54 protein-coding genes and 1 pseudogene (1 of these 55 only partly in view) are annotated in these 57,237 nt (G+C 72.4%); 25 read left to right on the top strand and 30 right to left on the bottom strand.

What is annotated here, in order from left to right:
- From BMW78_RS15410 to BMW78_RS15385, 6 genes are all read left to right on the top strand, one after another.
- On the top strand, positions 1-470 hold the 3' portion of the coding sequence (locus BMW78_RS15410) for a response regulator transcription factor (protein WP_281247092.1). It extends 235 nt beyond the left edge of the window; 470 of the gene's 705 nt are visible here — the last part of the coding sequence; its start codon lies beyond the left edge, outside the window; the stop codon is at positions 468-470.
- Positions 471-618: 148 nt separating this feature from the next.
- The gene (locus BMW78_RS15405) at positions 619-2,061 is read left to right on the top strand and encodes a sensor histidine kinase (protein ID WP_245735896.1); all 1,443 of its coding nucleotides are present in this window, start codon (positions 619-621) and stop codon (positions 2,059-2,061) included.
- Between the two features lie 46 nt (positions 2,062-2,107).
- Complete coding sequence (locus BMW78_RS15400) at positions 2,108-3,667, top strand: trypsin-like peptidase domain-containing protein (RefSeq protein WP_091761570.1); 1,560 nt, start codon at positions 2,108-2,110, stop codon at positions 3,665-3,667.
- A gap of 142 nt (positions 3,668-3,809) precedes the next feature.
- The gene (locus tag BMW78_RS15395; RefSeq protein WP_245735895.1) at positions 3,810-5,819 is read left to right on the top strand and encodes a HelD family protein; all 2,010 of its coding nucleotides are present in this window, start codon (positions 3,810-3,812) and stop codon (positions 5,817-5,819) included.
- Positions 5,820-5,946: 127 nt separating this feature from the next.
- Entirely contained in the window at positions 5,947-6,330 is a 384-nt protein-coding gene (locus tag BMW78_RS15390; protein WP_143056290.1) for a hypothetical protein, read from the top strand.
- Between the two features lie 57 nt (positions 6,331-6,387).
- Positions 6,388-7,041 (top strand): HD domain-containing protein, encoded by a 654-nt coding sequence (locus BMW78_RS15385; RefSeq protein ID WP_091761564.1) that lies wholly within the window; start codon positions 6,388-6,390, stop codon positions 7,039-7,041.
- A 27-nt stretch (positions 7,042-7,068) separates the two neighbouring features.
- Here BMW78_RS15385 and BMW78_RS20525 read toward each other — a convergent pair whose 3' ends face one another.
- Together BMW78_RS20525 and BMW78_RS20520 are read right to left on the bottom strand one after the other, a co-directional pair.
- Complete coding sequence (locus BMW78_RS20525; protein ID WP_177180427.1) at positions 7,069-7,611, bottom strand: NUDIX hydrolase; 543 nt, start codon at positions 7,609-7,611, stop codon at positions 7,069-7,071.
- On the bottom strand, positions 7,608-8,360 hold the full coding sequence (locus BMW78_RS20520) for a DUF4031 domain-containing protein (RefSeq protein WP_143056288.1): 753 nt from the start codon (positions 8,358-8,360) through the stop codon (positions 7,608-7,610). The genes BMW78_RS20525 and BMW78_RS20520 overlap by 4 nt, the downstream gene beginning before the upstream one ends.
- 127 nt (positions 8,361-8,487) lie before the next feature.
- On the opposite strand from BMW78_RS20520, the gene BMW78_RS15370 reads away from it, so the two are divergent.
- Positions 8,488-8,778: a WXG100 family type VII secretion target gene (locus BMW78_RS15370; protein ID WP_091761562.1), complete on the top strand. Its 291-nt coding sequence runs from the start codon at positions 8,488-8,490 to the stop codon at positions 8,776-8,778.
- Positions 8,779-8,910: 132 nt separating this feature from the next.
- Here the strand turns inward: BMW78_RS15370 and BMW78_RS15365 are convergent, their stop codons facing one another.
- The 11 genes from BMW78_RS15365 to BMW78_RS15315 all read right to left on the bottom strand — a co-directional run bounded on the left by BMW78_RS15365 (position 8,911) and on the right by BMW78_RS15315 (position 25,666).
- Positions 8,911-11,454: an ABC transporter permease gene (locus BMW78_RS15365; RefSeq protein WP_091761561.1), complete on the bottom strand. Its 2,544-nt coding sequence runs from the start codon at positions 11,452-11,454 to the stop codon at positions 8,911-8,913.
- A gap of 1 nt (position 11,455) precedes the next feature.
- Positions 11,456-12,286 carry an ABC transporter ATP-binding protein gene (locus tag BMW78_RS15360; protein WP_218144391.1) on the bottom strand — a complete coding sequence of 277 codons (831 nt, stop codon included), beginning with the start codon at positions 12,284-12,286 and terminating at the stop codon, positions 11,456-11,458.
- 281 nt (positions 12,287-12,567) lie between these two features.
- Entirely contained in the window at positions 12,568-14,250 is a 1,683-nt protein-coding gene (locus BMW78_RS15355; protein WP_091761558.1) for an alkaline phosphatase D family protein, read from the bottom strand.
- Between the two features lie 135 nt (positions 14,251-14,385).
- Complete coding sequence (gene groL / locus BMW78_RS15350; RefSeq protein ID WP_091761556.1) at positions 14,386-16,011, bottom strand: chaperonin GroEL; 1,626 nt, start codon at positions 16,009-16,011, stop codon at positions 14,386-14,388.
- A gap of 313 nt (positions 16,012-16,324) precedes the next feature.
- On the bottom strand, positions 16,325-19,336 hold the full coding sequence (locus tag BMW78_RS15345) for an alpha-mannosidase (protein WP_091761554.1): 3,012 nt from the start codon (positions 19,334-19,336) through the stop codon (positions 16,325-16,327).
- A gap of 86 nt (positions 19,337-19,422) precedes the next feature.
- Complete coding sequence (locus BMW78_RS15340) at positions 19,423-20,631, bottom strand: CehA/McbA family metallohydrolase (RefSeq protein ID WP_091761553.1); 1,209 nt, start codon at positions 20,629-20,631, stop codon at positions 19,423-19,425.
- A complete protein-coding gene (locus BMW78_RS15335; RefSeq protein ID WP_091761551.1) occupies positions 20,628-21,719 on the bottom strand; it encodes an ABC transporter ATP-binding protein in 1,092 nt (363 codons plus the stop codon). The genes BMW78_RS15340 and BMW78_RS15335 overlap by 4 nt, the downstream gene beginning before the upstream one ends.
- Positions 21,719-22,642: a carbohydrate ABC transporter permease gene (locus BMW78_RS15330; RefSeq protein WP_245735894.1), complete on the bottom strand. Its 924-nt coding sequence runs from the start codon at positions 22,640-22,642 to the stop codon at positions 21,719-21,721. Before BMW78_RS15330 ends, BMW78_RS15335 begins: the two co-directional genes overlap by 1 nt.
- Positions 22,639-23,622 (bottom strand): carbohydrate ABC transporter permease, encoded by a 984-nt coding sequence (locus tag BMW78_RS15325; RefSeq protein ID WP_143056287.1) that lies wholly within the window; start codon positions 23,620-23,622, stop codon positions 22,639-22,641. The genes BMW78_RS15330 and BMW78_RS15325 overlap by 4 nt, the downstream gene beginning before the upstream one ends.
- Positions 23,594-25,021, bottom strand: coding sequence for an extracellular solute-binding protein (locus tag BMW78_RS15320; RefSeq protein ID WP_091761550.1), 1,428 nt, complete (start codon positions 25,019-25,021; stop codon positions 23,594-23,596). Before BMW78_RS15320 ends, BMW78_RS15325 begins: the two co-directional genes overlap by 29 nt.
- Positions 25,022-25,213: 192 nt before the next feature.
- Complete coding sequence (locus tag BMW78_RS15315) at positions 25,214-25,666, bottom strand: hypothetical protein (protein WP_091761548.1); 453 nt, start codon at positions 25,664-25,666, stop codon at positions 25,214-25,216.
- Between the two features lie 213 nt (positions 25,667-25,879).
- Between BMW78_RS15315 and BMW78_RS15310 the strand changes: the two genes are divergently transcribed.
- Positions 25,880-26,971 carry an SDR family oxidoreductase gene (locus BMW78_RS15310; protein ID WP_218144376.1) on the top strand — a complete coding sequence of 364 codons (1,092 nt, stop codon included), beginning with the start codon at positions 25,880-25,882 and terminating at the stop codon, positions 26,969-26,971.
- Between the two features lie 18 nt (positions 26,972-26,989).
- Positions 26,990-29,188, top strand: a complete 2,199-nt coding sequence (locus tag BMW78_RS15305) for a dehydrogenase (protein ID WP_218144375.1) — start codon at positions 26,990-26,992, stop codon at positions 29,186-29,188.
- A 59-nt stretch (positions 29,189-29,247) separates the two neighbouring features.
- Here BMW78_RS15305 and BMW78_RS15300 read toward each other — a convergent pair whose 3' ends face one another.
- From BMW78_RS15300 to BMW78_RS15255, 10 genes are all read right to left on the bottom strand, one after another.
- The gene (locus BMW78_RS15300; RefSeq protein ID WP_177180422.1) at positions 29,248-30,300 is read right to left on the bottom strand and encodes a P1 family peptidase; all 1,053 of its coding nucleotides are present in this window, start codon (positions 30,298-30,300) and stop codon (positions 29,248-29,250) included.
- Position 30,301: 1 nt separating this feature from the next.
- Positions 30,302-30,769, bottom strand: a complete 468-nt coding sequence (locus BMW78_RS15295; RefSeq protein ID WP_245735893.1) for a VOC family protein — start codon at positions 30,767-30,769, stop codon at positions 30,302-30,304.
- A gap of 15 nt (positions 30,770-30,784) precedes the next feature.
- Positions 30,785-31,270, bottom strand: a complete 486-nt coding sequence (locus BMW78_RS15290) for a GNAT family N-acetyltransferase (RefSeq protein WP_177180426.1) — start codon at positions 31,268-31,270, stop codon at positions 30,785-30,787.
- A 105-nt stretch (positions 31,271-31,375) separates the two neighbouring features.
- Positions 31,376-31,666, bottom strand: coding sequence for a nucleoid-associated protein NapA (napA, locus tag BMW78_RS15285; protein ID WP_091761544.1), 291 nt, complete (start codon positions 31,664-31,666; stop codon positions 31,376-31,378).
- Positions 31,667-31,866: 200 nt separating this feature from the next.
- Positions 31,867-33,237, bottom strand: a complete 1,371-nt coding sequence (locus BMW78_RS15280; RefSeq protein ID WP_091761542.1) for a pyridoxal phosphate-dependent decarboxylase family protein — start codon at positions 33,235-33,237, stop codon at positions 31,867-31,869.
- Positions 33,238-33,327: 90 nt separating this feature from the next.
- Entirely contained in the window at positions 33,328-33,819 is a 492-nt protein-coding gene (locus BMW78_RS15275; RefSeq protein ID WP_143056285.1) for a DUF7144 family membrane protein, read from the bottom strand.
- 43 nt (positions 33,820-33,862) lie between these two features.
- Positions 33,863-34,207 carry an SHOCT domain-containing protein gene (locus BMW78_RS15270; protein WP_091761539.1) on the bottom strand — a complete coding sequence of 115 codons (345 nt, stop codon included), beginning with the start codon at positions 34,205-34,207 and terminating at the stop codon, positions 33,863-33,865.
- Positions 34,208-34,217: 10 nt separating this feature from the next.
- Positions 34,218-34,697: a DUF6325 family protein gene (locus BMW78_RS15265; RefSeq protein ID WP_091761537.1), complete on the bottom strand. Its 480-nt coding sequence runs from the start codon at positions 34,695-34,697 to the stop codon at positions 34,218-34,220.
- A gap of 56 nt (positions 34,698-34,753) precedes the next feature.
- A complete protein-coding gene (locus BMW78_RS15260) occupies positions 34,754-35,203 on the bottom strand; it encodes a DUF7144 family membrane protein (protein WP_091761535.1) in 450 nt (149 codons plus the stop codon).
- 148 nt (positions 35,204-35,351) lie between these two features.
- A complete protein-coding gene (locus tag BMW78_RS15255; RefSeq protein WP_091761533.1) occupies positions 35,352-36,752 on the bottom strand; it encodes a hypothetical protein in 1,401 nt (466 codons plus the stop codon).
- A 182-nt stretch (positions 36,753-36,934) separates the two neighbouring features.
- Between BMW78_RS15255 and BMW78_RS15250 the strand changes: the two genes are divergently transcribed.
- The 6 genes and pseudogenes from BMW78_RS15250 to BMW78_RS21330 form a co-directional block, all read left to right on the top strand.
- Entirely contained in the window at positions 36,935-37,345 is a 411-nt protein-coding gene (locus BMW78_RS15250) for a hypothetical protein (protein ID WP_143056284.1), read from the top strand.
- 177 nt (positions 37,346-37,522) lie between these two features.
- A complete protein-coding gene (locus tag BMW78_RS15245; protein ID WP_091761529.1) occupies positions 37,523-37,900 on the top strand; it encodes an SHOCT domain-containing protein in 378 nt (125 codons plus the stop codon).
- A 413-nt stretch (positions 37,901-38,313) separates the two neighbouring features.
- The gene (locus tag BMW78_RS15240; protein ID WP_091761527.1) at positions 38,314-40,992 is read left to right on the top strand and encodes a winged helix-turn-helix domain-containing protein; all 2,679 of its coding nucleotides are present in this window, start codon (positions 38,314-38,316) and stop codon (positions 40,990-40,992) included.
- A gap of 106 nt (positions 40,993-41,098) precedes the next feature.
- Positions 41,099-41,437, top strand: a complete 339-nt coding sequence (locus BMW78_RS20875; protein ID WP_177180425.1) for a hypothetical protein — start codon at positions 41,099-41,101, stop codon at positions 41,435-41,437.
- Complete coding sequence (locus BMW78_RS15230) at positions 41,434-41,739, top strand: hypothetical protein (RefSeq protein WP_091761524.1); 306 nt, start codon at positions 41,434-41,436, stop codon at positions 41,737-41,739. Before BMW78_RS20875 ends, BMW78_RS15230 begins: the two co-directional genes overlap by 4 nt.
- Positions 41,648-42,547 (top strand): annotated as a pseudogene (locus tag BMW78_RS21330) (YhjD/YihY/BrkB family envelope integrity protein); the annotation flags it as partial. The gene BMW78_RS15230 and the pseudogene BMW78_RS21330, both read left to right, overlap by 92 nt.
- A 201-nt stretch (positions 42,548-42,748) precedes the next feature.
- Here the strand turns inward: BMW78_RS21330 and BMW78_RS15220 are convergent.
- Both BMW78_RS15220 and BMW78_RS15215 read right to left on the bottom strand, forming a co-directional pair.
- A complete protein-coding gene (locus BMW78_RS15220; RefSeq protein WP_245735892.1) occupies positions 42,749-44,461 on the bottom strand; it encodes an MFS transporter in 1,713 nt (570 codons plus the stop codon).
- Positions 44,462-44,525: 64 nt separating this feature from the next.
- A complete protein-coding gene (locus BMW78_RS15215) occupies positions 44,526-45,194 on the bottom strand; it encodes an HAD-IA family hydrolase (RefSeq protein WP_245735891.1) in 669 nt (222 codons plus the stop codon).
- Positions 45,195-45,250: 56 nt separating this feature from the next.
- Between BMW78_RS15215 and BMW78_RS15210 the strand changes: the two genes are divergently transcribed.
- The 9 genes from BMW78_RS15210 to BMW78_RS15170 all read left to right on the top strand — a co-directional run bounded on the left by BMW78_RS15210 (position 45,251) and on the right by BMW78_RS15170 (position 52,383).
- On the top strand, positions 45,251-45,586 hold the full coding sequence (locus BMW78_RS15210; protein WP_091761518.1) for an ArsR/SmtB family transcription factor: 336 nt from the start codon (positions 45,251-45,253) through the stop codon (positions 45,584-45,586).
- A 121-nt stretch (positions 45,587-45,707) separates the two neighbouring features.
- A complete protein-coding gene (locus tag BMW78_RS15205; RefSeq protein ID WP_091761516.1) occupies positions 45,708-46,385 on the top strand; it encodes a uracil-DNA glycosylase in 678 nt (225 codons plus the stop codon).
- Between the two features lie 5 nt (positions 46,386-46,390).
- Positions 46,391-47,227, top strand: a complete 837-nt coding sequence (locus BMW78_RS15200; RefSeq protein WP_281247096.1) for an SGNH/GDSL hydrolase family protein — start codon at positions 46,391-46,393, stop codon at positions 47,225-47,227.
- Positions 47,228-47,257: 30 nt separating this feature from the next.
- Positions 47,258-47,653: a TOBE domain-containing protein gene (locus BMW78_RS15195; RefSeq protein ID WP_091761515.1), complete on the top strand. Its 396-nt coding sequence runs from the start codon at positions 47,258-47,260 to the stop codon at positions 47,651-47,653.
- Between the two features lie 19 nt (positions 47,654-47,672).
- Entirely contained in the window at positions 47,673-48,470 is a 798-nt protein-coding gene (gene modA, locus BMW78_RS15190) for a molybdate ABC transporter substrate-binding protein (RefSeq protein WP_091761513.1), read from the top strand.
- Positions 48,467-49,300 (top strand): ABC transporter permease, encoded by an 834-nt coding sequence (locus tag BMW78_RS15185; RefSeq protein WP_091761511.1) that lies wholly within the window; start codon positions 48,467-48,469, stop codon positions 49,298-49,300. Before modA ends, BMW78_RS15185 begins: the two co-directional genes overlap by 4 nt.
- Positions 49,297-50,346, top strand: coding sequence for an ABC transporter ATP-binding protein (locus BMW78_RS15180; protein WP_091761927.1), 1,050 nt, complete (start codon positions 49,297-49,299; stop codon positions 50,344-50,346). Before BMW78_RS15185 ends, BMW78_RS15180 begins: the two co-directional genes overlap by 4 nt.
- Before the next feature lie 96 nt (positions 50,347-50,442).
- Positions 50,443-51,612 (top strand): acyl-CoA dehydrogenase family protein, encoded by a 1,170-nt coding sequence (locus BMW78_RS15175; RefSeq protein ID WP_091761509.1) that lies wholly within the window; start codon positions 50,443-50,445, stop codon positions 51,610-51,612.
- 6 nt (positions 51,613-51,618) lie between these two features.
- A complete protein-coding gene (locus BMW78_RS15170) occupies positions 51,619-52,383 on the top strand; it encodes a 3-hydroxyacyl-CoA dehydrogenase (protein ID WP_091761507.1) in 765 nt (254 codons plus the stop codon).
- An 82-nt stretch (positions 52,384-52,465) separates the two neighbouring features.
- Here BMW78_RS15170 and BMW78_RS15165 read toward each other — a convergent pair whose 3' ends face one another.
- Genes BMW78_RS15165 through gabT form a run of 3 tightly spaced genes read right to left on the bottom strand, consistent with a single transcriptional unit; the run spans position 52,466 to position 54,985 of the window.
- Positions 52,466-53,263, bottom strand: coding sequence for an SDR family NAD(P)-dependent oxidoreductase (locus tag BMW78_RS15165; RefSeq protein ID WP_091761505.1), 798 nt, complete (start codon positions 53,261-53,263; stop codon positions 52,466-52,468).
- A gap of 24 nt (positions 53,264-53,287) precedes the next feature.
- Positions 53,288-53,599, bottom strand: a complete 312-nt coding sequence (locus BMW78_RS15160) for a GNAT family N-acetyltransferase (RefSeq protein ID WP_245735890.1) — start codon at positions 53,597-53,599, stop codon at positions 53,288-53,290.
- A gap of 54 nt (positions 53,600-53,653) precedes the next feature.
- Complete coding sequence (gene gabT, locus BMW78_RS15155) at positions 53,654-54,985, bottom strand: 4-aminobutyrate--2-oxoglutarate transaminase (protein WP_091761503.1); 1,332 nt, start codon at positions 54,983-54,985, stop codon at positions 53,654-53,656.
- An 83-nt stretch (positions 54,986-55,068) separates the two neighbouring features.
- Between gabT and ligD the strand changes: the two genes are divergently transcribed.
- On the top strand, positions 55,069-56,055 hold the full coding sequence (gene ligD, locus BMW78_RS15150) for a non-homologous end-joining DNA ligase (protein WP_091761500.1): 987 nt from the start codon (positions 55,069-55,071) through the stop codon (positions 56,053-56,055).
- 12 nt (positions 56,056-56,067) lie between these two features.
- Here the strand turns inward: ligD and BMW78_RS15145 are convergent, their stop codons facing one another.
- Both BMW78_RS15145 and BMW78_RS20870 read right to left on the bottom strand, forming a co-directional pair.
- Complete coding sequence (locus tag BMW78_RS15145; RefSeq protein WP_177180424.1) at positions 56,068-56,550, bottom strand: NUDIX hydrolase; 483 nt, start codon at positions 56,548-56,550, stop codon at positions 56,068-56,070.
- 141 nt (positions 56,551-56,691) lie between these two features.
- Positions 56,692-57,237 (bottom strand): HNH endonuclease signature motif containing protein (locus tag BMW78_RS20870; protein WP_177180423.1); only part of this gene is annotated, 546 nt, incomplete at its 5' end.

The following is a 57,237-nucleotide window of genomic DNA, read 5'->3' as shown; positions in this document are numbered from 1 at the left end:
TGCCCATCGTCTTCGTCACCGCCCGCGACTCCCTCGACGACAAGGTCAAGGGCCTGACCGTCGGCGGCGACGACTACGTCACCAAGCCGTTCAGCCTCGAGGAGGTCGTCGCCCGCATCCGCGCCGTGCTGCGCCGCACGCGCGGGGAGCTCGACGAGAGCGCCGCCCTGCGGTTCGAGGACCTCGAGCTCGACGAGGACAGCCACGAGGTGCGCCGCGGGGACCGGGTCATCGACGTCTCCCCCACCGAGTTCAAGCTGCTGCGCTACCTCATGCTCAACCCCAACCGGGTGCTGTCGAAGGCGCAGATCCTCGACCACGTCTGGGACTACGACTTCCGCGGCGAGTCCGGCATCGTCGAGTCCTACATCTCCTACCTGCGCCGCAAGATCGACATCGACGGCCTGCCGCCGCTGATCCACACCAAGCGCGGCGTCGGCTACGTGCTCCGCCGCCTGCCGGAGTCCTGAGGTGTCCCGCGAGGCGCCCGCCCGGACCACGGGGGCGCCGGACGCGCCCGGTTCACCCGGCGGCGCCCCGGCCGGTCAGACCGGCCCGCCCCCTGGACCCACGGCTCCGGCCGCCTCGCCACGCCCGCGCCCGTCCCTGCCGGCGCGGGTGACCCGCCGCCTCGAGGCCCTGCCGCTGAGGGTCCGGCTGGTCGCCATCCTCATGGTGCTCCTCGTGCTGGCCCTGGTGCTGACCGCGTCGGCGACCGCGGTCCTGATGCGCCGCGACCTCATCGCGCGGGTCGACGAGGACCTGCAGCGCGCCAAGATCCCGGTCGCCCAGCAGGCCGTCGACCGGATCGCCCGCGAGAGCAACCAGGCCCTGCCCGGCACCTACGCCGTGTTCTTCCTGCCCACCGACGGCAGCCAGGCCATCGCCGTCTACCCCCCGAACGAGCCCCTGCACCCCGCCATTCCTCCGCTCCCGGTGAACGACGCCCGGGTGCGCACCGGCCACCCGTTCACCGTCGGCTCCACCAACGGCACGACCAGCTGGCGGGTGGTCGCCGGCCCGGTCCGCGGCGGCGCGTTCACCTACGCCGTGGCGGTGTCGCTCCGGTCGGTCGACCGCACCGTGCGCCGGCTCGTGCTCGTGGAGCTGCTCATCGGCCTGGCGGTCACCCTCGCCTGCGGCGTGCTGGGCTGGTATGCCGTGCGGCGGGCCTTCCGCCCGCTCTCCCAGATCGAGGACACGGCCGCCGCCATCGCCGCCGGAGACCTCGGCCGGCGCATCCCCACCCGGGCGGCGAAGGACGAGGTGACCTCGCTGTCGCGGTCGCTGAACTCGATGCTGTCGCAGATCGAGCAGTCCTTCGCCGTGCGCGAGGCCTCCGAGGAGCGGATGCGGCAGTTCGTCGCCGACGCCTCGCACGAGCTGCGCACCCCGCTGGCCACGGTGCGCGGCTACGCCGAGCTCTACCGACAGGGCGCCGTGAGCAAGCCGGAGGACGTCGCGAGCGCGATGGGACGCATCGAGAGCGAGGCCGGCCGGATGAGCGGTCTGGTGGAGGACCTGCTCCTGCTCGCCAGGCTCGACGACCACCGGCCGATGGAGATCACCGACGTCGACCTGACCGTGCTGGCGGCCGACGCCGTCTCGGACGCCGGGGCCCTCGACCCCACGCGACGGGTCTCGCTGCTGGGGCTGTCCGGGCAGCTCGAGCCCACCGTGGTGCCGGGCGACGACGGCAAGCTGCGGCAGGTGCTCACCAACCTCGTCGGCAACGCCCTCAACCACACCCCCGCCGGCACACCGGTCGAGGTCGTCGTCGGCGTGCGACCGGGCACCGACCGTGCTGTCCTTGAGGTGAGGGACCACGGCCCGGGCGTCGACCCGGCGTCGGCGCGCCGCGTCTTCGAGCGGTTCTACCGGGCCGACCCCTCGCGAACTCGGGCGACAGGGGGCGGCAATGGCCTGGGGCTGGCGATCGTGGCAGCGATCGTCGGCGCGCACCACGGGAAGGTCGGCGTCGCCCAGACCCGCGGTGGCGGAGCCACGTTCGTCGTGGAGCTGCCCACAGGAAACTCCCAGCAAGCGCCCAGAGGCCTCTGACCTTGTCCCGGTTCACTGGTAGCAGTCGATGAAGGAGCGCAGCCAGATGAGCCAGACCCACCACGACCAGCAGACCGGAACGGTGCCCTCCGGCACCACCCCGGGCGACGTCCAGGTCGACCGCACCGCCGAGATCCGCCGCGACGCGACCCAGCCCGTCTGGTACGGCACCTCTGCCCCCGGCGCCCCCACGGAGGGGCCCGACACCCGGCAGGGGCAGCCGCAGTACGTCTCGCCCTCCTCGGCCACCGAGCCCACCTTCCAGTCCCCCTACGGCTCCTCGCCCCAGGTGCCCGCCGGCAGCCCCACGGGCTACCCCGGGGGCTACCCCGGCAGCCATGGTGACCGGCAGGGTGGCCACTCCCCCTACGGCGACCCCACGGCATACCAGCCGTTCGGCGCCTCCCAGACCCCGGCTGGACCGCCCCCGCCCGCCTCACCGCGGGATGGGGCAGAGCCTGCCCAGCCGGCCAAGTCCCGTCGCTGGGCGGAGCTGACCGCGGTGGCGGCACTCGCCGCCGTGCTGGCCAGCGGCGGCACCTATGCCGCGACCCAGCTGGACGGGAACTCGCAGACGTCCTCCACTGCGGGCTCCTCGTCCAGCCTGGGTCGCGGCACCACCGACCAGGCGCCGGTGAAGCAGGCCGACCCCAACAACCCGAACTGGACGACCACCGCGTCGGCCGTCTCCCCGAGCGTCGTCGCGATCACCGTGCAGGCGCAGGGCGGCACCGGTCAGGGCTCCGGCGTCGTCATCGACGGCAAGGGCCACGTCCTCACCAACAACCACGTGGTGGCCAGCGGTGGCTCGGGTGCCCAGATCAGCGTCACGCTGAGCGACGGCCGCAGCTTCGACGCGACGGTGGCCGGCACCGACCCGAGCACGGACCTCGCGGTGCTGACCCTCAAGAACCCGCCGGACAACCTGAAGCCCATCGCGCTCGGCGACTCGAGCGCGCTCAAGGTGGGCGACCCGGTGATGGCGGTGGGCAACCCGCTCGGTCTGGCCGGCACGGTCACGACCGGCATCGTCAGCGCCCTCGACCGCCCGGTCACGACGAGCGGCGACGAGAGCTCCAGCCAGTCCGACCCGGTGGTGACCAACGCGATCCAGACGTCGGCGGCCATCAACCCCGGCAACAGTGGTGGCGCCCTGGTCAACGCCAGCGGCCAGCTGGTCGGCATCAACAGCTCGATCGCGACGCTCGGCGCCTCCCAGGGGTCGCAGAGCGGCAGCATCGGCATCGGCTTCGCCATCCCGGTCAACGAGGCCAAGTCGATCGCCAGCCAGCTGATCGCCAAGGGCTCGGCCCAGCACGCCCTGCTCGGCGTGACCTCCCGTGACGGCACCGCCTCCGACGGCAGCGCCCAGCGCGCAGGTGCCCAGATCGCCGAGGTGCAGCCCGGCACGCCGGCCGCGGAGGCCGGGCTCCGCAGCGGTGACGTGGTCATCGCGGTCGACGGCGCCCGGGTCGACTCCTCGCTCTCGCTGGTCGCGCAGATCCGCGAGCGCACCGTCGGCGACAAGGTCACCCTGACCGTGCTGCGCGGCGGCAAGGAGCTCAAGCTCAGCGCCACCCTGACGGCCAAGAGCAGCAGCCAGTAGCCCTCCCCCAGCGCGGTGCGGCCCCGCATCCCCCTCACCCCCGGGGCCGCACCGCGCCCCTGTGCCCGGAACCGGCACAGGGAGCGCCGTGCCACCAGAGCCGGTCGCGCTCGGGCCACCTCGCGTGGCAAGGTGGCTCCTTGTGTCTGTCGCGCCGGAGCTGAGGAAAGAGCAGGAGTACCTCGCAGCCGCCCGGGAGGCGCTGCGGCGGATGCGGGAGCAGACGCTCTCGCTCCAGGTGCAGGCCCACGACCCGATCTCGGCGGAGCACCTCGCCCGGACGCTGCACCTGCGGGCCGCCTCGCTGGCCGACGACCCGACCACCACCTTGTTCTTCGGCCGGGTCGACACCGACCAGGGTGAGCGCTGGTACATCGGGCGGCGCCACGTCGCCGACACCTCGGGCGACCCCCTGGTCATCGACTGGCGGGCGCAGATGTCCACCGCGTTCTACCGCGCCTCACGGTCCGAGCCGATGCACGTCACCCTGCGTCGCCGGTTCGGCCTCGACCGGGGCGCCATCACGGCCTACGAGGACGAGCACCTCCAGGACCGCGCCGAGCAGGAGGCTCGCAGCCGCATCCTGGCCGAGGAGATCGAGCGGCCCCGCGTCGGACCGATGCGCGACATCGTCGCCACCATCCAGCCGGAGCAGGACGAGATCGTGCGCGCCGGCGCGGAGCAGACGATCTGCGTGCAGGGGGCACCGGGCACCGGCAAGACCGCGGTGGGCCTGCACCGCGCCGCCTGGCTCCTCTACGCCTTCCGTGACCGGCTCGCGCGCTCCGGCGTGCTCGTCATCGGGCCCAACCGCGCCTTCCTCGAGCACATCGGGGCCGTGCTCCCCGCCCTCGGTGAGGTCGCCGTCGGCCACACCACCATCGAGGAGCTCGTCGCGAGCGTGCCGGTCCGCGGGGTCGACAGCACGGAAACCGCTGTGCTCAAAGGCGATGCGCGCTTGGCCGAGGTGCTCCGCCGAGCGGTGTGGTCGCGCGTCGGAAGGGCGTCGGAGGCGCTGGTGGTGCCGCGCGGATCACGCAAGTGGCGCGTGCCGGCATACGAGGTCAACGGGATCATCGACGAGCTCGCCTCCCGCGGAGTGCGCTACGACGCCGCCCGGCAGATGCTGCCGCAGCGGCTGGCCCACGCCGTGCTGCTGCAGATGGAGCGGGCCGGCGACAGCCCCGACGACCGGGTGCAGGACAGCGTCGCCCGGTCCAGCATCGTCAAGCGCTACGTCCAGTCGCTCTGGCCGGCGCTCGACCCGCGGGCGGTGCTCTTCGAGCTGCTCTCCGACCCTTCGGCCCTGGCCACCCACGCCGGGAACCTGCTCACCGAGGACGAGCAGCAGGTCCTCCTGTGGGACAAGGCTCCTCGCAGCAAGGGCGCGGCTCGGTGGTCGGTGGCCGACGCCGTGCTGCTCGACGAGCTGGCTGACCACCTCGAGCGCACGCCGAGCCTCGGGCACGTCGTGCTCGACGAGGCGCAGGACCTCTCCCCGATGCAGCTGCGTGCGGTCGGCCGTCGGTGCACCACCGGCGCCGCGACCGTGCTCGGGGACATCGCCCAGGGCACCACGCCCTGGGCGACCGACTCCTGGGAGGAGTCGCTGGAGCACCTCGGCAAGCCGGGCAGCCACGTCGAGGTCCTCGACCGCGGCTTCCGGGTGCCGGCCAGTGTGATCGAGTATGCCGCCCAGCTGCTGCCGCACATGGCCGCCGGTCTGGGGGCGCCGGTCTCGGTGCGCGAGAACCCCGGTCGGCTCACCATCTCGGGCACCGCACCGGGCGAGGCCCTGGCGCGGGTGGTCGACGTCGTGACCGCCGAGGTCGCCGAGCCCGGCTCCGTCGGGGTCATCGCACCTGACGCACAGGTCGAGGCGGTCTCGAAGGCCTTGAGCGACAAGGGAATCGAGCACGGGGTGCTCGGCCGCGACCACGGCGACGTGGAGCACCAGGTCGACGTCGTGCCGGCCAGCGTCGCCAAGGGCCTCGAGTTCGACCGGGTCGTGGTGCTCGAACCGGCGGCCATCGCGGCGGCCGAGCCCGACGAGCGCACCGGGCTACGGCGCCTCTACGTCGTGCTCACCCGCGCCGTCTCGGCTCTGACCGTCGTGCACAGCGAACCCCTGCCGGCAGCCCTCAGCGCCTGAGTCCTGCACGGGGGTGAGCTGGGCCTACTGCGTCCGGCCGATCCCGGTCGCGCCTTCCTGCGCCACCCTCGGTCGTTGCGGCCGAACGTGCCGCCAGGGGAACTCAGGAGGGAAGAACGACATGCGCATGTCACGACGACTGGCGCTCGGTGGCCTTGCCGCCGCAACGAGCATCGTGCTGACGGCTGGTGCCGGCCTGGCACACGAGTGCACCAACCTCGACAAGAAGGCCGGCGCGGGGGCCCAGCTCATCTTCGGCCCGGACGGCGGCATCGAGTACATCAGCAAGGGCCTGCAGACCCGCATCAACCAGGGCCTGGTCGACTTCGAGACCGGTGCGGGCTTCAGCGGCATCATCGCGTTCGACGACAACGGCGACGGCGTGGCCGACGGCTTCACCTGGATCGTCACGCCCGACGGCGAGATCCCGGAGCAGGCCCAGTGGCGGGGCTCGGTCTGCCACGGCGTCATCAACTTCGAGACCGCCGTCACGACCTGCGCCGCCGGCTGAGTCCAGCCCTCGACCGGCCTTCCACAGCGGGGCCGGCGCGTCTGCCAGACTGCGGACGTGCCGGCCCTCCTGACGTGGTGGAAGCTCGACATCGCCACCCTGGCCCCTGAGGCCCACTCCGACGCCGTCGAGGCCATCGGACGCGACCTGCTGCAGCGGCTCGAGGAGCCGCACCGCAGCTACCACAGCGCCCGCCACGTCGTGGAGATGTATGCCGCGGTCGAGGAGCTCGAGCGGGAAGGCGTCGTCACCGAGCGGGAGGCAGCACTGGCCGGCGTGGCCGCCTGCTTCCACGACGCGGTCTACGACCCGCAGGCCCCGCCCGGCGCGAACGAGGTCGACAGTGCCGCCCTCGCGGTGCGCTGCCTCATGGCCCTCGGCCTCGACGCCGGTGACGTCGAGCAGGTGCGTCGCCTGGTGCTGGCCACCGAGCGGCACGAGGCACCCCTCGACGACGGGCTCGACGCGGCGTTCCACGACGCCGACCTGTGGATCCTGGCCGCTCCCGAGGAGCGCTTCGACGAGTACTGCGCGCAGGTGCGACAGGAGTATGCCGCCGTGCCCGACGCTGCCTACGCCGCTGGACGGACGGCGCTGCTCGAGCCGTTCCTGCGACGGGACACCGTCTACGCGACGCGGCACGGCCGACGGGTGTGGGGCGAGCGGGCCCGGGTCAACGTGGCCCGCGAGCTGGCCCGGCTCAGCGGCTGACGCGTCACCCCTTCCGGAGGCGTCCGGTCAGCCGAACAGCGCGGCGGCCACCGGCCACCAGAACGCCGAGCCGCACAGCGCCTCGAGCTCCGGGAAGGTCACCCAGCGCCAGCGGGTGACGTCGTCGGCGCTGCCGCACAACGGAGGCGCGTCGGCGTCGATGCGGGTCTGGAAGACCTGCAGGCATCCCCCGGCCTGTGGCCAGCGACCGGGCGTCAGCGGCGTGAAGCGCTCGACGCCACAAGGCTGGAGGGCCTGCCCGTCGAGGACCAGCCCGGTCTCCTCGAGCACCTCGCGCACCACCGTCTGCCGCGGGGTCTCACCCTCCTCGCGGCCGCCTCCCGGTGAGGCCCACTCCTGTCGGCGGGGGCTGTAGACCACGGCGAACCGACCCGACCTGTCGCGCAGGAACACCAGCGCCGCGAAGACCTCCTGGTCGGGCGCCGCGACGTCGGAGAGCACGAGCTCGACCGCGGCACGGCTGCCGTCGGCGAACGCCACCTCGGGCAGGCTCGCCAGCGTCCGGCCGCTCCGGTCGCCCTGCTCGCCGTGGTGGCCCAGGTCGCTCACCCGTGCCGGCCCGGATGGCTGAAGAACTCCGGCAGCAGCGGCCACCAGTGCCGCTCCGACAGGTGGTCCGCCGCCTCGTCGAGGCCCAGCCAGTGGCCGCGGCCGAAGGGGACACCGGGGTCCACCACCTGGTGGAAGACGGCGAAGCACGCGCGGGGTGCGGGCCAGGGGTAGCCCGCAGGTGGCTCCGGCACGGTGTTGCGCACGTAGCCGACGAGCTCGGTCGGGGCGACCTCACCGACGGCTTCCACCTGGAGGTGCTGCACCGCGTCGGCGACACTCCGGCCCGAGACACGGTCGACGGTCACGCTGGGCAGGTCGAGCCCGCCGTCGGGGCGCTGCACCACGAGCACGGATCCGGCCGACTGGACGAGCACGCGCACCACCACCGTGTCGGCCGGGGGCTCCTGCTGCCTTGACGCGATGACGTCGGCCCGGCTGCCCGGCGGCAGCCAGGCCGGGGCGGGGTGGCTCACCAGCACGCGCTCGTGGCGGCGCTTGGGGATGCGCAGCCCGCTGGCCCGCAGGCGGCGCACCAGCTCGCGCCCCTCCACGGGGTGGGCGCCGGCGGCGACCAGCGCGGCATACCGCTCCTCCGGCACGTCGTAGTGGTCGCCCTCGAACCCGCGGCGCGGCAGCCCGGCCGCCTCGGCGAAACGGTGCAGCTCCTCGTAGGAGGTGTCGCTGACCAGGTGCGACCACAGCCGTCCGTGGGCGGGCCACGCCGGCGGGTCGATCCAGATGGTCACGGTGCGACCGTAGCCGCTCGCCCGTCGTGGAGCACCCCTGTGGACAACGCGGCGGCGGTCTCCCGGCCTGCGCCTACCGTCGACGCATCGGCCCGACCCTCGGGTCGCCACAGCAGGAGGGGCACCCATGGCAACGCAGTTCCAGGTCGACACCGACCGCATCCAGGCCGCCTCGGCCGACATCAGCCGCATCTCCGCGGAGATCGACGGCCAGGTCACCGCCATGATGGCGCGGCTGGTCGGCCTCCAGGACGCCTGGACCGGCACCGCCTCGGCGCGGTTCCAGGGCGTCGTGGCCGAGTGGCAGGGCACCCAGCGACAGGTGCGCGCCTCGCTCGACAGCATCGGGTCGGTGCTGGCGGCGGCCGGGGCGCAGTACGCCGAGACCGAGGCCAACGCGGTGCGTCTCTTCACCTGAGCCTGCCCCACCTGGGGCGGTTGGCGTGGGGCGGGGGCACAGCCGAGAACGCCGGTGCCCCGGCCACCGCGGGGAGCGGAGCCGGGGCACCGGATCAGGCTGGTCGTGCGGCCGTCCTGCCGTCCAGGCCGGCTACTCGGCCGTGATGGCCCGCAGCACGTCGAGGCGTGCGGCTCGACGCCCCGGCCAGAGGGCCGCGAGGACCCCGACCACGCCGGCGAGCACCACGAACACCGCCAGCTGGGTGCCGGGCACCGAGAGCACGTCGATGCCGTCGTCGGCGAGTGCCCGCTGGAGCGCCCACCCGGCCCCGACGCCGAGCACCACGCCCAGCACGGCTCCGAGGAGGGCGATGGCCACGGACTCCAGCCGCAGCATGGTGCGCAGCTGGCGACGGCTCAGGCCGACCGCGCGCAGCAGGCCGATCTCGCGGGTCCGCTCGATCACCGACAGGGCCAGGGTGTTGACGATGCCGAGCACCGCGATCACGACGGCCAGGCCGAGCAGGGCGTAGATCATGTAGAGCAGCTGGTCGACCGGCTTGCGCTGCTCGGCGGCGAACGCGTCCTGGTCCTTCAGCGTCACCGTCGGCAGGCCGGCGATGACCTTCTCGATACCGGCCTGCACCGCAGCGGCGTCGGCACCCGGCTCGCGGACCACGAAGGCCATCGAGTCCTGGGCCGGCACGCCGGCCGCCGTGGCCGCGTCCATGGAGACCAGCACCGGGAGCGAGAGGGCGTCCATCGACCGGTAGATGCCGGCGACCCGGTAGGTGCCCTCCTGCCCCGCGATCTTGACCTTCACCGACGAGCCCACGGACAGCTTCTGCGCCTTGGCCTTGTCGTCCTGGAGCAGGATCGTTCCCTTGTTCAGGTCCGACAAGGACCCCTTGACGAAGTCGAGCGGCACCGCCGTGCCGAAGGTCTGGGGGTCGATGGCCGCCGAGTAGCTCCCGCCGTCGCCGATGTCGATGCTGGCGAACCGCATCGGGCTGACCGTCTCGACCCCGGGGACGGCGGCCACCCCGCGGGTGACCGACGTCGAGAACGGCTGCGAGATGGCGTTGGAGACCACGTAGTCGGCGACGAAGTTCTGGTCGACCGCCTTGTCGATGCTCGCCTTCGCCGAGGCACCGAAGACCGACATCATCGACACCAGGGTCAGGCCGATCATGAGCGCGGAGGCGGTGGCGGCCGTCCGGCGCGGGTTGCGCACGGCGTTCTGCTCGGCCATGGCACCGACGGCGCCGAACGCCTTCCGGTAGACCAGACCGGTCGCGGAGACCACCGGCCGGCCGAGCACCGGGCTGGTGAGGGCGAACCCGATCACGAGGCCGAAGACACCTCCACCGACCCACACGGCCCGGTGGTCGACCCAGCCCACCGCCCCAGCGGTGCAGGCGACCAGGCCCGCGGCGACGAGCAGCCCACCGACGATGAGCCGCCAGTGCAGCGCGGCCTCCGGCATGGCGACGTCGTCACGCATGGCCGCCACCGGTGCCATCCGCCCGGCCCGGCGAGCGGGCAGGTAGGCGGCGACCATCGTCACGGCCAGCCCGACGGCATACGCCGCCACGGCGGTGGAGGACTTGAACACCAGCGGCGAGCCGCTCAGGTCGAGGCCGAACTGGGCGAACAGCGCCTTGATGCCGACCGCGAGCACGAAGCCGAGCACGAGGCCGGCTGTCGCACCGACCAGGCCGACGACGAAGGCCTCGAAGAGCACCGACCGGGTGACCTGGCGGCGCGTGGCACCGAGGGCGCGCAGCATGGCGAGCTCACGGCTGCGCTGGGCGACCAGGATCGAGAAGGTGTTGACGATGAGGAACGACCCCACGAACAGGGCGATCCCGGCGAAGACGAGCAGGAACGTGCTGATGAACGACAGCGCCTTGTTGATGCCGTCGGCGGCCTCCTTGGCCGCAGCCTTACCGGTGACCGCCTCGAAGCCGGCCGGCAGCTTCTTCTGCACGGCGGCCGCGAGGTCCTCCTGGCTGGTGCCGTCCTTGGCCGTCACCCACGCCTCGGTGTACGCGTCCTTGCCCCCGAGGTAGAGGTCCTGGGCGGTCTTGGTGTCGAAGAAGGACAGGCTGGCGCCGACGGTGCCGCCGGACTTGAACTCCGCGATGCCGACCAAGGTGGCCTTGACCATGGGGCGCTCCCCGCTGGTGACCAGCGTGACCTCGTCGCCCACGCGGTAGCCGGCCCGCTCCGCCGTGCTCTTGTCGAGCGTGACCTCCCCGGTGCGCAGCGGCCAGCGACCCGTCGTGATGGTGGCGGCCGGCTCGCCGGAGGCGGTCGGCGCGTCGTTGTGGTTCAGGCCGAGGCCGGGGGCTCCCTGGCCCCCGATGAGCTTGCCCTTCTTGGACACCACGAAGGTGGTCTGGTCGCCGATGTTGCCGTCGGCCCGGGCAGCGCCGGGCGTGGACGCGAGCTCGCGCACGACCGAGCCGGGCAGGGTCTTGGCGCTCCTCGTCTGGTCCATGTCACCGCTGGCGGACGCCGGGCGCACCACGACGTCGCCGACGGTGTCGACGATGCCGTCGAAGGCCTTGCCGAGGGTGTCGGTGAAGATGAGCGAACCAGACACGAACGAGACGCCGAGCACGATGGCGAAGGCGCTCATGAAGAGCCGCAGCTTGCGGCCCATGAGGGACTTCCAGCTGGCGCGCAGCACGTCAGGCCTCCGTCCCGTGGTGCCCGACCTCGGCGGCGCGGGCGGCGCGCGCCTCGGCGCTGCCGGGCACGTGGCCCTTCTCGAAGCCCTTCATGCGCTCGAGCACCTTCTCGGCGGTCGGGTCGCGCAGCTCGTCGACGACGCGGCCGTCGGCGAGGAAGACCACCCGGTCCGTGTGGCTGGCGGCACCGGGGTCGTGGGTGACCATGACGATGGTCTGGCCGAACTCGTCGACGCTGCGGCGCAGGAAGCCCAGCACCTCGGCGCCCGAGGCGGAGTCGAGGTTGCCGGTGGGCTCGTCGGCGAAGATGATCTCGGGCCGGCTCATCAGCGCCCGGGCGCAGGCCACCCGCTGCTGCTGGCCACCGGAGAGCTGGTTGGGGCGGTGCGAGAGGCGGTCACCGAGGCCGACGGTGTCGATGACGGTGGCGAACCACTGCGGGTCGGGCTTGCGGCCGGCGATGGCCAGCGGCAGCACGATGTTCTCCTCGGCCGTCAGGGTCGGTACGAGGTTGAACGACTGGAAGACGAAGCCGATGCGGTCGCGGCGAAGCGTCGTCAGGGCCTTGTCCTTCAGGGTGCCGAGTGAGACGTCGCCGATGAAGACTTCACCATCCGACGGCGCGTCGAGGCCGGCGGCGCAGTGCATCAGCGTCGACTTGCCCGAACCCGACGGGCCCATGATGGCGGTGAACTCGCCGCGGGCGATATCGAGGCTGACGGCGTCGAGCGCCGTGACCTCGGTGTCGCCGCGGCCGTAGACCTTCGTCAGGCCGACGGTGCGGGCGGCGGGCTGGGTGGTGGCGGGCCGCGACGGTGCTGCGGCGTTCATCGTGGTCATGGAAGAGCTCCCGGCTCTGGTCGTGTCGTTGGGTACGGGGGAAACGCTAGGGAAGCGACGACGCCGCTGCCCTCAGGTTCGCCCCTGAGCCCACCCTGAGAACACCCCTGAGCGGTGTACGGGACGTCCACCGGTCGGTGGACGAAGCCGGACATCGGGGACACCGAGGAGCGTTGTCGGACAGGTGGGTCCGCTCAGTGGACGACGAGTTCAGGGTGACGGGCTCAGTGGGTGACGGGCTCAGTGGGTGACGAGCTCAGTGGGTGACGAGCTCAGTGGATGGCGATGCGGGACACCTGGTGCAGCTCCGGGGCGTCGAAGGCCTCGCCGCGCACCACGCCGGTGTCCCAGCGCAGCACCAGCCCGCGGCCCCGCACCTCGAGGGTGGCCAGGGTGTTGTCGAACCACGGCCCCTCGGTGATGCGCCAGTTCAGCGGCGCATCCGGCACTCGCTTGGTGTGCGAGACCAGCCACTGGAGCGGCCGGTTCAGCCCGCGCGCCAGCAGTGCCTGCGCGACGCGGGCCTGGCGTGGCAGCGGGTTGCGGATCGGCGAGCAGACCGCCTGCACGACGCGGCTGGCGCCGGGCCCGAGCTGGTCATGGTCGATCTCGGTGACGTAGGAGTTGTGCACGTCGCCCGAGAGGAACGTGATGGTGCCGGGCGGCCGGCCGCGCTCACCGCGGGCCACCTCGACCACCATCTGGAGCACCTTCGCGAAGCCCTCCTGGAACGCCGCCCAGTGCTCGAGGTCGACCGCGCGGCGCATCCGCTCGCCCCAGGGCTCGACGCGCTTGCCGAAGGCACCCTCGGACATCGCCTCGTTGATCGCCTCGAGGTCGTGGATCCCCTGCGCCAGCAGGAAGGGCAGCGAGGTGCCGATGAACAGGTGGTCGACGTCGCCGTGCAGCTCGCCGTCTAGCCACTCCATCTCGGCGTCGTCGAGGATCGAGCGGCGGTCGGGGTCGAGCACCCGGGCCGCCCGCGAGTCGACCACGACCAGGCGCGACTCCCCGAGGTCGCGGGAATAGCTCCACCGGTAGGTGTCCGGGTGCTTGTCCACCCGTTCGGCGAAGGCGTCGAGCGTCTCGGTGAGGTCGAGCTCGTCGGTGGCGCCGGAGTCGCGGTGGGCCGCGATGAGCTGCCAGATCTCGTCCTCGCGCAGGGCCTCCGGCGAGAGGTTGCCGGCGTGCTGGTAGACCCAGTAGGACGCCAGGCCGCCGACGATGCGGTCGTGCCACCACGGCTTGGCGTTCATCTCCCGGTGCCAGTCCAGCGACGTGTTCCAGTCGTCGCGGATGTCGTGGTCGTCGAAGATCATCGCGCTCGGCAGCGTCGACAGCAGCCACCGGTTCAGGGGGTCGCTCCACGCCAGTCGGTAGAGGTGGGCGTACTCGAGGTAGTCCTTGAGCTCCTCCCACGGCGGCTCGTCGAGGCTGCGCCTCGAGGCGATGAACTCCTGCATCGCCTCCGACGTCTCGTCGGCGTAGACCTGGTCGCCGAGGAAGCAGACCAGGTGCGGCCACTGCGTCGGGCTGGTCCGGCTCAGGTGGAACGCATACGCCCGCAGGGCGTCGACCCCGTTGGAGGCGTTGCCCTCCGCGTCGTGGGGCACGCTGGTGCGGCAGGACCCGAAGGCCATCTTCGTGGGCCGGGTCTTCACCAGCGCGTGGATGCGGCTCGGCGGCAGGCCCGGGAAGCGTGGCTCCGGCTCGGGCCAGACCACCTCGCCGTCGACGGCCACCTCGTACTCGCTCGACGAGCCCGGCTCGAGGTCCTCGAGCACGAGCAGCGCGTAGTGGTGGCCGTGCACCGTGAACGTGGGCTCGGACCACTGGCGGCCGAAGGCCGACAACGTCACGGTGGCGCGGTCGCGGGTCTCGACCCAGACCGTGGCACTGGACTCACCGGCATACCGCAGCAGGGGTCCGAGGACCAAGGGGCCGGTGTCGTCCACCCGACAGTTCTACACGGCAGACCGCTGGTGGCGGGGACAAACGCCGAAGGGCGGCTCCCCTGTCGGGGAACCGCCCTTCGGACGTGGTGCGTGTGCCGTGTGGCCGGCTGCCGGGGCGAGCCCCGGCGAGCTTCGTCAGAAGCCCATGCCACCCATCTCGTCGCCACCGGGAGCCATCGGCGCAGCCTTCTCGGGCTTGTCGGCGATGACGGCCTCGGTGGTGAGGAAGAGGGCCGCGATGGACGCCGCGTTCTGCAGCGCCGAGCGCGTGACCTTGGCCGGGTCGATGATGCCGGCGGCGATCAGGTCGACGTACTCGCCGGTGGCGGCGTTGAGGCCCCAGCCGGACTCGAGGTTGCTGACCTTCTCCGCCACGACGCCGCCCTCGAGGCCGGCGTTGATGGCGATCTGCTTGAGCGGGGCCTCGGCCGCGACGCGAACGATGTTCGCACCGGTGGCCTCGTCACCCTCGAGCTCGAGCTTCTCGAAGGCAGCCTTGGTGGCCTGCAGCAGGGCCACGCCACCACCGGCGACGATGCCCTCCTCGACGGCAGCCTTGGCGTTGCGCACGGCGTCCTCGATGCGGTGCTTGCGCTCCTTGAGCTCGACCTCGGTCGCGGCGCCGGCCTTGATGACCGCAACACCGCCGGCCAGCTTGGCCAGGCGCTCCTGCAGCTTCTCGCGGTCGTAGTCGCTGTCCGACTTCTCGATCTCGGCGCGGATCTGGTTGACCCGACCCTGGATCTGGTCCTGGTCGCCAGCGCCCTCGACGATGGTCGTCTCGTCCTTGGTGACGACGACCTTGCGAGCGCGACCGAGCAGGTCGAGCTCCGCGGTGTCGAGCTTGAGGCCGACCTCCTCGGAGATGACCTGGCCACCGGTGAGGATGGCGATGTCGCCGAGCATGGCCTTGCGGCGGTCACCGAAGCCGGGAGCCTTGACGGCCACGGACTTGAAGGTGCCGCGGATCTTGTTGACCACCAGGGTGGACAGGGCCTCGCCCTCGACGTCCTCGGAGATGATCAGCAGCGGCTTGCCGGACTGCATGACCTTCTCGAGCAGCGGGAGCAGGTCCTTGATGCCGGAGATCTTGGAGTTGACCACGAGGACGTACGGGTCCTCGAGGACGGCCTCCATGCGCTCGGTGTCGGTGACGAAGTAGTGGCTGATGTAGCCCTTGTCGAAGCGCATGCCCTCGGTGAGCTCGAGCTCGAGGCCGAAGGTGTTGCTCTCCTCGACGGTGATGACGCCTTCCTTGCCGACCTTGTCCATGGCCTCGGCGATCATCTCGCCGATCTGGGGGTCAGCGGCGGAGATCGAGGCCGTCGAAGCGATCTGCTCCTTGGTCTCGACGTCCTTGGCCATCTCGAGGAGCTGGCTGGAGACGGCCTCGGTGGCCTTCTCGATGCCGCGCTTGAGGGCCATCGGGTTGGCGCCGGCCGCGACGTTGCGCAGGCCTTCCTTGACCAGGGCCTGGGCGAGGACGGTGGCGGTGGTGGTGCCGTCGCCGGCGACGTCGTCCGTCTTCTTGGCGACCTCCTTCACCAGCTCCGCGCCGATCTTCTCGTACGGCTCGTCGAGCTCGATCTCCTTGGCGATCGAGACACCGTCGTTGGTGATCGTGGGGGCGCCCCACTTCTTCTCCAGGACGACGTTGCGGCCCTTCGGGCCGAGGGTGACCTTGACGGCGTCGGCGAGGGTGTTCATGCCCCGCTCGAGACCGCGGCGAGCCTCTTCATCAAAAGCGATGATCTTGGCCATTCGGGTGGTTCCTCCCACGCGAATCGTGTGCGGCGGCCTCGCGGTGCCCGCGACGGACGACCCGGTTCCCGCGGCTCACGTCGCACGCGTTCCCCGGGCCTCACGTTGAGGCCAGGAATTGTCACTCTCACTGTGAGAGTGCTAACGCCCATTATTGGCACTCGCCCCGGGAGAGTGCAAACGCCTCCCGCCGGTATGCCGCGGCCCGGCGTCCCAGCCCCGCGCCCGGTACGAGCCGCCAGGGCGTGTTCGTTCCTCGCCGCGGACGTCGAAGGTTCGCTCGCGTTGGCGAGGAACGAACACGCGCGAGCCGTCAGGCGCGGGGGAAGCGGAGCGTCACCACCTGGAAGGGTCGCAGCGCGAGCGCCACCCCGGCGTCGCCCTCGTCCGCCACCCCGGGCGTCTCGAGGGGACGCTCGAGCAGGTCCACGGCATACGCGCCCTTGTGGGCGAAGCCGGCCCGCACCCGCGCGGTGCACCGCCGGCCCAGCCCCTCGTAGAGCCGTACCACCACGTCACCGGACTCGTCGTCGGCCAGCTTCACCGCCTCGACCCACACGCCGTCGTCCTCGACGACCACCAGCGGCTCGACCGGCTCACCGCTGCCGCGCACCGCCCGCACCGGCAGGTTGACGCGGTAGCCCTCGCGCACGGCGTCGGCGATCGAGGCGCCGGGCACGAGGGCGTAGCGCAGCCGGTGCACGCCGAGGTCGGCGACCGGGTCGGGGCTCTGCGGCGCCCGCAGCAGCGAGAGCCGCACCTGCGTCGTGGTGCCGCCGCCCTCGCGGTCACGGCGGGTCACGTCGTGGCCGTAGGTGGAGTCGTTGACGACGGCCGCCCCGAAGCCGGGCTCCCCCACATGGACCCAGCGGTGGGCGCAGACCTCGAACTTGGCGGCGTCCCAGCTCGTGTTGGCGTGCGTCGGCCGGTGCACGTGGCCGAACTGCACCTCGGACGTGGAGTGGTCGGTGGTGACGTCGAGGTCGAACCCGGCCTTGAGGATCTGCTCGCGCTCGCGCCAGTCGACCTCGGTGTCGACGTCGACCCGCGCCTCCCCGGCGGGCAGCGTCACCAGCTGCGTCACCGTCGACTGCCCGAACCGCCGCACCACCCGCACGCCACCCTCGACGGCCTCCACGGACTCTGCGTCGGTGAGGTCACGAACGACGTTGCGGTAGTAGGGGTCGACGTCCCAGGCGTCGAACCGCACCGGGGTGTCCGGGTGCAACTGCAGCAGGTTGCCGGCCGACCCGGGCGCGAGGGACTCACGACCCGAAGCGGCGTCGACCACGGAGGTCAGCAGTCCCCGGTGGTCGACGCGAGCCGTCACCAGGCCGTTGTCGAGGACGTGGCCGTCACCGTCGGCGCGCACCTCGACCGGCGGGACCTGGCCCACCGGCCCGGCACCGAGCGCTGCGACGCCCTGCCGCTCGTGCGGAGTCGCGCTGAAGGCCACCTCCACGTCGCCTGCCCCGGCGAGCGCCGCCTGCGCCTCGGCGATGACGCCCTCGAGCTCGGCTGCCACCGCGGCATACGCCTCCACCGCCTCGCGGTGCACCCACCCGATGGAGGAGCCGGGCAGGATGTCGTGGAACTGGTGCAGCAGCACCACCTTCCAGAGGCGGTCGAGGGCCGCATACGGGTATGCCGCGCCGGCGCGGACCGCAGCGGTGCTCGCCCACAGCTCGGCCTCGCGGAGCAGGTGCTCGCTGCGCCGGTTGCCCTGCTTGGTGCGAGCCTGGGAGGTGTAGGTGCCACGGTGCATCTCGAGGTAGAGCTCGCCGACCCAGATGGGGGCGTCCGGGTACTCCGCCTCGGCCTGCTCGAAGAACCGGTCGGGGCGCTCGACCTCGACCCGGGCCGAGCCGTCGAGGTCGCGCAGCCGCGCGGCCCGGGCGAGCATCTCGCGGGTGGGCCCGCCCCCGCCGTCGCCCCAGCCGAACGGCAGCAGGGACCGCGTCGCCGCGCCCTTGTCGGAGAAGTTGCGGGCGGCGTGCGCCACCTCGGCCCCGGAGACCTCCGAGCCGTAGGTGTCAGCCGGCGGGAAGTGGGTGAAGACCCTGGTGCCGTCGAGGCCCTCCCACCGGAACGAGTGGTGCGGGAACCGGTTGGTGGTGTTCCACGAGATCTTCTGGGTGAGGAACCAGCGGGAGCCCGACAGGGCCACGAGCTGGGGCAGGGCCGCGGTGTAGCCGAACGAGTCCGGCAGCCACACCTCGCGCGTCTCGATGCCGAGCTCATCGAGGAACCACCGCTTGCCGTGGTTCAGCTGCCGGGCCAGTGCCTCGCCGCCGGGCATGTTGGTGTCGGACTCGACCCACATGCCGCCGACCGGCACGAAGCGGCCCTCGCGCACCCGCTCGACGACGCCGGCCCAGACCTCCGGCCGGTGCTCCTTGAGCCAGGCGAACTGCTGCGCCGACGACATCGCGTAGACCAGCTCCGGGTGGTCGTCCATGAGCGCGACGACGTTGGAGCAGGTGCGGGCGACCTTGCGCACGGTCTCGCGCACCGGCCACAGCCAGGCGGAGTCGATGTGCGCGTGCCCCACGGCAGAGATGCGGTGCGCGCTGGCCCGCGCCGGCTGCGCGAGCACGTCCTTCAGCTCGTCGCGCACGTCGGACGCCGTGCCCGCGAGGTCGGCGACGTCGAGACGGTCCATGGCACGGTCGAGGGCGCGCAGCAGCTGCCACCGCCGGGCGTCCTCCACCGGCAGCTCAACGGCCAGCTGGCCCAGCACCTCGAGGTCCTGCTGCAGCTCCCAGACCTCCTGCTCGAAGACCGCCAGCTCCGCTCGCTCCACGCGGTACCTCGGCTCGCGTCCGGCCGTCTCGGGGTCGCCGAGCGGGCTGGGCCGGAAGTCGAAGCCGCCGCCACCGAGCAGCAGCGGGTTCGAGGCCGCCTCGACGAAGAGCTCGACCTGCTCGCCCCCCTGTGCAGTGTCGGCGACGCGCACCCACTGGTTGCGGGGGTTGAGCCCCTTCACGGGGGTGCCGTCGGCGCGGTAGACGAGCCCCTCCACGTGGAACCCGGTGCGGTCGGGGTCGAAGCCGAGGTCGAGGCGCAGGTCGACGGGCCGCCCCGCGTGCGCCGCGGGCACCTGCGCGCGCACCCGGAACCACGTGGTGCCCCACGGCGCGCCCCAGCGCTGGCCGACGTGCGCCGGCTCGTATGCCGCGGCGAGGCCCTCGCCGACCGGCACCGGTTCGCCGGGCGCCTCCCACGACGCGAGGTCGACCGGCACCGGGGACGACCAGACGGCGTCCTCGATGCGCTGCAGGGTCCGCAGCAGGCGGCCCTCGATGAGCTGGCGGTCGTCGTGCATGGCTCTCCTTGCTGGCTGCTTCGGGGGTCTGGGGTCGGGCTGTGCCGGGGTGGATGGCTGCGGTCGAGGCGGCCGGCGCCTTGGCGTCAGGCTGCCACCGAGACGACGGTGCGGTCACTGCGCTCGAGGAGGTGCGGCCCGTCGTGGCCGGTGAAGCGCTGGAGGTCGCCGCGCACCGGAGTCCGGCGGCCGTCGGTGCAGACCAGCATGGCGCCGTCGGCGTCGACGGCCACCCACTCGTCGCCGACGTGGAGCAGCACGGGTGCGTCCCGCCCTGCCGAGATGGCGGTCCGCCCGGCCGCCATCCCACCGAGGACGTCGCCGTCGGCGCAGGCGACCCAGGTGGTGGGCGAGCCGGGCGCCGCGCCATGCGCCGGACGGTGCCAGTCGCTGCCGCCGACCGGCACGGGGTGGCCGGCCGCTGCCCACCAGGCGAGCGGACCTCCATCGGCCAGGTCGGTCCACGGCCAGTGCCACACCTCCGCGAGCTGTGCCGGCTCGGGCAGGACGTGCCGCCAGGCACAGTCGCCGGCGACGGGGTGGTTCACCGACAGCAGGCCACCGCGGCGTTCCACCTCCGAAGCCCACTCGCGCGCGGGCCGGCGGAAGTCGACCCAGCCGATGTCGCCGAACGCGTTGGCGTGCCCGTCGGCCGTGGTGACCTCCTGCCCGGGCAGCAGGCTGATCCCGTGGCGGCGGCCTGCGTCGCCCAGGAAGGAGTGGTGGCTCGTCGTGTTGTGGTCGGTGACCCACAGGAAGTCCAGGCCGGCCCCGGCTGCCAGAGCCGCCAGCGCGTCGACCGAGAGGATGCCGTCGGAGTGGTGGGTGTGGGCGTGGCAGTCCCCCGCCAGCCACTCGAACCCGTCGACAGCCGGGAGGCGCCGGCGCGGGGCTCGCTCGGACAGGGCGACAGGACCCGGCCCTTCGGCGGCGTCGGCATCCGGCCGGGTGACGGCGGTCTCCTCCACCGTGACCACCCAGGCCAGGCCCGAGGCCGGCAGCCGGTGCAGCCCGAGCACCACCTGCCACTCACCCGCGGGGAGCCCTCGCTCGAGGTAGCCGGGCGTCGACCAGTCCCGCCCGAGCTCCACACGGTCACGCGCGCCGCCCGACCAGCCGCGCCACCCGACGGGATCGACGAGGCCGAGGTCGAGGACTCCCGCCGAACCGTGCGACCGGTCGTGGTCGAGGGTGACCCGCAGGCCCGGGCAACCCTCCGGCACGTCGAACGAGAGGTACTGCCAGACCGACTCGGCCCGGTGGTCGGGGGTCCACCGTCCCGTGAAGCGGGTCACCGGCCGATCAGCTCGCCGTCGCCGTCCGCGCGGTAGAGCAGCACCCGCTCCGAGCTGGGGGCCAGGTGCACGGTGTCGCCGAGAGCGGGCTCGTCGGACTCGGGCACGACGGCGCGCACCGACTGCTCGCCCGCCTGTGCCGTGACGAGGACGCTCACGCCGAGGTTCTCGACGGCGGTCACCTCACCGCGCGCCGCCCCCTCCGCAGGCGCCGGGAGGCACTGGACGTACTCCGGTCGCACCCCGTAGACGACCTTGTCGCCCTCGGCCACCGGCCACGCCGACGCACGTCCGCCCTCACCGGGCACGGGGAGGGTGAAGCCGCCGAAGTCGAGCGCGCCACCGACCACCTGCGCGTCGAGCAGGTTCATCGGGGTGGCCCCGATGAAGTTGGCGACGAAGGTGTTGGCGGGCCGCTGGAAGACCTCGCGCGGCGTCCCCACCTGGCGGATCCGGCCGCCGTCCATCACCGCCATCCGGTCTGCCATGGCGAGGGCCTCGGCCTGGTCGTGGGTGACGAAGACCGTGGTCACGCCGAGCGACTTCTGCAGCTGCTTGAGGAAGGTACGGGCCTCGAGCCGCAGCCGGGCGTCGAGGTTGGACAGCGGCTCGTCGAAGAGGAAAACCTGGGGGTGGCAGGCGATCGCCCGGGCGAGGGCGACCCGCTGCTGCTGGCCGCCGGAAAGCTGGGCCGGACGTCGCTCCATCAGCGCCGCCAGGCTCAGGCCCTGCGCGGTCTCGAGCGCGCGGGCCGACCGCTCGTCGCGGCCCACCTTCTGGATCCGCAACGGGTAGGCGATGTTGTCGGTCACCGTCATGTGCGGGAAGAGCGCGTAGTCCTGGAAGACCATGGCCACGTCACGCTCCCCCGGCTCGAACCCGGTGACGTCGCGGTCGCCGATGTCGATGCGGCCCTCGGTCGCCGCCTCGAGGCCGGCGAGGGTGCGCAGCAGGGTGGTCTTCCCGCACCCGGAGGGGCCGAGGAGGGCGAAGAACTCCCCGTCGGCGATCTGCAGGTCGACCCCGTCGACGCCACGGACGCCGTTGGGGTACTCCTTGACCAGGCCGGTCAGCGTGACGGATGCCATCAGCCCTTGATCCCTCCTTGGAAGGCGAAGCCGTAGCGTCGGTTGACGAACAGGTACAGCACCACCACGGGCACCGAGTAGACGAGCGCGAACGTGGAGATGAGCGCGAAGTTGGGCTGGCCACCGGCGTCGTAGAAGGTGTACATGACCACGGCGGCGGGCTGCTTGGACGGGTCGGACAGCAGCACGTACGGCACGAGGAAGTTGCCCCACACCTGCACCAGCGCCCACACCCCTACGGTGGCCATGCCGGGCCGGATGACCGGCAGCACGACGTGCCGCAGGATCTGGCTCGGCGAGGCGCCGAACACGCGGGCCGACTCCTCGTAGGACCGCGGGATGGAGTCGACGAAGTCCTTGAGCATGAAGACCGCCGCGGGCAGCAGCCCACCGCTGAGGACGAGCACCACCCCGAACTGCCGGTCGATCAGCCCGAGCTGGAACAGCATGAGGAAGATCGGCACCATCGCTGCGGTGCCCGTGACGATCGAGCTGAGGAGCAGCAGGGCGTACAGCAGCTGGTCGCGCCCCGGGATCCGGACGCGGCTGAGGGCGTAGGCCGCCAGCGCAGCCAGCACGATGACCAGCAACGACGAGCCGACTGACAGCACGAGCGAGTTGCGGATCGAGGGCCACGTCTGCGGGTTGGCCAGCAGGTCCTCGAAGTTGGCCAGCGTGAATCCGGAGAGCGAGGCCTTGTACGACGGTGTCGGCGAGAACGGCGTGAGCACCAGCCACAGCAGCGGGAGCGCGAAGAAGACGACGAGCAGGCACACCACGGCATACATGACCGAGCGCCCCGCCACGAGCCGCAGGGCACCGGCTCCCAAGCCCCTTCCGGGTCCCGAGCCGGTTCCAGACCGCGAGCCCGAGACGGTGCCCGAGCCCGTGCCCGAGCGGCGTTGCCCCGCAACCGTGCTCATGCCGCCTCCGGCTCACGGGTGCGCAGCAGTCGCACGTAGACGACGGCGATGACGAGGTTGGCCAGGAGCAGCAGCAACGAGATCGCCGACCCGTAGCCGAGGTGGCCGCCGATGATGGCCTCCTTGTAGATGTAGACGGGCAGGACCTCCGACTCGCGGTTGGGCCCACCGCCGGTGAGCAGGTACGGCGAGAAGTCGTTGAAGGTCCACAGCGTGATGAGCAGGGTGTTGGTGAGGATGTGCCGCTTGACGGTGGGCAGCACCACGTCGCGCAGCTGCTGCCAGCGTGTGGCTCCGGCCATGCGCGCCACCTCGAGGTGCGAGCGCGGCACCGTGCTGAGGGCGGCCGTGTAGAGCAGCATCGAGAACGCGGTCCCGCGCCAGATGTTGAAGACGATGATGACCGCCATCGGGTGGTCGAGCGCCCACGCCATGTCGGTGGTGCCGATGAGGGCGTTCAGCGTGCCGTTGCGGCGGTCGAGGAGGGCCTGCCACAGGAAGGCGACGACCGAACCGGGGAGGATCCACGCCAGCAGCACGAGCACCGAGAGGGTCGCGCGCACCGGCCGCTGGGCGGCGCGGAAGTACCACGCCAGTGAGAACCCGAGGACGTTCTGCCCCAGCACCGCCGAGCCGCCGACGAACAGCAGCGTGAGGTAGAGCGACTTCGCGAACGCCGGGTCGGACAGCGCGCTCGTGTAGTTACCGAGGCCGACGAAGACCGGTGCCTGGGCGCCCGAGCCGGTGAGGCTGTAGTCGAGCAGCCCGAGGTAGAGCGTCCAGGCCGCCGGGAAGACCAGGAACACGCCGACCAGCACCAGGGCGGGAGCGACGAACGCGACCGCACGCGCCCGCCCGAGCCCGACGACGTCGCCGTCGCGACGGGCCCGCGGTGTCGTCGCGACCGGCCCGGGTGCCGGCGCCGGGGCACCGCCCGGCGCCGGCGCGAGGTCAGCTGCCGGCGACGTGCTCGGCGCCAACGGCCTTCTCCAATGAGGTCGAGTAGGTCTTGGCGGCCTCGTCGGGGCTCTTGCCGGCGACGACGTCGGCGGTCGCCTGCTGGATCGCCAGCGACACCTCGTTGTACTTCTCGTCGGACGGGCGGTAGGTCGTCAGCGGCAGCACCTCGGAGGAGATGAAGCTCAGCAGCGGGTCGTTCTTGAGCGTCTCGTTGTTGACGTCACCACGGGCCGAGATCCGGATCTGGGCCTTGGAGAGCTCGGTCTGCATCTCCTTCGACGCCATGAACTCCATGAGCTCCCACGCCTGCTGGGGGTACTTCGTCTTCGGGTTGAGCATCCAGCCCGAGCCGCCCGAGACGCTGACGAAGTCCTGGCCGTTGACACCACCCTTCGGCTTCTGTGCCGGGATCTTCGCCCATCCGACGACCTTGTCTCGGTCGGGCATCGAGGTCGTGGCGCAGTCCGCCTTGCTGGGGCAGATCACCGAGCGCCAGAAGTAGTCGCCCTCGGCCAGGATGCCGATCTTGCCCTGGCTGAACTCGGCGAAGGACTGGTCGCGGCCGGCCTTGTCCTGCTGCATGCGCGGGTCGCCGAGGCCGCCGCCGTAGAGCTTCTGGTAGAAGCCGAGCACGTCCTTGACGCCCTGGGTGTCACCCTGCCAGGAGCCGCTGCCGTCGTCGTAGAGCGGCTTGCCGGTGCCGGCCAGCAGCGGCAGGAAGCCCTGCGCCGTGGTGGCCTCACCCATCGGGACGCCGGCGTTGATCTGGATCGGGGTGACGCCCTTGAGCTTCTTCAGGGCCTGTCCCGCCTGCAGGATCTCGTCCCACGAGGTCGGTTGCCAGCTCTCGGGCAGCCCGGCCTGGGCGAAGAGCTTCTTGTTGAAGTAGAGGACCCGGCCGTCGGTGCCGTTGGGCACGCCGTACAGCTGGTCCTTGAACGTCAGGTTCTGCTGCACCGCCTTGGAGATCTGCGACCAGCCGTCCCAGCTCGCGGGCTTGTCGCCGACGACGTCCTTGAGGGGCTTGACGTAGCCGGCGCTGGCGAGCTCGCCGAGCCAGATGCCGTCGGCGGCGAAGACGTCGGAGCCGCTGCCCGTCTTCAAGTTCAGCTCGAGCTTGGTCTTGTACTGCTCGTCCTCGACGCCCGAACCGTTGAAGGTCACCTTGGCGGTCACCCCCTTGTCCTTCTGGGCCTTGACGAAGCCGGGAATGACCTTCTCGGTGATCCAGCTGGCCTCGGCGGCGTTCTTGCCGCCCACGACGTCGTTGGCGCTGATGACCAGGGTGACGTCCTTGGCGTCGGCATTGGCCTTCGGATCGCTCTTGTCCTCGGCGCTCTTGGCGCCGACACAGCCCGAGAGGACGACGGATGTGGCAAGACCTGACACCAGCAGGGTGGCGCGTGACGGTAGACGCATCGAGCAACCTCCGAGGGCGGACGGCGCCGGCGTCGAGCGCCGGCCGCGGGTCGACGGTGACCACGCGGCACTGACCCTGCCACAGAGTTTTCTGCCGGTCTACGGTGACTTATCGGGAGTTTGTCACCTGAGACGTCGGCCGCTTCCGGCGACGAGCAGCACCGCAGCGCCGCAGCGCCGCAGCGCCGCTGGTCAGAGGTGGGTGCGCAGGGCGGCGTCGGCCTCGGAGGTCACCGGGTCGTCGAGGTCACCGACATAGACCGCGTATGCCGTGCGGGCCGGGTTCGAGCGCAGCTCACCGAGCACGTGCCGCCAGGCCGCGAGGTTGGGGTGCTCCACGGTGGTGCAGGCCTCGGCCGGGGCGAGGGTCGCCACGGCGGACTCGAGCTGGGCGGCGGTGAGGTCGATGGTCGCCGTGGAGCCGTCGTGGCCGAGCACCTTGGCCAGGATGACGCCGGGCAGGTTGTGGGCACCGCCGGGAGCGTTGATGTGAGGAAACTCCGGCTCGGGCGAGCTCGAGGCGGAGCTGAGCCCCACGGCATACGCGGTCGGGGGCTGCCAGCCGGGGATGGTGGCGGCGACCGCCTCCTTGATGGCCTTGAGCCCCTCGGGCGTGCTCCAGTCGGCGTTCGAGGTCGGGGTCATCGCCCCATCCTGACAGGGGTGGGCTGCCGGGGCGGGCCGAGAGCGCGGGCCGCGGGCGCGGCACACCAGGTGGGCCAGGAACGAGGCCCCGGAACGGCGGGCCCAATGGCCCCTCCGCTGGAACCGGCGTCCTGGATAGCGTCGAAGCGTCCCACCAGACGTCGGGACGGAACCGCGGTGCCGTCCCGGTCCCCCACGAAGAGGCGAGGCTGCATGGCTGCGCTGTTGATGACCGGCTTCCCCGGGTTCCTCGGGTCGGCCCTGCTGCCCAAGCTCCTGGCGCGGCGCGAGGGGATGCGGGCAGCCTGCCTCGTGCAACAGCACCACCTGGCGACCGCCCGGGCGCGGCTGCACCAGATCGAGGCGATGCACCCGTCGACCCGGGGCCGCGTCGTCCTGGTCGAGGGTGACATCACCGCCGCCGACCTGGGCCTGGCTCCCGACGCGCTGGCGGCCCTGGACGACGTGACGGAGGTCTGGCACCTCGCGGCGGTCTACGACCTGACGGTGCCCGAGGCCGTCGCGCGCCGGGTCAACGTCGACGGCACCGCCCGGGTGCTCGAGTTCTGCGGCTCCCGCCGGCAGCTGCACCGGCTCCAGTACGTCAGCACCTGCTACGTGAGCGGCGCCTACGAGGGCGAGTTCCGGGAGGACTCGCTCGACGAGGGCCAGGCGTTCCGGAACCACTACGAGTCGACCAAGTTCGAGGCCGAGCTGCTCGTGCGCAAGGCGATGGCCGACGGGCTGCCGGCGACCGTCTACCGCCCGGGCATCGTCGTCGGCGACTCGCTGACCGGCGAGACGCAGAAGTACGACGGCCCCTACTTCCTGGCGACGTTCCTGCAGCGCCAGCCGCGCCTCGCCGTCGTGCCGGCCGTCGGCTCCATCGAGCGCGTGCCGGTCAGCCTGGTGCCGCGCGACTTCGTGGTCGACGCCATGGACGAGCTGTCGGTCATGGAGGACTCCGTGGGCCGCACCTGCGCCCTCACCGACCCCGCCCCGCCGACCGTCCGCGAGCTCGTCGACACCTTCGCCCGTCACCTCGGCAAGACGGTGTTCTGGCTGCCCCTGCCGCTGCGACCCACCCGCTGGGCCGTCGACACGGTTCCCGGCCTCGAGCGCCTGCTGGGGCTCCCCGCCGAGGGCCTGGACTACTTCGCCTCGAAGACGTCCTACTCCACCGCCACCACCGACGCGCTGCTCTCGAGCACGACGCTGCGCTGCCCTCGGTTCCCCGACTACGCCGGACGGCTGCTGGACTTCAAGGTCGCCCACCCGGAGGTCCACGCCGAGGCGATGACCTGATCCCCCAGGAGGAACCCCATGACACCCGCCGAGCCAGTCGTCGTCGTGAACGTCAGCCTCAAGTCCGCCGAGGGTGACTACGACGAGCACGTGAGGTTCCTCCATCGCGACTTCCGCCTGGTGCGCCTGGGCACCGGTGGGGACGTCCCGGCGGCAGAGGCGCTGGTGCGCCAGTGGGCCGAGCGGGCGGACGCGGTCGCCGTGACCGGCATCCGGGAGGCACAGGCGGCCGGTCTCTACGACGGAGACCTGGCAGCCATCGAGCGGGTGCGCGCCGCCACCACCGACGTGCCGGTGACCGACGGCCACGAGCTCCTCGAGGTGCTGCAGGAGTGGGCCATCCGGCACGTGCAGACCGAGATGCCCGGGTACTTCAACAACGCCCGCATCGTCGTCCTCGGCGGCAGCAACCACGCCCGCACCACGCGGGTCCTGCGCGAGTTCACCGGCAACGTCACCTTCGCCGACCCGCTGCTGCGCCTCGACCTGCCCGCTCGGGTGGATGCGAACCCCGCGCTGGGCATGACCACCCGGCTGGCGATGTGGCCGCTGCGCCTGCTCCCCGGTGCCCTCAAGACCGAGCTCAAGGTGCCGGGCCACTACCTGAGCCGGGCACTGGCTCGTCAGTCCGCCCGTGACTGCGACGTCGTGGTGGCGACCTACGAGGAGCTCACCGGCTTCGGGCTGGAGGACCTCGCCGGCAAGACCCTCATCAGCTCGGCCATCTCGGAGGAGCAGCTCGCCGAGCTGGCCGGCCGGGGTGTCGACATGGTCGTCGACGTGACACCGCAGCCCTTCCACGTCACCGTGTCGGCTGCCGTGCTCGAGGCCATGATGCTCGCGTCGGTGGCCGAGGCCGGCAGCCTGACCAACGACGACCTGCTCGACATGATCGTGTCGGCCGAGCTGACGCCGAGGGTGCTGCACCCCAACGGGCCGAGGCGCAAGAGCCGGTTCGCGTTCGTCATCCACCCGCTCTCGCAGCAGTACTTCAAGAACGTCGAGCCGCTGAAGACCCTGGGCAGGCTGGCGCCCGCGCCGGTCATGGACCTCGTGGAGAAGACCATGGCCTACGCCCCGCCCTTCACCTACAGCCACGTCACGGGGATCACCTCGCCCACGGGCGCCCAGGCCGAGGGGTGGCTCATCACCGTGGGCGGCACCCCCAGGGAGCTCATGGCGCACAAGCCGGAGTTCACCTATGCGCGCCTGCTGCAGGCGGCCCGGATCGCCGAGAAGCTGGGCGCACAGGTCATGGGGCTCGGGGCGTTCACGAAGGTGGTCGGGGACGCCGGGGTGACCGTGGCCAAGCAGGCGCCGCTGCCCGTGACCACGGGCAACAGCTACAGCGCCTCCGGAGCGCTGTGGGCGGCGCACGACGCGCTCGGCCGGCTCGGCCTGGTCGAGGTCGACGAACGGGGCCGGATGCACGGCAAGGCCATGGTCGTCGGCGCCACCGGCGCGATCGGCTCGGTCTGCGCCCGGCTTCTGGCCCTCTCGAGCGACGAGCTCTGGCTGGTCTCCCCCGAGTCGGCCAAACTGCTCGCGCTCAAGCACGAGCTCGAGCGCGGCAACCCCCGCGCGGTCGTGCACGTGGCGGCCACCCCCGACGGCCACCTCGGGGACATGGACCTCATCGTCACCGCGACCTCGGGCGCCGGCAAGCGCGTCCTCGACATCACGGCCGTCAAGCCCGGCTGCGTGATCACCGATGTGGCCCGGCCGCTCGACCTCTCCCCCGAGGACGTCGCCAAGCGCCCCGACGTGCTGGTCGTCGAGTCGGGCGAGATCGAGCTGCCCGGCGACGTGAGGATGCGTGACATCGGGCTCCCCAAGGGTGTGGCCTACGCGTGCCTCGCCGAGACGATCGTGCTCGCCCTCGAGGGCCGCTACGAGACCTTCACGGTGGGGCGCAACATCGAGTGGGAGAGGGTCAAGGAGATCTACCGCCTCGGCCTCAAGCACGGGATGCGGCTGGCCACCATCTCCGGCGTGAACGGCGTCTTCACCGACGCCGACCTCGCCCACATCCGCGAGCTCGCGCTGGAGCGGCGCCGTGAGGCTGCTGCCACGGCCCCCGGAGAGGGGCGGCACGGGGGCAGCCGGCGCCGCTCGAGCACCAGGAGCCCGTCCGCGCACACCTCGGTGGCCCGTCCGCCGACCACGCACGCGGCGACCACGACCACGGCGAGGACGCGGGCGCGGCGGGCCGGCTGACGCCCCTACCGCGTGCTCGTCGGCGTCGCACCGACCGAGGGCAGGTCGACCGACGGGCCTCAGCCGCCGCGCGCGGCCGACGGGAACGCGTCGCGCCACGATCGGATGTCACCGCGCGGGGTGGCCACAGTCGTCGCGGCGAGCATGGCGTGCCCGACCGCGCGGGTCACGCAGTCGCCGGCCGCGGCCATGAGCTCGAACAACCCCGGCAGGTCGGGGGCCGGCCGCTCACCGGTCGCGAGCGTGAACAGGGTGTCGCCGTCGAGGAGGGTGTGCACCGGTTTGACCGCACGAGCCAGCCCGTCGTGACCGAGGCCGCTGATCTTCTGGCACTCGGCCTTGGTCAGGGTCGCGTCGGTGGCGATGACGCCGATGGTCGTGGCCATGCCCGGGGTCAGCGGCGCCCGGTGGCCCTCGGCGACGGCGCGCGCCCGGGCCTCCTCGACCTCCGCCGGGTCGGGCACGCCCACGCCGGCGAACTCGCCCTGCAGCCCGTGCCGCACGGCGAACAGCTCACCGGTGGCCAGGTCGCACGGCGAGCCCCAGGCGTTGACGGCGACCAGTGCCGCCACTGTGGTGCCGTCGTCGAGCACGGCACTGGCCGATCCCACGCCGCCCTTGAGCCCGCCGGCCCGCGCACCGGTGCCTGCCCCGACGCTGCCCTGCACCACCGCGCCGTCGTGGGCGTCGTCGCACGCGGCCAGCCCCTCGGCGGGGCCCGGGTGGTGGCCGAAGTCGCCTCCACGGCCGAGGTCGAAGAGCACGGCCGCCGGCACGATCGGCACCACCTCGCCCGGCGCGCCCATCGGCCAGCCCACGCCCGCGGCATACAGGTGCTGGGCCACGCCGTCGGCGGTGGCGAGCCCGAAGGCGCTGCCGCCGGTGAGCACCACGGCGTGCACGCGGTCGACGAGGTTGCGCGGGTCGAGCAGGTCGGTCTCGCGGGTGCCCGGGCCTCCTCCGCGCACGTCGACGCCGGCCACGGCTCCCTCGGGCCCCGGGAGCACGACGGTGGTGCCGGTGAGCCAGCCGTCACCGATGCGCGTGGCGTGGCCGACGCGTATGCCGCGGACGTCGGTGAGCGTGTTGGTGGGGCCGGGGCGGGTGGCCACGTCAGCGGTCCTCGCGGTCGTTCGCCGGGTCGTCGCCGCCCTCGGCGTCGGGGCTCGCGTCGATGACGCAGAACCGGTTGCCGTCGGGGTCCTCGAGCACGACGTAGTCGCAGTCCTCCTCATCGGGGTCCGGGTAGGGCCAGTCCTCGACCCGTCGGGCGCCCAGCCCCAGCAGGCGGTCGACCTCGGCGGTCTGGTCGTCGGCGTAGAGGTCGAGGTGAATGTGCGGGAACTCGGCCGGCCGGGTCTCGCCGAGGTTGAGCGACAGGTTGGGGCCGCGGCCGTCGCGGGGCTCGAGGATCACCCAGTCGGGCTCGGGCTCGTAGCGCGGCCGGTAGCCGAGGGCCTCGGACCAGAACGCCATCGCGACCGGGACGTCGCTGACGTTGACGACCACCGAGCCGATCCGCAGGGCCGGTGCCGCCTCGTGGTGCGCGTTCATCGTCTCCCCCATCGCCGTCCCCTCCATGGGCATCTCCTTTTCTCACGTCTGCGCCAGGTGGAGCTCCATGAGATCACCGGTGTCGGACAGGCCGACGCGCTCGCACAGCGACCGGGTGTGCCGGCCGGGGCGCATCTGGAGGGCCGACAAGCCCTCGGCGCGGGCCCAGTCGCGGGCCGAGGTCAGCAGCAGCTCGCCGATCCGCAGGGACCGGAACTCCGGCCGCACGAAGAACTGCTCCACCATGAGGCTGCCACCGCTGCCGCGGTCGCCCGGCCAGGGAAGCGGACGGTGCCGCGTCGACATGAGGTAGCCGGCGTGCTCGCCGCCGCACTCCGCGATCCACGCGGGGTGGTCGGCCACCGTGGCCAGCCAGGCCGAGGCGAACCGGTCGAGGAAGCCGGGCTCGGCCGGGGCACCCCGGTGCCGGGCGCACTGCAAGGTCAGCGCGGCCAGGACGAGCGCGTCGTCAGGACTGGCGCGGCGCGTCCGGGGCTGCGGCACGTCGTCGGCCACGTGCTGGGTCACCCCCGAAGTCAAGCACGCAGGCAGGGGCGCTGCCCGGCATACCGGCTTGTGCGGCAGGCGCGTCGGCCGGGAGCCAGCCCCGTCCGGCCCGAGGAGCGCGGTGGGCTAGAGCTGGATGCCGAGGCGGCGGGCGGAGCGGGCGCGCTGGCGCGAGGCGCGCAGCCTGCGGAGCCGCTTGACCAGCATGGGGTCGGCCTCGAGGGCGGCCGGGCTGTCGATGAGGGTGTTGAGCACCTGGTAGTAGCGGGTCGCGCTCATGTCGAACAGCTCGCGGATGGCCTGCTCCTTGGCGCCGGCGTACTTCCACCACTGGCGCTCGAAGGCGATGATCTCGCGGTCGCGCTCGCTCAGCTCGCCCGCGGCGCTGCTGGTGCCCTGCTCGTGTGCGGCGTTCACTCTCGACCCTCGACCCTGTCGCTTTCCCGTCCTGCCCCGTCCTTGCGCGGGCAACTATACGGACGGAATCACACCCTTGTCATTCCGGTCTGGGAGACTCGCCGGGCGTCCTCCGCGCCGTTCGAACCACCGGTCACACCAGCCTCACGGAGGGTTTCTGGTACCACTGCGCTGGCCTTCGGGAGTAGGCCCACCAGACCTCAGGCCATGGTGTCGAGGATGGCTCGGATGTCGTCCTCGGAGGTGTTCGGGTTGACGACCGCGAACCGGGTCAGCGTCTCCCCGTCGTGCGAGGTCGGCACGACGAAGGCGAACTCGTCGGCCAGCAGGCGGTCGGACCACTCCTGGTACTGCTCCGGCGTCCAGCCCAGCCGGCGGAACACCACGACCGACAGGTCGGGCTCGCGGACGACCTCGACGTAGTCGCGGCGGCCGATCTCCTCGGCGGCGAACCGGGCCACGGCGAGGGTGCGCTCGATCGCGTCGGTGTAGGCCTTCGTGCCGTGGGTGGCCAGCGAGAACCAGAACGGCAGGCCACGCGCCCGGCGGGTCAGGCCGATCGCGTAGTCGGTGGGGTTCCAGTCCGGAGCCGAGGTGAGCACGTCGAGGTAGGACGCCTTCTGCGTGTGCGCGGCGCGGGCGAAGGCCGGCTCGCGGTAGAGCAGGGCGCAGCAGTCGAACGGCGCGAAGAGCCACTTGTGCGGGTCGACGATGAACGAGTCGGCGAGCTCGATGCCCCGGTAGCGGTCGCGGACCGAGGGGGCCGCCAGCCCCGCTCCCCCGTAGGCGCCGTCGACGTGGAACCAGAGGCCGAACTCGCGGCACACCTCGGCGACCGACGCGAGGTCGTCGATGATGCCGAAGTTGGTCGTGCCGCTGGTGGCCACGACGGCGAAGAAGGTCTCCGGGCCGTGACGGAGCAGCACCTCGCGCAGCCGGTCGCCGGTGAGCCGCCAGGCGTCGTCGACCGGGACGCCGACCATCTCGGCGTCCATCACCTGGCAGGCCGAGTCGATCGACGAGTGGGCGGCCTGGGTCGCCGCCACCCGCCACGGGCGGGTGCCGGGGCCGGTGCGCTCCTCGAGCTTCGCCCGAGCCCGCGCGGTCTCCCTGGCCGCGACGAGGGCGGAGAGGTTGCCGATGGTGCCACCGGGCACGAAGACCCCGCCCGCACCCTCGGGGAACCCGGCGAGGTCCGCGATCCAACGCAGGGCCTGGTTCTCGGCATACACCGCACCGGCACCCTCGAGCCACGACCCGCCGTAGATCGACGACGCGCCCACGACGAGGTCGAACATCGCCGACGCCTCGGTGGGCGCACAGGGGATGAAGCTGAGGTAGCGGGGGTGGTCGGTGGAGATGCACGCCGGCGCCAGGTCGTCCTCGAAGAGCTTCAGGGCCGCGAGGCCGCCGATACCGTCGGGCGTGATCGTCTGGCCCGCGACGCGGTCCAGCTCCTCCTCGCTCCGGGGACCGTCGAGGGGTACCGGGTCGAGCTTGAGGCGGTCCTCGGCGTACTTCAGGACCGCCTGGCCGAGGGCATGGATGGACTCGTCGTTGAAGCCGTGCACGCGGTGGAGTCTAGGACCGCGCCGACCCGGGCAGGGGCCCCCTGTCCCGGGTCGGTCGGTCGGTCACCGCGACGTCGTCGCGCGACATCCTCACCAGGTCATCGGTGGCGGCGGGGTGTGGTAGCCCGCCGGCACCTCTTCCTCGCGCGCCTGGGCCGCGTGGTGCACGGGCCGGGTCCTGGTTGTCACCGCCCAGATGACGAAGACGTCGAGGGCGAGGACGGACACGCTCCACAGCGGGAAGTGCGGCATCCACAGGAAGCTGCCGATGATGCTGAAGCTGGTGAGGATGAGCGCCACGGTGCGCGCCCAGCCGGCCCTGCGCATCAGCGCGATCCCGGTGACGGCGACGAGGACGCCGATCCCCACGTGCACCCATCCCCAGCCGGTCAGCTGCCACTGGAACCAGTAGGACTTGCCGCCCGCGAAGAAGGTGTCGCTGGCCAGCGCGACCACACCCTGGGCGACGTGGAACGCGCCCACCAGGAGCATGAAGACGCCGGCGGTGAGGAGTGGGCCCGGTGTGCCGGTCGACACCGACGAGCCCGTGCGGGATCCGTGAGGTGTGGTGGTGGCTGCCATGACAGCCTCTCTTCCGCGCGGCCGGAGCCGCGCCGTCGGTTCTTCAGGTGCCGAGGATCTTCGCCTTCTGCGCGGCGAACTCCTCGTCGGTGAGGATGCCCTGGGCCTTGAGCTCGGCGAGCTCCTTGAGCTGGGCGATGGTGTCGGAGCTACTGGGCGCCGGCGCCTCCGCGGGAGCGGGTGGCGGCGGTGCGGCCTCCTGGGCCGCGTAGCCCTGCTGGGGCGGCGGAGCCTGCTGGTCGTAGTAGGCCTGCTCGCGCTGGGCGTAGATGTTGGCGTCGCGCTCGGCGTACTTCTCGGCCTGGCGGCGCTGCACGCGGCCGCTCACCGCCGTGGCGGTACCGGCGACCACAGCGGTGCGGGCGACTCCTCGCAACAGTCCTGGCATGGCGTCCTCCTCAGGCGCTCTCACTGGTCTCGCTGGTGTCGAGCGCTTCGAGCGCCTCGATGGCCTCCATGACGACCGGCGCGGGGATGCGTGCGCTGGCGATCAGCTCACCGCCGCTGCCGCGGGCGGCCGCGACGAACGGGATGGCCCAGCTGTTCTCGTAGACGATGAGGGCGGCCACCGTGCCCGGCTGCATCGCCGAGGCCGCCTCCTCGACGTCGTCGTCGCCGAGGAGCCCGCTGCGGGCGCCGGAGAAGTACGCGAAGCCGTCGGCCCCGGTGGGGTCGCCGAGCTCGAGCACCTCCACGCCGCCGTCCTCGTCCTTGCTGATGACCATCAGGTCGTAGAGCCGGATCACGCCGCTCTCGACCAGGTCGACCAGCGCCTTGCTGGCCTCACCGGTGAGACGGTCGCGTGGGAACTCGAGGAGGACGAAGTCGACCGGTCCGTGGACGTCGGACCCGGTGGTCGTCGGTGCGGTCGAGGTCACGGTTGGCTGCCTTTCATGGGAGTTGCTGGGTGAACGTGGTTGTGGGAGAGGGACGGTCACTTGCCGACCGGCACCTCGCCCGCCCGGAGGATGTCCCGGCCGTGCATCGTCACGGCCCAGATGACGAACACGTCGAACGCCATGACCGCCAGGCTCCAGATCGGGTAGTACGGCAACCACAGGAAGCTGGCGATGATGCTGAGCGAGGCCGCGATGACGGCGACGGTCCGCGCCCAGGTGGCTCCCTGGAACAGGAAGAAGCCAGCCGTCGCGACGACGACACCGAGCACGAGGTGGGCCCAGCCCCACCCGGTCATGTTGAACGTGAAGACGTAGTCCTTGCCGACCACGAAGAAGTTGTTGTTGACGAGGGCGACGATGCCCTGGATCGCGTGGAACACACCGGTCATGATCATGAGGATTCCGGCGAAGACGGTCACGCCCACGGCGCCCGCGCTGTATTCGCGGGTGCTGGCAGCGGCCCGACCCGGAGTGGTGGTTGCCATGGTGGCCTCCGTCCTAGGTGCGCGCATCGTGGCGCGCAGGCTTTTCTCTGACACCTTCGTTGTATGCCGCGGAGCCGCCGCGGTGCCTCACCCCTGTGGGGTGATCCCCCGCTGGTCCGCCGTCGCACGGCGCCCGCGGGGGCAGCCGTCAGGACGGCCGAGGGCCCCGGTCGCTGCCCTGGAGCTCGTGCTCCGGGACCGCCTCGGGTGGTGGCGGCGGCGTGCCGAGGAACTCGATCAGCGCGAGGGCGACGCCGACGAGCAGCGCGGTCACCACGACCACCAGCACCGTCGGCCTGGTCCAGAAGAGGAGCACGAGTCCCGCGGCGAGGAACGCGCCGGCGCGCAGGGCCCGCGTGTGGGCCAGCACCCACGGACCGACCCGACCGGCCCGCCAGCCCTTTGCCTCGGCGCCGCTCCGGGCCGAGCCGATGCCCGATTCCAGCGCGGTGCGGGTGCGGACCGCCGCGCGGGAGGGCCCGAAGAGGAACGCCACCAGTGCGACCAGCAGGGCCAGCACGGCGACGCTGCGCAGGCCGGTGCGCAGGAAGCGCACGATGGTGTCGAAGACGTTCCCGGCCGCCTGCTGGCCCAGCACGTCCGGCGGCACCGCGTCCAGGTACGCGATCCGGGCGATCGCCAGCAGCACCCCGAAGACCAGCACTGCGCCCGCGACGCCCATCGCCCCGCGCACGACCGCCCGGCGGCGGTCACCGGCCAGGAGCACGCCGCCGGCGAAGAGCACGAGTGCGACCACCGGCAGCCAGATGCCCAGGGTGTTGAGCCACCGGTAGGCCGTCTGGCCCTTGGTCACTGCGTCGGACTGCACGAGCACGAAGGAACGGTTCACCGTGGGGATGCGTTCGGCGAGGGTGAAGCCCTGGGACACCAGCCGCGTCTTCACCTGGTCGATGACCGGCGCCAGGTTCAGCGTCACGGTGTTCCCCTGCGCGCTGACCGCTCCGCCCTGGTTCCCCTCCAGCAGCTTCACGAGCTGCTGGTGCGCCACGGTGTTGACCTGCTCCCAGAGCGCGGCGAACTGCGGGCTCTGCACCAGCTTGGTCACCTGCGTGCGGGTGAAGCTCTCGACGCCGTTGGCGATCGGCACCGCGAGACCGGGCAGGGCCGCGGCCACCCGCGGCGGCACGTTCGGCTGCTGCGAGATGGTCTGCAGCGCCTGGCGGGTGTAGCCCTCGACGTCGAGTGACTGCATCACGGCGTTCGTGACGTCGTTCGCGACCGCTGCCTGCACGGCGGGGTCGTCCGCCAGCGGCGCGACCGTCTGCACGTACTGGCTGGTGTCGGAGATCTGGGTGCTCGCCCACACCGCCGTCGCGGACAGCGGCGCGAGGATGCACGCCAGCGTGAGGAGGATGGCCGACCCCACGGCATACCAGCGTGAACGCCGGTGCCCCGCCGGCTCAGGGGGTTCCTCGCCTCCCCCCTTCTCTCGCTCGAGCTCGGCGACCCGGGCCCGCAGCCGCTCGACCTCGGCGGTGTCGGCCGTGGTGCCCTGGGCCGTGGTGCTGTCGACGTCTCTGCTGTCCATGACGCACCCTTCCTTGCGCAGACGGGACGAAGTCGCATCGGTGTCGGTGCTTCCTCACCGTCACGCGCGACCCCCCCGGCGGACATCACCCTGACCGGGTGATGCCGCTACGAGGCGGGCCGACCGACGCTGGGCCGTGGGGGGACGACCAGGCCGTGAAGTGGCCAGAGGAGGCGGACGCCATGAGGAGCGCCGGACCCGTTGCAGCAGTAGTCGTCTGGTTGGCTCTCGTCCCCGGGGGGTTGGCCGCGTGCGCGAACGCGGAACCGCCGGCCTTCTGCCAGGACCTCGACCAGCTCGCGTCGTCGATGCAGGCCCTCAAGCAGACGGACGTCAAGGTCGAGGGCATCGACGGGGTCAAGACGAAGCTGCAGGCGGTCGGCCAGGACATCGACCAGCTGTCAACCACGGCCAAGCAGCAGTTCGCACCGCAGATCAACGAGGTCAAGAAGCAGGGCAGCGAGCTGAAGACGACGGTCGACGCCGCGGTGAAGGACCCCTCGGAGGCCAACGTCAGCGCCGCGCGGCGCAACGTCGGCGAGCTGAAGAACGCCTTCCTCGACCTGCAGGCCGCCCTCCAGGCCAGCTGCTGAGGGCAGCCGGGGGCGTGACCAGGCGCTGGACGGGACCAGCGGCGGAAGTCACCCCCCGCAGATGAGGTGAGGCGCGGCCCGCGTCATCAGAGTTTGTGGTGAGAGAGCCCTCTCTCGCGAGGCCCCGTCGGAGCTCCACCCGCCGGAGCCCCACCCGAAGATGAAGGGAGCCCTGGAATGAGTTTCTGGGACGTTGTGTGGTTCATCATCATCAGCTTCGCGTTCGTGGCCTACCTGATGGTCATGTTCTCGATCCTCACGGACCTCTTCCGGGACCGCGAGACCGGGGGCTTCGCCAAGGCGGTGTGGGTCATCGCGCTGATCTTCCTGCCGTTCCTGACAGCCCTCGTGTACCTGATCGCCCGTGGCCACGGCATGGCGGAGAGGTCTGCGAAGGAGGCCAGGACGATGCAGCAGCAGCAGGAGGCCTACATCCGTGACGTCGCAGCCAAGACGAACCCGGTCGACCAGGTGGCCCAGGCCCGCAAGATGCTCGACGCCGGCGAGATCTCCCAGTCGGAGTACGAGCGGCTGAAGGAGAAGGCGCTCGCCTGACCAACCAGCTCCAGCAGCCCGGCTCCCGAGCACGGCTCCCGCGTCACCGGTGCACGCGGGAGCCTCGTGTGTCCCCTCGCGTGTCCCCTCGTGTGTGCCCTCGTGTGTGCCCTCGGACGCCCAGAGCCGACCACTGCTCGCGCAGGGGCTTCTCATCCTTCTGGACCAGGCAACCCGTGACCTTCGGCCCGGTGCAGGCCCTCCCATGTGCTCATACAGCCTCTCTCTCCACCTGCATAGCCTGAAGGCGCAGGCGTCGGACGGCGCCCATCCACTCGAGCAGGCGGGGGAGAAGGGCAGATGGCGCTGTGAGCTCATCCCCGCATCGGCACCCTGGCACCAGACCCCTGGGGAGCACCCGTTCGCTGCTGACGGCGGCACGGTTCGGCATCCCAGAGAGCCCGACGCCCCATGTGCGGCGACGCCGGCTGCTGGCCGACCTCGCCGCGGCCGAGCGCACGAGGCTCACCCTCGTCAGCGCCCCGGCAGGCACCGGCAAGACGACCCTGGTCGCGGACTGGGCCCGCCAGCTCGTGCTGCGCGCCCCCACCGGCTGGGTGACGTTCGAGGAGGACACGGCGCTGTGGCCCGACCTCCTCAGCTGTCTGGGCCGGCTCGGCGTCGCGGCGCCCGAGCCGCGCTCGGGCGCGAGGGGGGCCGACACGGTCTCGCGGTCGCAGCTCACCACGGTCGCGGAGGGGGTCGCCGCGTCACCGCAGCGGCTCACGGTGGTCCTCGACGGCTACGAGCTCGTGCGCCCCGAGGAGGCGCGCGACCTGCACTACCTGCTTGAGCACTCCATGGGCCGCCTCGGGCTCGTGCTCGTCACTCGCGTCGACCCGGTCCTGCCGCTCTACCGCTACCGGCTGGACGACGGCCTGACCGAGCTCAGGGTCGCCGACCTGGCCTTCACCGACCGGGAGGCAGCCGAGCTCCTCCATAACGCCGGAGTCCGCCTCGCACCGGAGTCGGTGCAGGCGGTCAACGCCCGGGTGCGGGGCTGGGCAGCCGGGCTGCGGTTCGCCGCCCGGGCGCTCGTCGACGACGGCCAGCCCGGCCGAGCGGCAGCGACGGCCGTGACGGCAGGCGCCGACGTCAACGAGTACCTCCTCGGTGAGGTGCTCGACGTGCAGCGACCCGAGGTGCGGCGCTTCCTCCTGGAGACCTCCGTGGCCGACGTGCTCTCCCCCGCACTGGTGACCGCGCTGTGCGGGCCCGAGGCGCGCCACCTGCTGACCGGGCTCGGGCACCTCAACACCTTCGCGGAGCAGGTACCCGGGCAGCCCGGCTGCTTCCGCTACTACCCCTTCTTCAAGGAGCTGCTGCAGGCGCAGCTGGCCTACGAGGAGCCTCGGCGCTGGACCGAGCTGCACTCGACCGCCGCGACCTGGTGCCGTCACGAGGGGCTGCCGGACCGTGCCCTCACCCACCTGGCTGCGATCCAGGCGTGGCCCGAGGTGGCCGAGCTGCTGCTGGCGTCCGACCAGGTCAGCGTGCTGCTCTCGGAGGGGGCAGCCGCCGGCCCCGCATGGGGCGCCGCAACCCGCCTCCCTGACGACGTGGCGACCCCCGCGGCCGCGCTGGTCAGGGCCACGGTGGCCCTGGCCCGGGGCGACGCACACGAGTGCTCGCAGGAGCTGGCCCGCGCCCGGGCGCGCACGGACGCCGCCCACGGGACCGGCACGGAGCCACCGTCGCCCTCCGTCGACGCCGCCCTCGCGGTGGTCGACGCCGCACGCGCCACCATGGTCGACCCCGCCGAGCAGGCTGGCCGCCTGGCCACGGCCGCCGACGAGGTGACCCGCCAGGCCCAGCGCACCGCCGGCCTGCGGCACCCGGGTCAGCTCGGGCTCCTGCGGCGCTGCCAGGGGATCTCGGCCACGCGCCGGGGTGACCTGCGCGCGGCCCGTTCCCACTTCGAGGACGGCCTCGCCCTCGCTGCAGACCCGGCGGGCCTGCCCTCAGGCGTTCGCGCCGACCTGCTGGGCCACCTCGCGGTCGTCGACGCCCTCGAAGGCCACCTGGCGCAGGCCTCCCGCACCGCGGAGGAGTCTCTCGCGCTGGCGGACGGCAAGCGCTCGACGGCCGTGTGCCACGGTGAGGCGGCAGCCCACATCGCCCTGGGCGCGGTCGCGCTCGACCGGTGCCACCCCAAGCAGGCCAGGCACCACGCCGCCGTGGCGACGGCCTCACCGGCGCTGTGCGGCCACCCGCTGTGCCAGGGCCTGTCCGAGCTGGTGGTGGCCGGGGCGGAGCGCGCCGGCGGAGACCTGGCGTCCGCCCTCACCCGGCTGGGCGCCGGCGCGGAACGGCTCTCCAGCGGGGATCCCTGGCTGGCCGACCGGATGCGGCTGGAGGCCGCGCGCCTGGGCCTCGCCGCCGGCAGGCCGCAGCTGGCTTTCTCCACACTCGAGGGCGTGCGCCACCCGGACGAGCCGCAGGCCGCGGCCGTCGCGGCAGTGGTGCTCGCCGAACGCGGTCAGCTGACGGCGGTCGACGACCGGCTCGGTCATCTGCACCGGCGCCCGTCGTGCCTGCAGTCGGAGGTGCTAGCCCTGCTCGCGGAGGGGTCACGATCCCTGCAGCACCACGAGACCGCAAGGGCCAGGGCCGCGCTGGACCGATCACTCCGGTTGGCCGCTCCAGAAGGTCTGCGTCGCCCGTTCCGAGAGGGAGGCCCCATGGTGCAGCGCCTGCTCGCCTCGGACCCCTCGCTCCTTCGGGACCACCAGTGGCTGAGCACCCGGGGCACGGTCCCCCAGCGGGCCTCCGGCGGCTCGACCGCCTCGAACCCCGCCAACGCCTCGAGGCCGCTGCCGCGGATCTCGCGGGACGGGCAGCCCGCACCGGTCGAGGAGCTCACCGCGAAGGAGCTCGAGGTGCTGGGCCACCTCGCCCAGCTGCTCAACACCGAGGAAATAGCCGGGACGATGTTCATCTCGGTGAACACCGTCCGGACCCACGTGCGCAACATCCTGCGCAAGCTCGACGTCAACCGGCGCAACGCCGCCGTCCGCCGGGCGCGCGAGCTGGGCCTCCTCGCCGAGGACCACACGGTCGCAACGGTGGACGCAGCGGCCGGTCACGGCTGACCGACCTCCCTCGACGCTGTCCCCTGGGCGTCCGTTCACGCCCAGGGGGCAGCGTTCATCCCCTTGGGGTGATGCCGCGTCGTCGGCGCCCGGGTGTCCTGAGGTGATGCAGGACCCACGACAGGGGGTGACGGCGGCGATGGCCGAACGGGCCTACGAGGTGCGAGTCGCCGGGCTGGTTCCCACCCAGGACCTGCTCGAGGAGCTCAGCGACGTGGAGGTGGCCGAGCACGAGTTCCGCACCGTGCTGACCGGCCACTTCGCCGACCAGGCGGCCCTGCACGGCTTCCTGCACCGACTGCGCGCCTTCGGCCTCGAGGTCGTCGAGGTCCGGCGGGTCACCGCGACCGAGCCCGCCACCGAGCCCGCCACTGAGCCCGCCACTGAGCCCGCCACCGAGCCCGCCACCACCACGCCCACCGACGAGACGGGAACGCCACCATGACCTGGAGCGCCGACCTGACCCGCGAGCTGACCTCGGCCACCTACGAGATCACGGTCGTGGGGGCCCTCGGACCCGTGCTGCGAGCAGCCATGCAGCCGCTGGTGGCCACCGCGTCAGGGCCGTGCACCACGCTGCGGACCGCGCTCAGCCGCAGGGGCGACCTCGCCGACCTGCTGGCCGCTCTCGACGCCAGGGGCCTCGACGTCACCCATGTGGCCGTCAGGCCCGCGGCTCACCCCCACCGCACCGCCGCCCCCGCCGCAGAACCGGCGGCTCACCCGCCGCTCACCCCGTCGGGGTGACGCGCTCGCGGGCTCTGGCGCGTGCACTGGAGAGGTGGTCGGCCGCACGTCGTTGAGCGCCCTGCGCGAGCGCGGAGAACGCCTGCTCGAGCTGGTGCCGGTTGTCCGTCGCACCCTCGTCGAGCTGAGGCGGGTCGAGCTCCTCGACCGGTCGCTCGCCCTGGGCGCGCAGGCCCTCCTTGCCCTCATCCCGATGCTCATGGTGCTCGGGGCGGTCCTGCCACAGGCCTGGGTCGCCGGCCTCCTCACGCAGATCCGCGACGTGGTCGGCCTCCGCGACGACGTGATGGCGCCCGTGCGCCAGCTCGCCCTCGAGCAACAGGTGCACCAGACGCAGACCGGCATCGCCGGTGCCATCGTCTCGCTGGCGTCGGCGTCCAGCTTCTCCCGTGCCCTGCAGCGGATGTACGCGCGGGCGTGGGACCTCCCGGGGCACAAGGGCGTTCGTGCGCTGCGCAGCAGCCTGGTCTGGATCCTCGGTTGGCTGCTGATGCTGCAGGTGACGGCGCTGCTCCTGAAGTCGCTCTCCGGCGTGCCGCACGCCGGGCCGCTCCCGGTCCTGGTGCAGCTGAGCGCCAACACGCTGCTGTGGTGGTGGACCTCACGGCTGCTGCTGGGTGGGCGCGTGGCCTGGCGACGGCTGGTCCCGGGCGCCTGCCTCACCGCCGTGCTCGTGGTGACGCTGACCCGGTTGTCGTCCGTCTTCATGCCGCCCTTCACGCGCAGCAACCTGCAGCAGTTCGGTCCGCTGGGCGTGGTCTTCGCGCTGGGCTCGTGGCTGGTGGTCTTCGGTGGGGTCCTGGTCGTCGCCACCGTCGTCGGACGTCAGCTGGCCCTGTGGTGGGTCCCCGAGCCGGTCCCAGCGGACCAGCAGGCCCCAGCGGACCAGCAGGCCCCGGAGCAGGAGCCCCTCACGCCTGGGCACGAACACCTCACTCCGGGGCACGAGCACCTCGCTCCGGGGAACGAGCACCTCACCCCGGAGCAGGAGCAGCGCGACGAATCGGGCTCAGGCACGACCGGTGCTGCCGTCCGACCCTCCGGCCGGCGGGTCGGCGCCCAGCAGGGGGTCAACGGACTGGGCGACCTCGGAGCCGGGCTGGCGGGTCGGGATGCCGCCGGTGAGGAAGAGCGAGCACAGCGCCAGCAGGGCGAGCACGAACAGCGACGCCCTCAGGCCGGCTAGGCGGGCGGTCGAGTTCTCCTGCATGACGGCATCGCTGGTCTGCTGGTCGACCCCGGCCTCGGCGAGCCCCTTCTCCAGCTGCTGGTCGGACACGAACGGCACACCGGATGACAGGGTCACCTGTGCCTGGTCGGCGAGGTTCTGGGGGACGGCCGAGTTGCCCCGGATGCCGGTGAAGAAGGACGTCGTCAGCGCGGAGATCAGCACGGCACCCGCGAGCGCCGTGCCGATGGAGGCGCCGAGGTTGGTGACGGTGTTCTGCACACCGCCCACCTCGGCGCTGCTCTCGTCGGGCACCGACGACACCGTGACGCTGCCCAGCTGCGAGGCCAGGGCACCGATGCCGAGACCGGCGAGCAGCAGCGGCCCGGTGACGATCTGCGGGCCCGCCCCCGCCTCGAGGGCGGCGACGAGGGAGGTGATGCCGGCGAAGAGGAGCAGGAAGCCGAGGCGGACCACCCGCCGCGGCGAGACGTCCGGCCACACCTTCGGGATGCCCACCGCCGCGAGCAGCAGCGTCACCGACAGCGGGAGGATCCGCACGCCGGTGGCGACCGCCGACAGGCCGAGGGCGACCGAGAGGAACAGCGGCACGCAGAAGAACAGGCCCGCCTGCAGCAGGTACTGCAGGAAGAAGGCGACCAGGCCTCCACGCAGCAGCCTGTTGCGCAGCAGCTTCGGATCGAGCAGCGCGGCTCGGCCCGCCGCGAGACGGCGACGCTCCCACGCCATGAACAGCCAGAGGACCACCCCGCCACCGAGCACCAGCCAGACGACCGGTGAGGTGCCCAGCCACACGGGTGCCTCCGGCTTCGGCTTCACGAGCCCCCAGGACCCGGAGCGCAGGACGCCGTAGACGATGAGCCCGAGGCCGGCGGCCGACAGCGCGGTGCCGACGAGGTCGAGCTTGGCCTCCGGGTTTGCCGGCACGTCGACCATGCGGCGGGTCAGCAGCAGGATGACGAGCACGATGAGGACCTCGCCCGCGAACACCCAGCGCCACGAGGCGTACGTCGTCATGAGGCCGCCGATGAGCGGCCCCGCCGCCACGGCGATCGCACCGGAGGCCGCCACCAGCCCGTAGGCACGCGGCCGCTCGGACCGCCCGAAGTTGCTCGCCACCAGGGCGACGATGGCCGGCATGATGAGCGCGGCCCCCATGCCCTCGAGCAGCGACCAGCCGATCATCAGGACCGCGAGGTTCGGCGCGAGCGAGGTGGTCAGGGAGCCCACGCCGTAGACCACGCACCCGATCGCGAACGCCCGCTTGCGGCTGAGGATCTCGCCCAGCTTCCCGCCGGTGATCATCAGCGACGCCATGACGAGCGTGTAGAGCGTGATGGCCGTCTGGATGCCGGTCACCGAGGTGCCGACGTCCTGGGCGACGGTCGAGATCGACACGTTCATGACCGAGCTGTCGAGGGTCATGAGGAACTGCGCGGACGAGAGGGTGAGCAGCACGGTCCCTGCCGCCGCGGCGGCCGCCACGCCTTGGGCAGGCATCGGGGCCGGCGTCGGGGCCCGGGCGGTGGTCACCTACCCACGATGGCCAGGGGCCGGCGACCGGGCATCACCCTCGCCGGGTGAAGGTGGCGCGCCCTCAGCCGGCGGGTACGGACGACGGCAGGCCGATGACCTGCCGCAGCTCGTCGACGGTGTCGACCACCGCGTCGGGCGCGGCGGCCTCCAGCACCTCGCGGCCGACGGCACCCCACGAGACCGCGATGGCGGCCATTCCGGCCGCCCGCGCGGCTGCCACGTCGACGGCCGCGTCGCCGACGTAGACGCAGTCGGCCGGCTCGACGCCCAGCTTCGCGGCACCGTGCAGCAGCGGGTCGGGCAGCGGCTTGTGGCGGTCGGTGTCCTCCAGCGTCCCCAGCAGCGGCGCGAGTCCCTCGATGCCGACACCGCGCATGGCCAGCAGCGCCGTCTGGCGGCGCTTGGAGGTCACGACGCCCGTGCGCACCCCGGCCGCGGCCAGGTCGCGCAGCAGCTCGGCCACCCCGTCGTAGACCCGCAGCAGCCGTTCGGTGTTCGCGATGTTCCACTCGCGGTAGACGCGGTCGAGCTCCCCGGCGTGCTCGGGCGACACCTCGGCGAAGCTCTCGATGAGCGGCCGGCCGATCCAGGACCGGATCTCCGCCTCGGCGCGCTCGGTGCCCAGAACTGCCTGGAACGCGTGGTTGTAGGACGCCACGATCAGCCCGATGGTGTCGGCGAGCGTGCCGTCGAGGTCGAAGAGGACGACGGGCCGGCGGAGATGTGTCACGACCGTCACCCTAGAGCGGGCCTGTCCGAACCCGCCCATCGACTAGCCTCGATGCAATGGGCACCTCTGTCGGCCACCCCGTCGACCCACCTCTGGACCACCCCCTCGACCACCCGCTCGACCGGGCGCAGGCCGAGAACACGGCCGCCCTGCTCAAGGCGGTCGCCGACCCGGTGCGCCTGCAGCTGCTCAGCCTGATCCGCGCCGCCGAGGGCAACGAGGCGTGCGTCTGCGACCTCACCTCGGCCGTCGGCCTCTCACAGCCCACGGTCAGCCACCACCTCAAGGTGCTCTCCGACGCCGGCCTGCTCACCCGCGAGCGCCGCGGCACCTGGGCATGGTTCCACCTCGTGCCCTCCCGGCTCGACGACGTGGCCGCCATCTTCCGCTGACCGCTCGCCCCACCCGGCCCCCACCACCGGGCCGGTATGCCGCGTGGCCGGCCACGCGGCATACCCACCGCCTGCCCCACGCCCCTGCGAGGCCCTCGCGGGCAACGGATATTTTGGGGCCATGCCGACCCGCCCCCTCGCCGACCTGGTGCACCCGAGCTGGGCGGAGGCGCTGGAGCCCGTGGCCGGCACCGTGGCCGAGCTCGGCGCCTTCCTGCGTGCGGAGCTCGCGGCGGGTCACACCTACCTCCCGGCCGGTGGACACGTGCTGCGGGCGTTCGAGAAGCCGCTCGACGACGTGCGGGTGCTCATCGTCGGGCAGGACCCGTACCCCACGCCGGGGCACGCGGTCGGCCTGTCGTTCTCGGTGGCGCCGGACGTCCAGCCCATCCCTCGCAGCCTGCAGAACATCTACACCGAGCTGTCGGCCGACCTCGGCGTGCCGACCCCGACGACCGGCGACCTGTCGCCCTGGGCCGACCGCGGGGTGCTGCTGCTCAACCGGGTGCTGACCGTGCGCCCGGGTGCCCCGGCCAGCCACCGGGGGCGCGGCTGGGAGGCCGTCACGGCGCAGGCCATCACCGCGCTGGTCGAGCGCGGCGGTCCGCTCGTCGCCATCCTGTGGGGTCGGGACGCCCGCAGCCTGGTGCCCCACCTCGGCGAGATCCCCTGCCTCGAGAGCCCCCACCCCTCTCCCCTGTCCGCCCGCTCGGGGTTCTTCGGGTCGCGGCCGTTCAGCCGCGCCAACGAGCTGCTGCGCCGCCAGGGAGCCGAACCGATCGACTGGAGCCTGCCGTGACCGACCTGCCGGAGACGAACGAGCTGCCGGAAGCCACCCACCTCCCCGAGCCCGGACGCACCTGGCGGCGGTACGTCGCCATCGGTGACTCGTTCACCGAGGGGATGTCCGACCCCGACCCGAGCCGCGACAACGCCTTCATCGGCTGGGCCGACCGCCTGGCCGAGCACCTGTCGCTGCTGGCCCGGGAGGCCGGCCATGACTTCGCCTACGCCAACCTCGCGGTGCGCGGACGGTTGCTCGCCGACGTGATCGGCCCGCAGCTCGACACCGCGCTGGCGCTGCAGCCCGACCTGGTCTCCATGGTGGGCGGTGGCAACGACATCCTGCGCCCCAAGGCAGACCTCGACTCGATCGCCGCCCGTCTCGAGGAGGCCGTGCTGCGGATCCGGGCCACCGGCGCCGACGTCCTGCTCGCCACCCCGGTCGACCCGGCGGACGCGCCCCTGATCCGGCACCTCCGCGGCCGGCACGCGATCCACAGCGCCAACATCTTCAGCATCGCCCAGAAGCACGGCTGCTACGTCATCAACCAGTGGGGCCTGCACGCGCTGCGCGACTGGCGGATGTGGGCCGAGGACCGCATCCACATGACCAGCGAGGGACACCGGCGGGTGGCGCTGAGCGCCCTGTCCGCGCTCGGCCACAGCACCGACCGGGCCGACTGGACCTCCCCGTTGCCGGACGCGCCCGTGCTGAGCCGCCGCGAGTGGGCCACCGCCAACGCTGCGTGGGCCCGCCAGCACCTCGCCCCCTGGGTGCAGCGCCGGCTCCGGGGCGAGTCGTCGGGCGACACCGTGGTGGCCAAGCGTCCTGAGCTGAGGCCCGTCGAACCCCGCTAGACCCGCACCTGCGGTGGTTATGCTGCTCTCATGACGCAGCTGCGGATCTCTGAGGCCGCTCAGCTCCTCGGGGTCTCCGACGACACGGTGCGCCGCATGGTCGACGCGGGCCGCCTGCCGGCCGCCCGCGACACCTCCGGCCGGCTGACCGTGCAGGGGGCCGACCTCGCCGCCCTCGCCCAGGAGATCGCCAGCCCGCCGCCACCCGGACCGGTGGCCGATGAGTCCGCCCGCAACCGGATGCGGGGCATCGTCACCCGGGTACTCAAGGACACCGTGATGGCGCAGGTGGAGCTGCAGGCCGGGCCGTTCCGCATCGTCTCGCTCATGTCTGCCGAGGCCGTGGAGGAGCTCGGGCTCGAGGTCGGGTCGGTGGCGGTGGCGAGCATCAAGTCGACCCACGTCATCGTGGGGGTGCCGGCATGACGCAGGGTGGGGGTCCGGCATGACGCGCCTCCGCGCACGGGCCGCGAGCCGGCTGCGCGGCGGAGTGGTGGCGACGCTGCTGCTCGCGACGGCGGTCACCGGCGGCTGCACCACCGAGAGCCGGCTGACCGCAGGCGGTGCACCCCAGAGAACCAGCACGGTCACCGTGCTCGCCGCGGCCTCCCTGACCGACCCGCTCACCAGCCTGGCGCGGCAGTACGAGCGCGCGCACGACGGCGTGACGGTCGCGCTCAGCTTCGGCTCGAGCACCACCCTCGCCCAGCAGGTGGCAGAGGGTGCGCCCGCCGACGTCGTGGCCTTCGCCGGCACCCCGGCCCTCGACCAGCTGCCGAAGGACGCCACCGACCAGGGCGGCCGGGCGACCATCGCGCGCAACACCATGGAGATCGCCACGCCGCCCGACAACCCCGGCGGCGTGCGCAGCCTGGCCGACCTGGCCAGGCCCGACCTCGACGTCGTGCTGTGCGCCTCCACGGTGCCGTGTGGCAAGGCTGCCGACATGGTGCTGTCGCGCGCCGGCATCACACCGCACGTGGTCTCCCGCGAGGTCGACGTCAAGGCCACCCTCGCCAAGGTGCGGCTCGGTGAGGCCGACGCGGCGGTCGTCTACCACTCCGACGTCGTCTCGGCCGGCGACACCGTGAAGGGGGTCGTGATCCCGACAGCCCAGAACACGACGCTCGACTACCCCTTGGTGTGGCTGAACACCAAGCCCGACACGACCGGCTTCGCCGAGCTCGTCCGCGGCACCGAGGGCCGGGCCGCCCTGACCCGCGCCGGCTTCCTCGCGCCATGACCGACGCTGCGGAGCCGATGGCTGCCGAGCCGGTGGCTGCGGGCCGGATCCGCGCCGCCGGAGGCACACGACTCGGTCTGCTGGCGCCGGCCGGGCTCGCCGTCGCGCTGGTCGCCCTGCCCCTGCTCGCGCTGCTGCTGCGCGCCGACTGGGGCCATGTGCTCGACCACCTCGCCGACCCCGCCGTGCTGCCCGCCATCCGGCTGTCGCTGCTCACGACCACGACGACGGTGGTGCTGGCGGTCGTGCTCGGCACCCCGCTGGCCTGGCTGCTGGCCCGGGCCCAGGGCCGGGCTGCCGCGTGGTTCCGCGCCCTGCTGACCGTGCCGCTGGTGCTGCCACCGGTCGTCGGCGGTGTGGCCCTGCTCATGGCCTGGGGCCGCCGGGGCGTCGTCGGTGGCCCGCTCTACGAGGCGTTCGGCGTCCGTGTGCCCTTCACCCCGGTGGCGGTGGTGCTGGCCGAGCTGTTCGTCGCGATGCCCTTCTACGTCATCGCCGTCGAGGGAGCGATGCGCAGCGTCGACCCCCGCTTCGAGCACGTCGCCGCCACCCTGGGCGCCTCACCGTGGCGGTCCTTCTCCCGCGTCGCCCTCCCCCTGGCCGTGCCCGGCATGGCCGCCGGGGCCGCTCTGGCGTGGGCCCGCGCGCTGGGCGAGTTCGGGGCGACCATCACGTTCGCGGGCAACTTCGCCGGCCGCACCCAGACCGCACCCCTGGCGGTCTACGTCGCCCTCGAGCGTGACCCGCAGGCGGCCGTCTCCCTCAGCCTGGCCATGCTGGTCGTCTCGATCGTGGTGCTGGCCCTGCTGCGCGGCCGGTGGGTGCGGTGAGCCTCGACACCCGCCTGTGCGTCGAGCGGTCCACCTTCACCCTCGACACCTCGCTGGCCGCCGCCTCGGGCGAGGTCGTCGCCGTGCTCGGCCCCAACGGCGCCGGCAAGACCACCGCGCTGCACGCCCTCGCCGGCCTGGCCCCGCTCAGCGGCGGTCACGTCCGGGTGGCCGGCCGGCTCTGGGAGGGCGAGGGCACCCACCTGCCACCTCAGGCCCGCAGCACCGGCCTCGTGGCCGCCGAACACCTGCTGTTCCCCCACCTCAGTGCGCGCGACAACGTCGCCTTCGGGCCCCGCAGCCGTGGCACCAGCAGGGCCGCCGCCCGCCGGCGCGCCGACGACGAGCTCGACCGCCTCGGCATCGGCGACCTCGCCGACCGCCGACCCAGCGCGCTCTCGCACGGACAGGCCCAGCGCGTGGCGCTGGCCCGGGCCCTCGCCACCGACCCGGAGCTCCTGCTGCTCGACGAGCCGCTCTCGGCCCTCGACCCGGTGAGCCGCCCTGCCGTGCGCGCCACGCTCGCGCACCGGCTGCGGGCCTTCACCGGCGTCACGGTGCTCGTCACCCACGACCCGCTCGACGCGCTCACGCTCGCCGACCGCCTCGTCTTCGTCGAGGGCGGCCGGGTGGTGCAGGAGGGCACCCCTCAGGAGGTCGTGGCGCGCCCCCGCGACCGCTACGTCGCCGACGTCGTCGGCCTCAACCTGTATGCCGGTGAGGCCACCGACGGGGAGGTCGTCCAGACCCCGGCCGGTCCCGTGGTGACTGCCGGCCATGAGCACCGGGGGCCGTCCTGGGCGGCCTTCTCCCCCGCCGCCGTCGCGCTCTACCTCTCCCGCCCCGAGGGCTCACCACGCAACACCTGGCCGGTCACCGTGGCCGCCGTCGAGCTGGCCGGTCAGACCGCCCGGGTGCGGTGCACCGGAGACCTCGACGTGACCGCCGAGGTGACGGCGACGTCGGTCGCCTCGCTGCGCCTCCAGCCGGGCCTGCAGGCCTGGGCCACCGTCAAGGCCTCCGAGGTCCGGGCCTACCCCGCCTGACCACGGTCGCCCGTGTCGGTCGCCTGCGCCGCGGGAGCACCCGGCCACGACCTGCGGGATTGAGGTAGTTGGACGTCCTACAACTACCCTGACGCCATGCCTGCGACCCGGCTCATGCCCACCGAGGACGGTCAGGACCTCATCGACCTGACCCGGGAGATCTGCGACAAGGAGCTGCGCCCCCACGTCGACGAGGCCGAGCGCGCCGCGGCCACCACCCCGCAGCTGCCGACCGAGGTGTTCCGCACCCTCGGCCGGGCCGGGCTGCTGTCCCTCCCGTACCCCGAGGAGGTCGGCGGGGCGGCCCAGCCGTACGAGGTCTACCTCCAAGTGGTCGAGGAGATCGCCTCGGCCTGGATGAGCGTGGCCGTCGGCGTCTCCGTGCACGGCCTGACCTGCTACCCGGTGGCCCAGTTCGGCAGCGACGAGCAGAAGGCCGCCCTCCTCCCCGGCATGTTGTCCGGCGAGCAGCTCGGCGCCTACTGCCTCTCGGAGCGCTCCGCCGGTTCCGACGTCGCGGCGATGACCACCCGGGCGACCCCCGACGACGAGGCCAGCCCCACGGCATACCGGATCAAGGGCACCAAGTCGTGGATCTCGCACGCCGGCCACGCGGACTTCTACACCTCCTTCGTGCGCACCTCCGACGAGGGCGGGCGCGGCCTCTCGTGCTTCGTCGTGCCGGGCGACGCCGAGGGCCTGGCGTTCGGCGCCCCCGAGCGCAAGATGGGGCTGCACTGCGACACCGTCAGCGAGGTGCACTTCGACGGTGTGACCGTCGGCGCCGACCGGCTGGTCGGGGCACCCGGGCAGGGCATGGCCATCGCCCTCTCTGCCCTCGACTCCGGGCGGCTCGGGATCGCCGCTGCGGCAACCGGTCTCGCGCAGTCGGCACTCGACGCGGCAGCGGAGTACGCCAAGGAGCGCAAGCAGTTCGGTCGCGCGATCGCCGACTTCCAGGGGCTGGCCTTCCTGCTCGCCGACATGGAGGCCGCGGTGACCTCGGCGCGCGCGACCTACCTGCACGCCGCCCGCCTGCGCGACGCCGGGCGCCCCTTCTCCAAGGAGGCCGCGGTCGCCAAGCTCGTGTGCACCGACGCCGCCATGAAGGTCACGACCGACGCCGTGCAGGTGCTCGGCGGCTACGGCTACACCCAGGACTTCCCCCTCGAGCGGTTCATGCGCGAGGCCAAGGTGACCCAGATCTTCGAGGGCACCAACCAGATCCAGCGGCTCGTCATCAGCCGCCAGCTCCTGAAAGGCTGAACTTCCTTGCAGATCAACGAGAACACCGTCGCCCTCGTCACCGGTGGAGCCTCCGGACTTGGTGGTGCGACGACCCGCCGCCTGCACGCCGCGGGCGCCTCGGTCGTCATCCTCGACCTGCCCTCCTCCCCCGGGAAGGCGCTGGCCGAGGAGTTCGGCGACCACGTCCGCTTCGCGCCCGCCGACGTGCGCGACGAGGCGCAGGTGCAGGCCGCGATCGACGCGACCCGCGAGCTCGGCACCCTGCGGATCGTCGTGAACTGTGCGGGCGTCGGCACCCCCGGCCGGGTCGTCGGCAAGCGCGGCCCGCTGCCGCTCGAGGACTTCAAGAACGTCATCGACATCAACCTGGTCGGCACCTTCAACGTGCTGCGCCTCGGCGCCGCCGCGATGCTCGACAACGAGCCGGTCGACGGCGACCGTGGTGTGGTCGTCATGACCGCCTCGATCGCGGCCTACGACGGCCAGATCGGCCAGGCCGCGTACGCCGCGAGCAAGGGTGGCGTGGTCGGCCTCACCCTGAGCGCGGCACGAGACCTGGCGGACAAGGCCATCCGCGTCATGACGGTGGCCCCCGGCACCTTCGAGACGCCGATGCTGAGCGGCCTGCCGGGCGACGTGAAGGCCGTCCTCGAGGCGCAGGTGCCGCACCCGTCGCGGCTGGGCTCGCCCGACGAGTACGCCAGCCTCGTCGCGCACATCGTCGACAACCCCATGCTCAACGGCGAGGTCATCCGGCTCGACGGCGCCCTGCGGATGCCGCCCCGGTGACACCGTTCTCGCGTCGGCGCCACCGGCTGCGGCGTCGCGTCCGGCCCTGAGGCCCTCGCACCACCACGCGCCCTGTCCCGCCTCAGCGGGGCAGGGCGCGTTCCTCTGCCACCCCGTTGCCGCCGTCGACGACGATGACCTGGCCGTTGACGTAGCCGGCGCCCGGGCCGGCCAGCCAGGCGATCGCGGAGGCCACCTCGTCGGCCGTGCCCGACCGGCCCACCGGGGTGACGAACCCCTCGGCGACCTCGTGCTCGGTCTGTGAGCCGGTCGAGATCCAGCCCGGGGCAACGGCGTTCGACGTGATGCCGTGACGTGCCTCGTCGACCGCCAGCGCGCGGGTGAGGCCGACCAAGGCAGCCTTCGCCGCGGCATACGCGACCTCCCCGCGCATGGCCATGAGGGCCCCGGTGACGCTGGTGACGGTGACGATGCGTCCCTGACCGCTGGTGCGCAGGTGTGGGAGGGCGGCTCGGGTGACGAGGTAGGCGGTGTCGAGGTTGCGGCGCAGCGAGTCCGACCAGCGCTGCGGGCTGGTGGCGAGCAGGTCGCCCTCCAGGTAGTCGGGGTCGCTCGTCGAGACCATGCCCGCGTTGTTGACGACGATGTCCACCCGGCCGTGGGCAGCGTGCGCTTGTGCGACCAGGGCCTCGGCCACGGCGGGGTCCGTCAGGTCACCCACGAAACCGTGTGCCGTGAGGCCTGCCGCGACGAGCTCGGTCGCCCGTTCGTGCGCCCGCTCGGTGGTGGCGCCCACGACGACCGCCGCACCCAGCATCCCGAGGTGCCGCGCGGCGGCATACCCGATCCCGGTGGGGCTGCCCGCCCCGGTGACGACGGCGACGCGCCCGGTGAGGTCGAGGAACGGCGGCACCTGCATGCGGGCAGTGTGGCAGCAGCCGGCTCAGGTGGTGGGCACCCAGTAGCGCAGCTTCTCGCCGCGCCGGTCCTCGAAGACTCCGCCGCACGCCTCGATGACCTTGCGGGAGGCGAGGTTGTCGTGGTCACAGGTGATCAGGGCCCGCTCGATCCCGTACTGCTCGGCGGCGATCGGAAGCATGGCTCGGAGCATGGCCGTGGCGTGGCCGCGACGCCGGTGCTCCGGGGCGACGTCGTAGCCGATGTGGCCGCCGCCCCGGCCCTCGGCGGCGAACCCCGCCATGGCGCGCAGGAACGAGGCGTGGAAACGGACGTCGGGCTCGACCAGTGCTGGCACGAGCCCGACGCTATCCGTTCTGGCGACCCTCGTCCGAGGGCTTCTCGCTCCTCGTCAGACGCAGCTGGCGAACGCGTCGTCGAGGATGTCGAGGCCCTCGGTGAGCAGCTCGTCGGAGGCCGAGAGCGGCGGGAGGAAGCGGAACACGTTGCCGAAGGTCCCGCAGGTCAGGGTCACCAGGCCCTCGCCGTGGCAGTACTTGTTGATGCGGGCCGTGAGGTCGGCGTCCGGGGTCTTCTTCTCCTGGTCGCTGACCAGCTCGACCGCGAGCATCGCGCCGCGGCCACGGATGTCGCCGATGACGCCGTACTTCTCGGCCAGGGCCTCCAGCCGCGGCATGAACAGCGCCTCGACGGCCCTGGCGCGCCCGCACAGGTCGTCGGCCTTCATGGTCTCGATGGCGGCCAGCGCCGAGGCGCATGCCACGGGGTTGCCGCCGTAGGTGCCGCCGAGGCCGCCCGTGTGGATGGCGTCCATGACGTCCGCCCGCCCCGTGAGGGCCGCGAGCGGCATACCGCCGGCGATGCCCTTGGCGGTGGTGATGAGGTCGGGCACGACGTCCTCGTGCTCGGAGGCGAACCAGTCGCCGGTGCGGCAGAAGCCGGTCTGCACCTCGTCGGCGATGAAGAGGATGCCGTGCTCGCGGCACCAGTCGGCCACCTTCTTGACAAAGCCCGGGGCCGGCACGATGAAGCCGCCCTCGCCCTGGATCGGCTCGAGGATCACCGCAGCGGTGTTCTCCTCGCCGACCTGGGCGTGCACGTCGGCCACGAAGGTCTCGAAGGCCTCGTCGGCGCAGTGCTCCGGACCGGTGGGCCAGCGGTAGGGGTAGGCCATCTGCACGCGGTAGATCTCGTTGGCGAAGGGCCCGAACCGGTGCTTGTACGGCATGTTCTTCGCCGTCAGGGCCATGGTGAGGTTGGTGCGGCCGTGGTAGGCGTGGTCGAACGCGACGACCGCCTGGCGACCGGTGAAGTGGCGGGCGACCTTGACCGCGTTCTCGACGGCCTCGGAGCCGGAGTTGAACAGCGCCGAGCGCTTGGCGTGGTCACCGGGCGTGAGCTCGGCCAGCGCCTCGGCGACGAGGACGTACTCCTCGTACGGCGTGACCATGAAGCAGGTGTGCGTGAAGTCCTGGATCTGCTGCTGCACCGCCTCGACCACGCGCGGGTTGCCGTTGCCGACGGTGGTGACCGCGATGCCGGAGCCGAAGTCGATGAGCTGGTTGCCGTCGGCGTCGACGAGGATGCCGCCCGCAGCCTTCTCGATGTAGACGGGGAGGCCGGTGCCGACGCCCGCGGAGACCGCGGCGAGCTTGCGCTCGTGCAGGGCCTGGGACTTCGGGCCGGGGATGGCGGTGTTGAGGACACGCTTCTGCTCGATCACCGCTCGATCATAAGGTGGCTGCTGCTGGCCCCGACAGGCCTGTTCGGGTGCCGCCGTGACCCGGCCGGTCTACGTTGGGGCGCATGGCGTCGTCGAAGTCGAGCTCCCCCGCCGTCGAGATCGAGGTGGGCGACCGCGACGTGCGGATCTCCAACCCCGACCGCGTCTACTTCCCTGCCCGCGGCGAGACCAAGCTCGACCTCGTCAACTACTACCTGTCGGTCGGCGATGGCATCGTCAACGCCCTGCGCGAGCGACCCTGCATGCTGCACCGGTTCCCCGAGGGCGTCGCGGGCGAGAAGGTGCACCAGAAGCGGGTGCCCCACGGCGCACCCTCGTGGCTGGAGACCGTGCGCGTGCACTTCCCGCGCTACAACCGCACCGCCGACGAGCTCTGCGTCACCGAGCTGGCACAGGTGATCTGGGCCGTGCAGATGTCGACGGTCGAGTTCCACCCGTGGAACAGCCGCCGCGCCGACACCGAGAAGCCCGACGAGTGGCGCATCGACCTCGACCCGATGCCGGAGGCCCCCTTCGACCGGGTGCGCCGGGTGGCCCACGTCGCCCACGAGGTGCTCGACGACCTCGGCGCCACCGGATGGCCGAAGACCTCAGGCGGCAACGGCCTGCACATCTACGTACGCATCAAGCCGGAGTGGGGGTTCAAGGACGTGCGCCGCGCCGCCCTGGCCTTCGCCCGCGAGGTCGAGCGCCGAGCCCCCGACGACGTCACCACCACCTGGTGGCGCAAGGACCGCGACCCCGCGCTGGTGTTCGTCGACTTCAACCAGAACGCGCGCGACCACACCATCGCCAGCGCCTACTCCGTCCGAGGGAACCCCGAGGGCACCGTCTCGACACCCATCCGCTGGGACGAGGTCGACGACGTGCACCCGCGCGACCTCACCATCGCGACGATGCCCGAGCGGTATGCCGCCCTCGGCGACCTCCACGCGGGCATCGACAAGGCCGTCTTCGACATCAAGCCGCTGCTGGAGTGGGCCGACCGCGACGAGCGCGAGGGAGCCGACGACCCGGGCGGCGCCGAGGCCACCGGCAACGACGGTTAGTCCTGCGCGGAGTCAGCCGAGTGCGGGGATCTCGTGCGGCACGTCGGGAACCCCTTCGGCCAGGACGCGAGCCAGCTGCGGGGCCAGGTCCCTCGGGCTGAAGGTCCCCTGCTCAGCGGCGATCTCCGCGGGTGGGAACCAACGGATCCCGTGGACGTTCTCGGCCGCCAGGTCGACCCGCGGCCTGGGCTCGAAACGAGGAGCCCGGACGAGATAGGTGACCTCGGTCTGCCCGTCCCAGTGCGTCATCGGGAACAGCCTCGTCAGGCGCCAGACCGCGCCCTCGATGTCGAAGCCGTCCAGTCCCAGCTCCTCGGCCAGCTCACGCCGCAACGCCTCCTCGTGCGACTCGCCGGGATCGACTCCGCCGCCCGGGCAGGCCCAGAAGCCCCCTTCGAGGTCCAACCCCGGCCACTCGAAGTGGACGAGCAGGACGTGGTCGTCCGCGTCGAGGAGGAGCGCGCGCACGGCCTGCCGCAGTCGAGGTTTGCCCACGGCCAGCGATCCAACCACGCGAGAGGCGCCCCGGCAGGGGTTGGCGCGCAATGGTCCTCACACTCAGCCCTCCCTAGGGCATGGCTCGGTCCCCGAGCATGGCTGTGGCCCCGCCGGTGGTCGGCGGGGTGTGGGGCGGGGTCACGCTGGCTCGGTTGCGGTGTTGCTGGCCGCCCGGCGGGCGAGGAGGTCGTCGTAGGAGCCTCGGGTGAGGTCCCACTCGACTCGTTCCCCGAACGCCCCCTGCACGACGCGGCCGGCCAGGCGGCGGGTGTGGACGATGGTGTGGTGCCGCTCGCAGAGCAGCGCCCCGTTGGCCAAGTCCGAGGGTCCGAGGTCTGCCCAGTGGACGAGGTGGTGGGCGTCGGTCCACTGCGGGGGTGCCCCGCAGCCGGGGTAGGTGCAGCCGCCGTCGCGCAGCCAGAGGCGTTTGGTCTGGGCGTCGGTGAAGAAGCGTTTCTCGACGCCCCAGTCCATGACCTCGCCGTCGGAGCCGAGGACGATGGGGATGACCGACCCGTCGCAGCACATCCGCCGGACGGTCTCGGGGGCGAGGTGGGTGCCGGCGTCCAAGCCACCGAGGGTGGTGGCCGCGCCGAGCCGGTCCTTGAGGTCGTCGTAGCTCATGGTCAGCAGCAGCGTCGTCTTGTTGGTCTTGCCGACCTCGTCCCCGGCCGCCACCGCCCG

The organism is Pedococcus cremeus (genome assembly GCF_900111375.1).
In the GTDB taxonomy this organism is placed as follows: domain Bacteria; phylum Actinomycetota; class Actinomycetes; order Actinomycetales; family Dermatophilaceae; genus Pedococcus_A; species Pedococcus_A cremeus.
Note: the sequence above shows the minus strand (reverse complement) of the source record. Positions and strands in the feature narration are given on the sequence as shown.

Coding starts and splice junctions, on each gene's coding strand:
- BMW78_RS15320 (WP_091761550.1), bottom strand. CDS start 25,021: ATGCGTCTACCGTCACGCGCCACCCTGCTGGTGTCAGGTCTTGCCACA.
- BMW78_RS15195 (WP_091761515.1), top strand. CDS start 47,258: ATGACGCAGCTGCGGATCTCTGAGGCCGCTCAGCTCCTCGGGGTCTCC.
- BMW78_RS15335 (WP_091761551.1), bottom strand. CDS start 21,719: ATGGCATCCGTCACGCTGACCGGCCTGGTCAAGGAGTACCCCAACGGC.
- BMW78_RS15245 (WP_091761529.1), top strand. CDS start 37,523: ATGAGTTTCTGGGACGTTGTGTGGTTCATCATCATCAGCTTCGCGTTC.
- BMW78_RS15330 (WP_245735894.1), bottom strand. CDS start 22,642: ATGAGCACGGTTGCGGGGCAACGCCGCTCGGGCACGGGCTCGGGCACC.
- BMW78_RS15305 (WP_218144375.1), top strand. CDS start 26,990: ATGACACCCGCCGAGCCAGTCGTCGTCGTGAACGTCAGCCTCAAGTCC.
- BMW78_RS15250 (WP_143056284.1), top strand. CDS start 36,935: ATGAGGAGCGCCGGACCCGTTGCAGCAGTAGTCGTCTGGTTGGCTCTC.
- BMW78_RS15185 (WP_091761511.1), top strand. CDS start 48,467: ATGACCGACGCTGCGGAGCCGATGGCTGCCGAGCCGGTGGCTGCGGGC.
- groL (WP_091761556.1), bottom strand. CDS start 16,011: ATGGCCAAGATCATCGCTTTTGATGAAGAGGCTCGCCGCGGTCTCGAG.
- BMW78_RS15175 (WP_091761509.1), top strand. CDS start 50,443: ATGCCTGCGACCCGGCTCATGCCCACCGAGGACGGTCAGGACCTCATC.
- BMW78_RS15390 (WP_143056290.1), top strand. CDS start 5,947: ATGTCACGACGACTGGCGCTCGGTGGCCTTGCCGCCGCAACGAGCATC.
- BMW78_RS15230 (WP_091761524.1), top strand. CDS start 41,434: ATGACCTGGAGCGCCGACCTGACCCGCGAGCTGACCTCGGCCACCTAC.
- BMW78_RS15400 (WP_091761570.1), top strand. CDS start 2,108: ATGAGCCAGACCCACCACGACCAGCAGACCGGAACGGTGCCCTCCGGC.
- BMW78_RS15370 (WP_091761562.1), top strand. CDS start 8,488: ATGGCAACGCAGTTCCAGGTCGACACCGACCGCATCCAGGCCGCCTCG.
- BMW78_RS15210 (WP_091761518.1), top strand. CDS start 45,251: ATGGGCACCTCTGTCGGCCACCCCGTCGACCCACCTCTGGACCACCCC.
- BMW78_RS15255 (WP_091761533.1), bottom strand. CDS start 36,752: ATGGACAGCAGAGACGTCGACAGCACCACGGCCCAGGGCACCACGGCC.
- BMW78_RS15270 (WP_091761539.1), bottom strand. CDS start 34,207: ATGCCAGGACTGTTGCGAGGAGTCGCCCGCACCGCTGTGGTCGCCGGT.
- BMW78_RS15295 (WP_245735893.1), bottom strand. CDS start 30,769: ATGGAGGGGACGGCGATGGGGGAGACGATGAACGCGCACCACGAGGCG.
- BMW78_RS20875 (WP_177180425.1), top strand. CDS start 41,099: ATGCAGGACCCACGACAGGGGGTGACGGCGGCGATGGCCGAACGGGCC.
- BMW78_RS15345 (WP_091761554.1), bottom strand. CDS start 19,336: ATGCACGACGACCGCCAGCTCATCGAGGGCCGCCTGCTGCGGACCCTG.
- ligD (WP_091761500.1), top strand. CDS start 55,069: ATGGCGTCGTCGAAGTCGAGCTCCCCCGCCGTCGAGATCGAGGTGGGC.
- BMW78_RS15315 (WP_091761548.1), bottom strand. CDS start 25,666: ATGACCCCGACCTCGAACGCCGACTGGAGCACGCCCGAGGGGCTCAAG.
- BMW78_RS15310 (WP_218144376.1), top strand. CDS start 25,880: ATGGCTGCGCTGTTGATGACCGGCTTCCCCGGGTTCCTCGGGTCGGCC.
- modA (WP_091761513.1), top strand. CDS start 47,673: ATGACGCGCCTCCGCGCACGGGCCGCGAGCCGGCTGCGCGGCGGAGTG.
- BMW78_RS15205 (WP_091761516.1), top strand. CDS start 45,708: ATGCCGACCCGCCCCCTCGCCGACCTGGTGCACCCGAGCTGGGCGGAG.
- BMW78_RS15275 (WP_143056285.1), bottom strand. CDS start 33,819: ATGGCAGCCACCACCACACCTCACGGATCCCGCACGGGCTCGTCGGTG.
- BMW78_RS15260 (WP_091761535.1), bottom strand. CDS start 35,203: ATGGCAACCACCACTCCGGGTCGGGCCGCTGCCAGCACCCGCGAATAC.
- BMW78_RS15165 (WP_091761505.1), bottom strand. CDS start 53,263: ATGCAGGTGCCGCCGTTCCTCGACCTCACCGGGCGCGTCGCCGTCGTC.
- BMW78_RS15360 (WP_218144391.1), bottom strand. CDS start 12,286: ATGAACGCCGCAGCACCGTCGCGGCCCGCCACCACCCAGCCCGCCGCC.